Genomic DNA, 55,776 nt, shown 5'->3' on the forward strand with positions numbered 1-55,776 from the left:
CCAGCGCGCAGCCCGCACGCACGCGCCGCCGCGTCGAGCGCGAGCACGACGCGCTTGCGGCCGTCGCGGCCGATCAGCACCAGCGGCGCGTCAACCGAAGGCGCGGAGGCTCCCAGGCCACGCCTCAGACGATCGGTCGGCCAGCTCGGCAGGTAGAGCGAGACGACCCGCCTCATCGCAGGCTTCCAACTCGAAATCCGCGCAGTCGCCGGCTCGCGCGCGGATCAGCTCGACCAGCCAGCGCGGCCGGCCGACCCCCGGCACCGGCAGCGGCGACGATGGCAGCGCCGTCACCCGCCAGCGCGTCACGCTGGCGGTCGGCTGGCCGAAGTCGGCCGCCTCGGTGGCCCGGCGCCAGCGCCGGATCGCGATGGCGAGCGCGCCCGAGCCTTCGGCGGCGAGCTGGAGCCGGCGCGAGTGCGTCATCGACAATTTGGCGACCTCGCCGACCACACCGGCGAGCCCGCCATGCCGCAATCCCTCCTCGAAGCAGGCCAATACCGTCTTCTCGTCGCCGACTTCGGCGAAGATTACCCGGTCCGGGTGCAATCCCGCTTGCGCGAGCGCGGGCGCGAACAGGTCGCGCCGGGTCAGGCACCACAGGACCGGCCCGTTGAGTCGCGCCATGATGCCGGCCGCGAACAGGGCAGCCGCCGCGCCATGCACCGCGCCGTTGCTGCCGCCCGCGACTTCATGCAGCGCGCCGAGCGCCAAGCCGCCGCCCGGCAACCGGCGATCGACGGCTTCGACCGCGAACGGCAACGCGCCGCGCGATCGGCGATCGGCCGATTCGATTTCGCGGATGCGCGTGCGCACGGCGTCCAAGGCGGGGTTTGGGACGGACATCGACTCCAGAAGCGGCAAAACGGGACCATGTTCCCATTCTGTTCTTCCTCACTTGCCAAAGAGTCAAGCGGCAGGCGGCCGTCTCAAGGCGGTTTCGTTACGCGGGTGGCGCCTGCCAGATCCGGTCCGCTTGGCTGGCGACCGGTGGCAATCATGCTAATGGCACTCGATGTGTAACCTCTACACCGTCCGCAAAAGCGCCGCGGAAGTCGCGGCGCATTTCAGCGCCGCTGTGCCGACGAGCTTCAACACGCCCGAGGAAACCTTGCCGGGCTATCCGGGCATGGTCGTGCGCGAAGCCGAAGGGCAACGCCTTCTTCAGTCGATGGTCTGGGGCTTTCCCCGGCCGACGAAGAGCAAGGTTACGGGGCTTCCGATCAAGCCCAAGCCGGTGAACAACATCGCCGACCTCGACAATTTCATGTGGCGTCATATCGCGCCCAAGCCGCAGCACCGCTGTCTGATCCCCCTTACAGGCTTCGCCGAGGCGGAAGGCGAGAAAGGTTCGATGACGCGGACCTGGTTCTCGGTAAAAGGTCAGCCGATCTTCGCCTGGGCGGGCATGTGGCGGCAGAGCGACGAGTGGGGCGCGGTCTATTCCGGCATGATGACCGAATGCAATGAAGCGATCCGGCCGGTGCATAACCGGATGCCGGTGCTGTTGCAGCGCGACGAATATGAGGCCTGGTTACAGGGCGACTTGAACACCGTCGTTTCTTTCCGGGATCGGTGCTTTCCCAACGAGTTGATCGAAATGAATCGAACGGATGAGCTTTGGAGCAAGCGACGGTCGGTTTCCGCCAATGTAGGTGACGCGACACTCCATTGAGTTAAGTTCAGGTTGGCGCCTCCCTTCGGGACCGCCGCTCTATCTCCGCTGCGCTCCGACCGAGCCCCACAGGTCTCGGCCCATCCGGGTGACGATCGGCTGGCGGAAGGCGAAGGCAGGTCGCAAATGAGCGGGAGGTTTTAAGGACGCGCTCGGTCCCGCGCTGCGCACTCCTACGGGCGCGGCGTTCTCGTGCTGACCCGCTGACGCTCTCGCCTCTCTCCTTGCCGGACGGGCGGCGGTCTCGCGCTCGCTCTGACCGGCGGGGCTGCGCCTACGGCGCAACGACCTCGGTTTCCGCTCGGGCTCGCCGCCACGCCGCCCGCTGCGTCGCGCCGTTGCGAGGGCGCCGTTCTTCGTTGAGGCGCCTCTGGCGCGTTGATCGGTGAACCCGGCGAGCCGGGTTCGCTGTCCTTCCACGCTGCGGAGATCGGACCAGGGCTGCGCCGGCCCGATCGCGTTGATGGTCGTTGCACTCCCCGTGATGGGGTGGGCGATCGCTTCCATTAGGCCCGCCGCGCCGGGCCGCAACGCGCCCTTAGCGCGTCCTCCACTTCGTTTCGGCCCTGCGGGTGCTGCCCGGCTCCGTCGGCGGGCCTGCCGGTCGCTTCTTCGCCGCCCACCCCATTCCGGGGTGTGTGTGGTTTTAGAAGGAGTAGTGCGATGAACGCTGTTACCCAAACCGCCGCTGCCGAGCCTGTGTCGGGCGTCGAGATTTTCGTGCCTCTGAACAAGCTCAGGAAGTCGCCCAAGAACGCCCGCAAGGTGCCGCATAGTGAAGCGGTGATCGAGGCGCTGGCCGCGAGTATCCAGCACAAGGGGATGATCCAGAACCTTGTGATCGAGCCGGAGGTCAAGGAGGACGGGACGCCGACCGGCTTCTACCTCGTTACCGCAGGTGAAGGCCGCAGGTTGGCGCAGTTGCTTCGCGCCAAGCGCAAGCAGATCAAGAAGACGCAAGCCATCCGCTGCTATCTCGACACCGAGAACGACCCCGCCGAGATCAGCCTGGACGAGAACGTCACCCGCGAGGCCATGCACCCCGCCGACCAGTTCGAGCGGTTCCGTGAGTTGTCCGACAACAAGGGCTGGGGCGCGGAGGAGATCGGCGCGCGGTTCGGCGTATCGGCGGGTGTCGTGAAGCAGCGGCTTCGCCTTGGCGCGGTTTCCCCCAAGCTGTTGGACGTCTATCGTGAGAACGGCCTGACGCTCGACCAGCTTATGGCCTTCGCCATCGCCGAGGACCACGCCCGGCAGGAGCAGGTTTTCGAGAACCTGCATTACAATCGCGAGCCGTGGATCATCCGCCGCGACATGACGGCGGGCAATGTCCCCGCCAGTGATCGCCGCGCGGTGTTCGTCGGAACCGATGCCTATGTCGAGGCGGGCGGCACCATCATCCGCGACTTGTTCAGCGAGGACGGCGGCGGGTTCTTCGAGGATGTAGGCTTGCTCGACATGCTCGCCATCGAGAGGCTGCGCGAGATCGCCGGGACGGTGCAGGAGGAAGGTTGGAAATGGGCCGAGGCGCATATCGACTATCCCCACGCGCACGGGATGGGGCGGTTCTACCCCGAGCCGGTTGCCCTGTCCGACGAGGATGAGGCGCGGTTGGAGGTGCTGTCCGCCGAGCATGACGCGCTGGCCGAAGGCTATTCGTCCTACGACGAAATGCCGGAGGACTTGGCGGAGAAGCTGCAAGCCACGTCCGATGAGATCGACACCATCAGCGCCAAGCGTTCCGCCTACGACCCCAAGGTGATCGCCAATGGCGGCGTGTTCGTGATCCTCAATCACGACGGCGCGGCCCGGATCGAGCGCGGGTTCGTTCGGCCCGAGGATGAGGCGCTGGCGGACCCGCAGCCCGAGCCGGAAGCCGAAGGCGATGCGATTGCCCCGGAGGACGAGCAGCCCGAGGACGGCAACGACGACGTGCAGGAGATCGAGGAGGAGGACGAGGAGCCGGGCAAGCCCATTTCCGACAGCCTCACCCGCGACCTGTCCGCCCATCGAACGCTGGCCTTGCGCGTGGCCCTTGGCGAACGGCCCGACTTGGCGCTGATCGCCTTGACCCACACGCTCACGGCGCAGTTGTTCTACAGCTACACCGAGGCCGGTTGCCTTGAGGTTCGTCCGACCGTGACGCCGCTTGGCAGCCACGCGGACGGGATCGAGGACACGCCCTTGGCGGCGCGGGCGAGCGAGGCCCGCGAGGCTTGGGCCGAGCGGTTGCCGCGTGACGTGGCGGACCTGTGGACCTTCATCGTCGGGCTGGACGATGAGAAGCGGGAGGCGTTGCTGGCGCATTGCGCGTCTCGCACCGTCAACGCTTTGCGGTTGCCGTGGGATCGCAAGCCCCGTTCGTTGCAGACGGCGGACAGGCTGGCGACCGCGCTAGCGTTGGACGTGGCGAAGGACTGGACGCCGACCGTGGACACCTATCTTGGCCGTGTCACCAAGGCGAACATCCTTGAGGCCGTGACCGAAGGCGTGTCCGAGGACGCCGCCCGGCGTATCGCCGACATGAAGAAGCCGGATATGGCGCAAGCCGCCGAGCAGCTTCTAGCCGGGACGGGATGGTTGCCCGCCTGTCTGCGGACCGAAGCGGTGGAGGCGGAGAACCCGTCGCCCGTCGAGGTTGAGGATGAGGAAGCCGTGGAGCAGCCGCCCGTAACGGATGCCCCCGACGCCGAGGCGGAGGACGCCGAAGTGTCTTACGCGGTCGCCGCCGAGTAGCGGCGTTGAACCGGGACTGCGCGAGCGGCCCCGGTTCAACTCACTTGACATGAATCGGTCGCGCGCCTGAACGGCGCGCGGCCGATCGTCGTTGCTACAAACGGCGCGCTCGCCGGGCCACGGCCCGGCTCGCGCGAAGATCAGGCGGTTCGCGGCCCGAACAGGATCACGCTCGCTCCCAACAGGCAGATCGCCGCGCCGATCGCATCCCAGCGGTCCGGCCGCAGCCCCTCGATCGACCACAGCCAGATCAGTGACGCCGCGATATAGACGCCGCCATAGGCAGCGTAGGCGCGGCCCGCCGCCGCGCTGTCCACCAGCGTCAGCAACCAGGCGAACAGCGCCAGCGAGAGCAGCCCCGGCACGATCCATAGGATCGACTTGCCGAGGCGCAGCCACGCCCAGAATGCGAAACAGCCTGCGATCTCCGCGAACGCAGCGGCGACATAGATAAGCGGCGTCGGCATCCAGCAAAACTCACTTTATATCGGGCAACCTCGCGAGCATCGCCACCTTCCGCCGCAACGGCAAGCCACGCCGTTCGAACTGCGCGTCCCCGTTGCGCGCTCTTCGTCGAGGTGCGGGTGCAGTGCGTCTCCGCCTTGCCAGTAATGCGCTTGTGCTTAAATATGCCGACGCCTTCGCTTACGCCGAGGGTCCGCCGCATCACCAACTCCCTTCGAGCCACAACCACACGGCCTCTCCAATGGCTTGATCTAAGCGGGGCCGGCTTCGCCTCGCCCGGCCTGGCGCAACGGCGGCGCGCGGCTTTTTTCCGCCGCCTTCGGCTTTGCATCGCGAAGCAAAAAAGCCGTGCGCCGCCATCCTCCGCTGCGCTGCGGCCGCAAGCGGTGCGCGTCCGATCGTCCCCGCTTCACCGATCGCCATCGAGGCCGCGGTGGTCGTGGCCCGAAAGCGAAAGGAACTTCGACATGGCAACCATCGGCACCTTCACCAAGGCGGACAACGGCAACTTCACGGGCACCATCACAACCCTTACCCTCAAGGCGAAGACGACGATCCGTCCGGTCGAGAAGGAGAGCGACAAGGCTCCCGACTATCGCTGCTCGGTCGGAACGGTCGAGTGCGGCGCCGGATGGAAGAAGACCAGCCGCGAGAACCGCGACTACATCGTGGTCAAGCTGGACGATCCGACCTTTCCGGCTCCGATCTATCCCACCTTGGTCGAGACCGACACCGCTGGCGAATACGCCCTCATCTGGTCGCGCTGACCGGCAACGACGCCCCGCTCACCCGAGCGGGGCGTTCGTGCGGCAACAGATTCGGCGAGAATTTAGAGAGCGTCAGGCACGATCAGTCACTTGCGGAGCCGTTGCGATGCTCGACAGATCGGTTGCAGTATCAATCATCACCCCGGCATCCTTCCGCTCGGAGTAGCGATCCACGAGTTGGACCGCGTGCGGCCGCAGCAACACCGTGAACCGCACCAGTTCCTCCATCACGTCAACGATCCGATCATAGTAGCTGGACGGTTTCATGCGCCCGGTTTCATCGAACTCGTTGAACACCTTTGCGACGCTCGACTGGTTGGGGATCGTCACCATCCGCATCCATCGGCCGAGCAGGCGCAGCGTGTTGACGCTGTTGAACGACTGCGATCCGGCCGACACCTGCATGACGGCGAGCGTGCGGCCCTGGGTGGGGCGCATTCCACCCATGTTCAGCGGCAGATGGTCGATCTGCGTTTTCATAATGCCGGTGACTTGCCCGTGACGTTCGGGCGAGCACCAAACGTGCCCTTCCGACCACATCGACAACTCGCGCAGCTCGTGGACTGCGGGATGATCGTCGCCGGCGACCTGATCGGGCAGCGGCAGCGCCAAGGGATCATAGATGCGCGTCTCGCACCCGAAGAATTGCAGCAGGCGCGCCGCTTCCTCGACGCCCAGCCGCGAGAACGACCGCTCGCGCAAGGAGCCGTAGAGCAGCAGGATACGGGGCGGCGGATCACCCGCGCCGAGGCCGAGGGCAGGCCGCTTGGTCACATAGCGCCGATCGAGCGCAGGCAGATGATGGGGGTCGGAGAGCTGGCGGAGCGGCATCAGGCAACCGCGCCGCGCTCATACCAGCCCCGTGACCGCTTCACGATCGCCACGACCGAGAGCATCACCGGCACCTCGACCAGCACGCCCACCACCGTCGCCAGCGCCGCGCCCGAGTTCAGCCCGAACAGCGAGATCGCGGCCGCCACCGCCAGCTCGAAGAAGTTGGACGCTCCGATCAACGCGGCCGGGGCGGCGACGCACCAGGCGACACCGAACCGGCGCGAAAGCCAATAGGCAAGGCCAGCGTTGAAGTAGACCTGGATGAGAATGGGAACGGCCAAGAGCGCGATCACCAGCGGGCGGGCGAGTATCTGTTCGCCCTGGAAACCAAACAGAAGCACCAGCGTCGCCAGCAGCGCGACCAGCGATACCGGCCCGAGCCGGGCGAGCAGCCGATCGAGCGCAGGCTTGCCCCCGCTCGCCAGCACGCCGCGACGGATCACCTGCGCGACGATAACGGGCACGACGATGTAGAGGACGACCGACAGCATCAGCGTGTCCCAGGGCACCGTGACAGCCGCGACGCCGAGCAGCAGGGCCACCAGCGGCGCGAACAGGAAGATCATCAGCACGTCGTTCAGAGCGACTTGGGAAAGGGTGTAGTTCGGCTCGCCGTCGCAGAGATTCGACCAGACGAACACCATCGCCGTGCAGGGCGCGGCGGCGAGCAGGATCAGCCCGGCAATGTAGGACGGACCTTCTCCGGCCGGGAGCAACGGCGCGAACAGCCAACCGATGAAGAACGTGCCCAGCGCCGCCATCGAGAACGGCTTGACCGCCCAGTTGATGAACAGCGTGACGCCCACACCCTTCCAATGCTGGCGAACCGACCCGAGCGCGCCGAAGTCGATCTTGAGCAGCATGGGGATGATCATCAGCCAGACGAGCACGGCGACGACCAAGTTGACGCGCGCGACCTCCGCTGCCGCGATGGAAGCGAACAGTCCCGGCACGAGCCAACCCAGGCCAATGCCGACGGCGATGCACAGCGCGACCCAGAGCGTCAGGTAGCGCTCGAAGGTGGACATGCCGGGACGAGCCTGCTCGGAGGCGAGCGTCGCCATCAGCGCACCCGCTCGCCCAAAGCGTCGATCACCAGCTCGCCATCCTCCTTCGCAAATGCGCTCCGCTGGGGCATGGGCAGCAGATCGAGCACCGCTTCGGATGGTCGACAGAGCTTCACGCCCAAGGGTGACACGACGAGCGGCCGGTTGATGAGGACGGGATGCGCCATCATGGCATCGACCAACGCGTCGTCGGAGAATGACGTGTCGCCAAGCCCCAGCTCGGCGTAGGGCGTCCCCTTCTCGCGCAGCAGCTCGCGCGGCGTGATCCCGGCCCGGTCGATGAGCTGGACCAGCAGCGCGCGAGCAGGAGGGGTTTTCAGATACTCGACCACATGCGGCTCGACTCCGGCATTGCGGACCAGGCCCAGCACGTTGCGCGACGTGCCGCACTCCGGGTTGTGATAGATGACGATATCGATTGCCACGGAGCGTCCTTTCAGCAGCAGGGGGCGAGTTCGGCGACGAGCGGCGCGCACAGTTCGGCTGAGCCGGCGCAACAATCATGAACCAGAAACAGCATCAGACCGCGCAGGGCATCAAGATCCGCGCGGTAGATGATCGAGCGGCTATGCCGCTCCGAGCGGACCAGCCCGGCGCGCGCAAGGATCGCGAGGTGCGCCGACATGGTGTTTTGCGGCACTTCGAGTTGGCGGGCGACTTCGCCGGCAGCCAAGCCATCCGGTTCATGGCGCACCAGCAACCGAAACACGCCGAGGCGCGTTCCTTGCGCCAGCGCTCCCAGAGCGGAGATAGCCGACTCGCTTTCCATATATCTAGATTAGTGGATATGACGGGCGAAAGCTACCGTGTAACATCCTTTACCCGTCTCTATCGCACCAGCAGCACCGGCGCGTGGACGGTGCGGATCATCGTCGTGGTCGTGCTGCCGACGATCAGCGTTCGCAGCGGCGAGTGTCCATAGGCTCCCATCACCAGCATCGCGCCAGCGTTGCCCAGCACGAATTCGCCGATGACCTTTTCGGCACAACCGTCCGACAGGTGCGTGGAGGGCTTCGCCGCTCCCGTGAACGAGCTGGCGGCTTGTTCGAGCCGATCGCGGTGGCTGGCGTCGTCCGGCCCCGCCATGACCAGGTGCACGCTCAGTCCGGCGAACAGCGGCGAGCCGGCGACGAACTGGACGGCGCGCGTTGCCGCGGCGCTGCCATCAAATGCGATCACGACGGCCCTGGGGTCCGTCACTTCGCGCGAGGCGATCAGCACCGGTTTTTCGCTCGCGCGCACCACGCGCTCGACCTTGGATCCGATATGATCGCTCGCGAACTCGCCAGATGCACCGCGCTTGCCGATCACGACCAGATCGGCGTGCGCTTCGCGCTCGACGATCGTCTCGACGATGCCACCATGCCGGTGCAGCGTTTCGACGGCGACGCCTTCGGCCCGCAGCCGTTCACAGGCCCCGGCGAGCAGCACGCGGCCATGTTCGATCGCGAGCTTGCCTTCCGCCTCGTCGATCCCGGTCAACTCTTCCAGCAGCTCGCTTTTGACGCCCAGCCCGATCGCGCCGCTCAGATCGCGGCGCGCGGCCACGGCGTCCTTGCGCTGGACGACGTGCAGCAGTTCGACCGTGCCGGAGAGCTGTCGGGCGCTCCAGGCGGTGAGGGTGAGGACGCTACCGGCGTAACCGGAGGCGTCGATACACGCCAGAATGCGGTTCATGTCGTCTCTCCTTTAGTGAGCCGCGAGCTGCGCTTCCGCGCCCGGCTTGTCATGGACGCCAAAGCGACCGACCATCGTGGCGCTCGCTTCGTTCAGGCCGACCACCTCGACCGCGGTGCCTTCGCGCCGGAACTTGAGGATCGCCTTGTCGAGCACACCCACGGCCGAGATGTCCCAGAAGTGCGCGGCCGACACGTCGATCACCACACGATCGACTACCTCCTTGAAGTCAAAAGCGTCGGCGAACCGCTCGGTGGAGGCGAAGAACACCTGTCCTGCCATCCTGTAGGTGCGCGTGCCGCCATCGGTCGAGAGAGTGGAGTCGACGGTGAACAGCCGCTTGACCTTGCTCGCGAAGAACAGGCCCGACAGGATCACGCCCGCCAGCACGCCTTGCGCCAGATCGTGCGTCCAGACGACGACCACGACCGTCACCAGCATGACGACCGACGATTGCCACGGGTGGCTTCGCAGATTCTTGATCGAACCCCAAGAGAAGGTGCCGATCGACACCATTATCATCACCGCAACGAGCGACGGCATTGGGATACGACTGACCAAAGGCCCAAGCACGACAATCAGGAACAGCAGGAAGCACCCCGCGACCATCGCGGAGAGCCGGGTCGATCCGCCCGACTTCACGTTGATGACCGATTGTCCGATCATGGCGCACCCGCCCATGCCGCCGAGGAACCCGGTGGCGAAGTTGGCGATGCCCTGTCCCTTGCATTCCTGCTGCTTGTTCGAGGGGGTGTCGGTCAGATCATCGACGATTTGCGCGGTCATCATGGATTCGAGCAGGCCCACCATCGCCATCGTCAGCGAGAACGGCAGGATGATCCGCAGCGTCTCCAGGGTGAGCGGCACGTCGGGGATGAAGAAGAACGGCACCGACGAGGGGAGCTGGCCCATGTCGCCGACCGTGTTGACCTTCAGCCCGCCATAGATCGAGACGATGGTGAGGATCACGATCGCGACCAGCGGCGACGGCACCGCCCTGGTGAGGCGTGGGAACAGGTAGATGATGGCAAGCCCGCCCGCGACCATTGCGTAAGTGACCCAGGTGACGTTGGTGAGCTGGGGGAGCTGCGCGATGAAGATGAGGATCGCCAGCGCGTTGACGAACCCGGTGACGACCGATCGCGACACATATTGCATCAGCAGATCGAGCCGCAGGAATCCGGCGGCGATTTGAATCACGCCCATCAGGATCGTGGCGGCGAACAGATATTCGACACCGTGATCGCGTATCAGCGGTAGCACGAGGACGGCGATCGCGGCGGTCGCGGCCGAGATCATGCCGGGGCGACCGCCCACCAGCGCGGTGATGACCGCGATCGAGAACGAGGCGTAAAGACCGACCTTGGGATCGACGCCGGCGATGACCGAGAAGCCGATCGCTTCGGGGATCAGCGCCAGCGCGACAACAATGCCGGCGAGTACGTCACGCCGGGCGGTGCCGGCATCGCGAAACCATTCGGTGCGATACCGGGCGAGAGCGGAGGCATTGATCAAGAGTGAAATCCACGACCACGCGCACGAGAACTGCCGCTTGACGCGGCGTCACAAAGATCAACGTGCGAGGTTCAGCCCGGCGGATTGGCGGCCGGAATAGCCACCCGGATTTACACCGGGTCCATGCGAATGCGGCGCGCTTTATTCTACAGCCTCGCATTTTGCAACTTAGTTGCTGCCGCGCGACTGCCGCGCCAACCGCGCAATCTGGCGGGCGCCGCGCGCGGCGCGGTGCTTGGGGCTCTGCCCCTAGCGCCCTTCGGAGCGGCTTCCGCCCAGCTTCCCTCGCTGCGCTCAGTGCAGCCGGTTCCCCGCGAAGCCGCCCACTCCGGTTGCACCCCCGGTCTCGCCGACGGGCAGGGTTTCAGCGCGGCGCTTCGCTGCGCGAAACCCAAGCCCAAGGAGGCCAGAATGCACTACCAGCTTGCAACCCGGTTCGGCCGCAACGCCCACCAGATCAGCGGGCGCGAGGCGCTCGACAACGAGGCGCTTTATCGCCACGTCCCGTCCATCTTCGCCCGCGAGGCGCACGACAGCCGTTCGGAGCGGTATGTCTATGTTCCGACCATCGACATCGTGGAGGGGCTGCGCCGGGAAGGATGGTTGCCGTTCTTCGCCGTCCAGTCGGTGCCGCGCGACGGCAGCCGCCACGGCCACGCCAAGCACATGCTCCGCTTGCGCCGGGATGACGGCATCGGCAAACCCGAGGCCGCTGAGGTCATCATCGTGAACAGCCATGACGGGACCAGCGCCTATCAGATGTTTGCCGGGATGCTGCGGTTTGTCTGCACCAACAGCATGATCGCGGGCGAGCGGTTCGAGGAGGTGCGCGTCCAGCACAAGGGCAATATCGAGCATGAGATCATCGAAGGCGTTTACACGGTCGCCGAGGACTTTCCGCGCCTGATCGACGCCAGCGACGCGATGAAGGAGGTTCGGCTGTCCGACGACGAGCGGCGGTTGCTTGGCGAGGTTAGTTTGGTCGCTCGCTATGGGGAGGACGAAAGCCCGCTCCGCGCCGAGCAGATCATCGAGCCGCGCCGCCGCGAGGACGTGAACGACAGCCTGTGGACCACGTTCAACGTCATTCAGGAGAACGTCGTTCGCGGCGGATTGCAGGGCCGCAAGCGCAACGCGGAGGGCCGCATCCGCCGAAGCCAGACCCGCGCGATCAACGGCATCGACCAGAACGTGACGCTCAACCGCGCACTGTGGACATTGGCCGAGGGGATGCAACGCTTGAAGGCGGCGTGAGCCGCCGCCGCATGGCCGGACATTCCGGCCCTGCGGTTTGGCCGGATCACTCCCGGACCCGGCCGAACCGCTACGGCTCGGCGGCGGCGGCCGCGCGTCCCAAGGTCCGCGCGGCCGCCAATAGATTTGTGCTCGCCGGGCTGACGCCCGGCTCGCGATCAGGAACGATGAAGGTCAGTCCGGCTCGGATTCTCCAGCATTGGCGACAAGATCAACCGGCGTGACCCCGAGTGCCGACGCCAAATGGAACAGAGTAACGACGGTCGGATTGCGGCGGCCTCTCTCCAGGTCGCTGACATATTGCTGCGTGAACCCGGAAGTCTCGGCGAAACGCTCTTGGGTGAAGCCCTTCTCCTTTCTAAGTCGGGCAAAGTTCATCCCTACGAGGCGGCGCATATCCATGCGCACAAGGCTGGACGATACACCCGATGCGGTTTATCCCATATAAGGTGTAACGTGCGTAGGCTGTCATCCATCGCTGCCGAAGGTGCATCGAACGATGCAGGTCTTGCGCATGTTCGGCCCACGGATTTGAGCTAGTCTGGTTAACGACGAACAGGACGCGCGCCCATGAGTACCAGCCGATTCGAGGACTGCGCGCCGGACGTTTCGCAGCTCACGCCTTACGATGAAAGCCATCTCGCCGACTATTTACGCCTGCTCGACGCGGAGGACGAAGGCGCTGACTGGCGGGAGGTCGCTACCTTGATCCTCGGCATCGACGCTTCCGCCGAGCCGCGCAGGGCGCGGGCAATGCACGCCAGTCATCTCGCTCGCGCGCGCTGGATGACGGAGGTCGGCTACGCTCATCTGCTGGGGTGCAACGCGCCGCTAAATCGTTAATTTCCAGTCCGTTCTGGAGCAACCGGACCGTCAACGCCGCCCCGTGGTCGGCATGGTTGTGCGCAACCTTCGCGCTATCGCGCAAACGCGGCTGTTACATTGTCGCATCCTCTCTAACTCGCGCCAAGCGCGGCCTGGAGGATGCAATGTCAACGCCGCATGGTCGGCGTCCACGACGCGGGGGCAGTCGTCCTGACGCGATCGGGCGCGCTGACATCGCCGCCGAGTTCTTACGCCGAAACCGCACCTATCGCGCCGAACATACACAGATGCAGCAGCGCATCGCGGACGGCGCCGTCGCAAAGAACGCCGCCGAGGCGGCGTTCGCGCGGCGCTGGGGGTTATCCTTTCGCCTATCCGCCGGATAGCCTTTCCCCGGCGGTCGTCTGGCGTCCCGAGCTGACGGCCGTCACCGTAGTTCTGGACGCAGCGCCGGAGGGGTTCGGTGGCGCTATGCCGGTCGATCCGCACGCGCTCGGCGCGCTGCTCGCCGACCAGGCCGGGGTCGAAGGTCGCCACGTCATCGTCGCCGACGTGGACGGCGAGCACCGGCTCTGGCTGCGCGATCCCGAGCCCGGACGGCCGCTCGCCGCGATCATTCCTCTCGACAAGGATTTTGTCACGCGCATGGCGAGCCTGATGCGCTTCCACCGCGCGCTGTTCGGAAAACCGCCAGGGCCGCCGCCGCGCGGTTGGCGGCTGACCGATTACCGGCTCGCGCGCCTGCGAGCGATGCTGCGCGCGCTGGACTTGCGCCAGTCGGGCGCGACCTACCGCCAGATCGCCGCTGCGCTCGGTCGCGGAGAGGCGGCGAGCCTCTCCGCGACCGAGTGGAAGATCTCCGCCGCGCGTTCTTTCGTCGTCCGGTTGGTCCGTGACGGCACCGCGATAATGAACGGCGACTACCGCAAGCTGCTCCGCATCCGCTGACCACCCCAGCCGCAGTGCCCGCTTGGGGGTGGTCGCATCCGTGCAGCCGCACATCTTCATACTCCACCCCGACGCGCCTGCTTCGTCATTTTCGTCTCCTGCCGCCAACGCCCGCAGGAGCCGTCATTTGTCCGATACGCCCACTAACCTGCCGCCCCGCTTCCTGCGCACACCGGAAGCTGCCCGTTTCCTCGGCCTCTCGGGACGCACCCTTGAGAAGCACCGGTATTTCGGGACCGGCCCGGCCTACCGCCGGATCGGCGGCCGCGTCGTCTATTCGGTCGATGACCTGCGCGCCTGGGCCGACATCGGCATCAAGCATTCGACCTCCGATCCGGGGCAGGACGACCTCATGCCGCGCGCGGATTCGGCCATCGCCCGGAGCCGGCGATGAGCGTCCCGCCGTCGTCCATGCGCCACCGCCAGCCGTCCGACGACGGCATGACCCGCGTCGAGCTGACGTGGATCGAGAAGCGGATTGAGCACTGGATCAGGTTCGGCCGCGTCGCCGCCGATGAGATCGTCGATCGCCGCCGCCGCATCGTCCGCTTCCGCCCCGGCGCCATCTTCGCGTTCGTTCGCTGGGCGGCGAACGACTACGGCACGGTCAGCTCGCGGATCGACATCGTGCGCGCGGTTGGCGCGGGCGAGCCCTTCACGACGCTGCCGTTCGTGCGGCCGGGCGGCGACATCCTGCTCAAGATCGAGGGCTGGCCGAAGGTCTCCCAGATGCTCGCCGCGATCGACGCGACCGAAGCGGCCGGCGTCGATCCGTGCGACGCCGCGCCCGATCATTGGCGCCACGTTCACAACCGCATCGCCGCCGGGCATCAGCCGCGCCCCTACACGCTGGAGCGTCATCGCGCTTGGCTCAAGCGCCGGGAGATCGAAGGATGACGCGCCGTCGATGGGTCTTTGCGACGGTCTCTGTCGCGTCGCTGTTCAGCGCGTCGCTCGCAGGCGTGGCGGTGTTCGACCCGCTGCCGCGCGTCGTCTGGAACGCCAGCGCGAGCGCGCCGATCGGGCTTTACCGGATCGAGCCGTTGTCCGATCCGCCGCATGGCGCGCTGGTCGCCGTGTCGCCGCCCGCGCCACTGGCGCACTGGCTGGCGGAGCGCGGCTATCTCGGCGAGCGCGTGCCGCTGTTGAAGCATGTCGCGGCGCGGCCTGGGCAGATCGCGTGCCGCATCAACGCAGTGGTGAGCGTGGATGGGCGGCCCGTCGTCGTCGCCCGGCAGCGTGACGGCCGGGGCCGCCCACTGCCGGTCTGGCAAGGCTGCCGCACGCTGCGCGCCGGCGAGCTGCTGATGCTCAACCCTGACCACGCCGACAGCATGGACGGCCGCTATTTCGGGCCGTTGCCGGCCTCGACCGTGCTCGGCCGCGCGATCCCGATCCTTACCCGCGACACTCCCAACGCGCCGCTCACCTGGCGCTGACCCGCTTTTCCACCTGCCAAACCAAAGGAGATCATCATGCAGATCGGCAGCTTCTTCCGCACCGCCAACGGCTACGAAGGCATCATCGAGACGGCGACACTCGACATACGCATCTCGATCGTTCCGGCCGAGCCCAGCGACGCCGACAAGGCGCCGGACTGGCGCATCCATCGCGGCGACGACGGCGAAGGCCCGGAGATCGGCGCGGGCTGGGATGAGATCGGCGAGCGTGCCGGCGATTACGTCTCGGTGCGCATCGACGATCCCGCCTTCCCGCAGCCGATCCGCGCCGCGCTGTTCCAGAACACTGCCGACAAGTCGGCCTGGTCGCTGCGCTGGAATCGCCAGCCGAAGTCGCGCGAGCAGGACTGATCCGGTGCGCGTTTTCATCATCCCTTTGTTCGCGGAAAGACCGTCTCATCCCTCCGTCCCGCTCGGTCGCAGGCCGGCCGGGGCGCGCAACGAAGGTCAAGGGCGGCCAAAGGCCGGCGCACAGCGCGCACCCTTGACCGCAGCGAGCACGCTGGCAGGCTGGCGGCGGAGCGGAGTCGGATCGGCGGTGGCGTTGGCCGTCGTGCTGCTTTCGGGTAGCGCTGCGCCGGTCGCGGCGCTGGCACAGGATATGCCGGCCGCGCGATCGGCGACGGCTCATGCCTACGCCGGTCATGTCGCCGACGCTGCACGGCGGTTCGGCATCCCGGAAGCGTGGATATGGTCGGTGATGCGCGTCGAGAGCGGCGGTAACGCCCGCGCAATCTCGCGCGCTGGGGCGATGGGCCTGATGCAGATCATGCCCGCGACCTGGACTGACCTTCGCGCGCGGCACGGCCTTGGCGCTGACCCATTCGACGTGCGCGACAACATCATGGCGGGCGCGGCCTATCTGCGCCAAATGCACGACCGCTACGGCAACGCGACGGCGATGCTGGCGGCCTACAATGCCGGGCCGGGCCGTTACGACGATTATCTGTCGCGCGGCCGTCCGCTGCCGCCGGAGACGGTCGGCTACCTCGCCCGGCTCACGGCTGTCGCGGGCACGGCGGGGGCGGCGGAGGTGGCGGTGAGCGCGCCTCGCGACCCGTCTGCCTGGCGACGAGCGGGGCTGTTCGTCCGCACCGCGAGCGTCGCGCCCGAAGCCGGTTCCGTGCAGTCGGACGGCGAAGAGCCCGCATCCGAACTGCCGGCCGATGAGCCGACATCCGACGACGTTCGCTCCGCCGTTCCGTCTGTCAAAGAGCCGGGGGACACGCTGTTCGTCCCCCGCGCCCGCGCGGGCCGACCGCAATGATCCGCGCCGCATCCCCATCATCCGTCCCGAGCAAGATTGTGGCTAGGGAGAAAGAGAATGGGAGGGACAGACGAGGGCAAGATATAAGCCGCACCCCGTTTCGCCGAAAAGCCAAGGCTTTTCCGTGGCTTCATGCGGGGGCGTCGGTCGGCGCGCGTGCCGCGCGGAAGGGAAAAGCAAGCAAAATCAACGTCTCGAATGGCACCACGGGCCATTTACGGCCGAAAGCGGCCCGGCCGTGAGCGAGGACAGTGAGTTCCGCGTTCGGCCGGGCAAGGCCAAGCGCAGCAAGGCGCAGGGCCGCAATGCGCGCGGCCTGGTGGCCGAGGTGCTGCGCGTGGCCGCGATCCACAGCGGAGGCCGGCGCACCGGGGGCGGCTCGCGCCGAGGTCGCCAATCCAGTTTCGGGCGGGGACGAACAGCATTTGCCCGCAGCCGGTTATTCGGATCGGGCCGTCGAGTGATGGTGAAGGCGCTACCCGTGAACCATCGCAGTCGCGGGGGCCGACGCATGGCGCCGCTGTCCGCGCACGTCGCCTATTTGAAGCGCGAAGGCGTCACCCGTGACCGTTCCCCGACGCGCATGTTCGACGCGGCCGGAGACAATGCCGACGATCGCGCATTCACCGAGCGGTGCAAGGATGACCGGCATCATTTCCGCATCATCGTCTCGCCGGAGGATGCGGCCGAGCTGACCGACCTACGCGAATACACCCGCGATCTCGTGCGGCAGATGGAAACGGATTTGGGGACGCGGCTCGATTGGGTCGCGGTCGATCATTGGAACACCGACAACCCGCACGTTCATATGCTCGTGCGCGGTGTCACCGACACCGGCACCGATCTCGTCATGGCGCGGGACTATATCAGCCACAACCTGCGCTCCCACGCCGAGGAGCTGGCGCAGGCCGAACTTGGGCCGAAGCCTGAGCATGAAGTGCAGCGCGCGCTCGACCGAGAAGTGACGGCCGAGCGCTGGACGCGGCTCGATACCGAGATCGGCCGCGCGGCCGACGAACTGGGGGTCATCGACCTGCGCCCCGAGCGGCCCGGTCCGGCCGATCCGCGCCTCCGCCGGTTAATGGTCGGCCGCTTGCAGCATCTGGAGACGATGGGGCTCGCCGCTGAGGGTGAGCCCGGACAGTGGGCGGTTGCCGAAGGCGCGCAAGGCAAGCTGCGCGAGCTGGCCGCGCGCGGCGACATTATCCGCACCATCGGACAGGCTCTGAAAGATCACGGGCAGGACCGGCCGCTGGAAAGCTACGCGGTTGTGAGCGGCGCGCCGGAAAAGCCAATCGTCGGCCGGCTGATCGACAAGGGGTTGCACGACGAGCTGTATGGCGCGGCCTATGCCGTGATCGACGGCACGGACGGCCGCACCCATCATGTGCGGCTGCCCGGAATTGAAGCGCTGGAGCAAAGCCCGACGCTCGGCGGGATCGTCGAGCTGCGCGCTATAGGCAAGCCGGGCGAGCCGAAGCCCACCCTGATCCTCGCCACGCGATCGGACCTCGACCTCGCCGCGCAGGTGAAGGCGCCCGGCGCGACCTGGCTTGACCATCGGCTGATCGAGCGCGGCACGGGTGTCGCGGATGGCGGGTTCGGTGCGGAGGTGTGCCGTGCGATGGACGCGCGCACCGATCATCTTGTCCGCGAGGGGCTGGCGCGCCGCTATGGCCAACGCGCGGTGTTCGAGCGCGGCTTGCTCGACACGCTGCGCAAGCGCGAGCTGGACGCCGTTGGCGCGAAGATCGCGGGCGAAACGGGCCTTGCGTATCGCCCGACCACCTCCGGCGAGAAGATTGCCGGCGTAGTCCGCCAGCGCCTCGCACTCGCCTCCGGTCGCTTCGCCATGATCGACGACGGGCTCGGCTTCCGTCTCGTGCCCTGGGCCAGCGCGCTCGAACAGCAGCTCGGTCGCCAAGTGTCCGGTGTCGTTCGCGCTGGTGGCGGCATCGACCTAGCGCTCGGCCGCAAGCGCGGCCTCGGCCTCTGACAAGGAAACAGCCATGTCCGCGACGAAAATCCTGTGGGGCCAGATCATCGCTGTCTTTCTGATCGTGCTCGCAGGTGTGTGGGGCGCGACGCAATGGACCGCCGCGGCCTTGGCCTATCAACCCGAGCTGGGGCCGCCCTGGTTCATCGTCGGCGGCTGGCGTGTCTATCCGCCGCCGGCCTTCTTTTGGTGGTGGTTCTCGTTCGACGCATACGCGCCAGCCATCTTCAAGACCGGCGCATTCATCGCCGCGTCGGGCGGGTTCGTGTCAATCGCCGTCGCCATTGGAATGTCTGTGTGGCGTGCGCGCGAGTTGAAGAACGCCGAGACCTACGGCTCGGCACGCTGGGCGACAACGCGCGAGGTTCGGGCGGCCGGGCTGCTGGGCGCGAACGGCGTCGTGCTCGGCAGACTCGACCGGGACTATCTGCGCCACGATGGCCCCGAGCATGTGCTGTGCTTCGCTCCGACGCGGAGCGGCAAGGGCGTCGGGTTGGTTGTGCCGTCGCTACTCACCTGGCCGGCCTCCGCGATCGTCCACGACATAAAAGGCGAGAACTGGTCGCTGACCTCGGGCTTCCGCGCGCGACACGGCCGCGTGCTGCTGTTCGATCCGACCAATGCCGCATCGGCTGCCTACAACCCGTTGCTGGAAGTGCGGCGCGGCCAATGGGAGGTGCGCGATGTGCAGAATGTGGCGGACGTGCTGGTCGATCCCGAAGGCAGCCTGGAGCGCCGGAACCATTGGGAAAAAACGTCGCACTCGCTGCTGGTCGGCGCGATCCTTCACGTCCTCTATGCCGAGCCGGACAAGACGTTGGCCGGCGTCGCGTCGTACCTCTCCGATCCATCTCGCACGATCGAGCAGACGCTGGCCGCGATGATGGCGACGCCGCACCTTGGCGAAGCCGGCGTTCATCCCGTCGTCGCCAGCGCGGCGCGAGAGCTGCTGAACAAGTCGGATAACGAGCGGTCGGGCGTGCTCAGCACGGCCATGTCGTTCCTCGGTCTCTACCGCGATCCTGTTGTGGCGCAGGTCACGCGGGCCTGCCAGTGGCGCATATCGGATCTGGTGGGGGGCGAACGGCCGGCGACGCTCTATCTGGTCGTGCCGCCCAGCGACATATCGCGCACCAAGCCACTCATCCGCCTCATCCTCAACCAGATCGGGCGCCGTTTGACCGAGGAGCTGACCCCGAAGGGCAACCGCCACCGCGTGCTCCTGATGCTCGACGAGTTTCCCGCCTTAGGCCGGCTCGACTTCTTCGAGTCTGCCTTGGCGTTCATGGCCGGCTACGGGCTCAAGGCGTTCCTGATCGCGCAGAGCCTCAATCAGATCGAGAAGGCTTACGGCCCGAACAACGCGATCCTCGACAACTGCCACGTCCGCGTGAGCTTCGCCACCAACGATGAGCGGACCGCCAAGCGCGTCTCGGACGCGCTCGGCACCGCGACCGAGATGCGGGCGATGAAGAACTATGCGGGTCACAGGCTTTCGCCCTGGCTCGGGCATCTGATGGTGTCGCGGTCAGAGACCGCTCGCCAGCTCCTCACGCCGGGCGAGGTGATGCAGCTGCCGCCCGATGACGAGATCGTCATGGTGGCGGGCGTCCATCCGATCCGGGCGAAGAAGGCCCGCTACTACCGCGACGCACGGTTCGCCGAACGTATCATGTCCGCGCCCACCCCTGACGCCGCCCAGGTCCGGCGCGATGACTGGACGGGCCGCGCCGTCATCGCCGATCCCGCCGCCGTGGCGCAGATCGTCCGTTCGGCGGAGGACGCGGCGAACGGCGGATTGCGCCGCGAACCCGAACTGCCGGAGCATGTCGCCATCGCGCCCGAGACCTCGCCACCGCCCGCGCAGGAGTTTGCGATCATGGACGACGAACCCGACGACGCCGCGCGGCAGGCGGCGGTGCGGCGCCGGATGCAGGGGCTCGCGCGGCAAGCGTCGCTCGACCCCGGCGATGGTATCGAGCTGTAGGCGGCGATCATGCGCGTCCGGCTCAATGTCTATTTTCCGCCAGCGCTCGCCAAGCAGGTTGACGAGCTGGCGATCCGCCGCCGCATCTCTCGCTCGGCAATCGTGGAGGCGGCGGTCGCCTCCTACCTCTCGCCGGACGGCGCCGACCGGATGGAGGCGGCGTTCGCTCGACGGCTCGATCGCTTGTCGCGTCAGGTCCAGCGGCTTGAGCGCGACACCGGACTCACGATTGAGGCACTGACGTTGTTTGTGCGGTTCTGGCTGACGGTGACGCCGCCATTGCCCGACGAGGATCAAGCGGCCGCGCAGGTGAAGGGACGCAAGCGCTACGAGGGTTTCGTCGAGACGCTCGGCCGGCGCTTCGCCAGCGGCAAGAGCTTGAGGGACGAGATACCGGAAGATGTCTGGCCGCGCTCCACTTCGACTGAGTCGGACTGAATAGACACGCCAACCACCGCGTAGTCGAAAAGCAATTCCGCCGCCGACCACGTATCTGCCGCCCCCTCTACTACGCCAGCAAGTAGCTGTTGCGGCAGAAGTATTTATGCGTCTCTTGCTGTGCCCCGACAGCCGGGCGGCGGTTCGCCCGGCCCTTCGCAGGGCCAGTTCCTTGACCGTTCATCCGATCCGATCCGAGGCCAAGACGCGCGGCGCGCGGATGCTGCGCACCGCGCTCGGGCCGTCGATCTCGGCATGGCTGGACGACCCGACCGTGATCGAGGTGATGCTAAACCCGGACGGGAGGTTGTGGCTCGATCGGCTCGGCGAAGGCGTTAGCGATACCGGCGAGACGCTGACCGCCGCCGATGGCGAACGCATCGTGCGCCTGGTCGCTCATCATGTCGGCGTCGAGGTTCATGCGCGCAGTCCCCGCGTGTCGGCAGAACTGCCCGAGGGCGGCGAACGATTCGAGGGCTTGCTGCCGCCTGTCGTAGCGGCTCCCGCCTTCGCTATCCGCAAGCCCGCCGTCGCGGTGTTCACGCTTGACGACTACGCCACCGCCGGGATCATGTCGGCCGACGCGGCGACGGCGCTGCGCGAAGGCGTATCGGCTCGCGCCAACATTCTCGTCGCCGGCGGCACCGGCAGCGGCAAGACCACGCTGGTCAACGCGCTCTTGGCCGAAGTCGCCAAGACGACCGACCGCATCGTTCTGATCGAAGACACGCGCGAGCTGCAATGCGCTGCGCCCAACCTCGTCGCCATGCGGACGAAGGACGGCGTGGTGTCGCTGTCCGAGCTGGTCCGTTCGTCGTTACGGCTTAGGCCGGATCGCATCCCGATCGGAGAGGTGCGCGGCGCCGAGGCGCTCGACCTCATCAAAGCCTGGGGCACCGGCCATCCGGGCGGCATCGGAACCATTCACGCCGGCACCGCACTTGGCGCGCTCCGCCGCATGGAGCAACTCGTTCAAGAGGCGGTCGTGACAGTCCCTCGCGCGCTGATCGCCGAGACCATCGACCTGATCGCCGTGCTGGTCCGTGACGCGCACGGCCGGCGTCTCGCCGAGCTGGCCCGCGTCGAAGGACTCGACGCCGCGACCGGCGACTACCGCCTTACCCTGCTTCCCAAACCCCAGCCCGGAGACCTGCCATGATCCATGCCATTCGGCATGGCGCGCGTCGCGCCATGCTCGCCACCACCGCCAGCGTCGTCGCGCTGACCTTTGCCGTTCCGGCCCACGCGGGCGGATCGTCGATGCCGTGGGAAGCGCCGCTGCAAAGCATCCTCGAAAGCATCGAGGGGCCGGTGGCGAAAATCGTCGCGGTCATCATCATCATCGTGACCGGCCTGACGCTGGCTTTCGGCGATACTTCCGGCGGCTTCCGCCGGCTGATCCAGATCGTGTTCGGTCTCAGCATCGCCTTTGCCGCGTCGAGCTTCTTCCTGTCGTTCTTCTCGTTCGGCGGCGGGGCGCTCGTCTGATGCAGGACGCAGCCGAACCGATCGCGGGCTTCTATGCCCCCGTCCACCGGGCGCTGACCGAGCCGATTTTGCTCGGCGGCGCGCCGCGGTCGCTCGCCATCGTCAACGGGACGCTGGCCGGCGCGATCGGGCTCGGCCTGCGTCTCTGGATCGCCGGCCTGGTCATCTGGGCGATCGGCCACGCGCTTTCCGTATGGGTTGCACGACGCGATCCGCAGTTCGTGGACGTGGCCCGGCGCCATCTCCGCTTCCCGACATGGATGCAGCCATGATGAGCTTGCGCGAATATCGCAGCAAGGCCGCGTACCTTGCGGACTTCCTGCCTTGGGCCGCGTTGGTCGGCGAAGGTGTCGTGCTCAACAAGGACGGTTCGTTCCAGCGCACCGCACGCTTCCGCGGCCCTGATCTCGACAGTGCGACGCCGGCCGAGCTGGTCGCCACCACGGCACGCTTGAACAGTTCACTCCGGCGCCTGGGCTCCGGTTGGGCGATCTTCGTGGAGGCGCAGCGCAGTCCCGCGCTCGATTACCCCGAGTCCGAGTTTCCCGATCCCGTTTCTGCGCTGGTCGATATGGAGCGCCGCGAACAGTTCCGTGAGGAAGGCGCGCATTTCGAGAGCGCCTATTTCCTGACGTTGCTGTGGATGCCGCCGGCCGAGGACGCCGCGCGGGCCGAAGGCTGGCTTTACGAGGGCCGGTCCACCACCGGCGTCGATCCGTGGGAGCTGCTCAAAGGCTTCACCGATCGTAGCGACCGCGTGCTCAATTTGGTCGAGGGTTTCGTGCCCGAGGTCCGCTGGCTCGATGACGGCGAGACGCTGACCTACCTCCACTCGACGATCTCGACGCGGCGACAGCGTGTGCGCGTGCCGGAAACCCCGATGCACCTCGACGCGCTGCTCGCCGATGAGCCGTTGACCGGCGGGCTGGAACCTTGCCTGGGCGACCATCATCTCCGCATCCTCACCATTACCGGCTTTCCCAGCTCGACGTTTCCGGGGCTGCTCGACGAGCTGAACCGACTGGCGTTCGGCTATCGCTGGTCCACCCGCGCGATCATGCTCGACAAGACCGACGCGACGAAGCTGCTTACCCGCATCCGTCGCCAGTGGTTCGCCAAGCGCAAATCCGTCGCCGCCATCTTGAAGGAGGTGATGACCAACGAGGCGAGCACGCTGCTCGACAGCGACGCCTCGAACAAGGCCGCCGACGCCGACACCGCCTTGCAGGAGCTGGGCGCCGACTATGCCGGCATGGCCTATGTCACCGCCACGGTGACGGTGTGGGACCGCGATCCCGCCATCGCGGCCGAGAAGCTGAGGCTCGTCGAGAAGGTTATTCAGGGCCGCGATTTCACCGTCATTCCCGAGGGCATGAACGCGATCGAGGCGTGGCTGGGCAGCCTTCCCGGCCACACCTACGCCAATGTTCGCCAGCCCCCGATTTCCACCATCAATCTCGCCCACCTGATCCCCCTGTCAGCAGTATGGGCGGGGCCGGAACGGGACGAGCATTTCGGTGCAGCCCCCTTGCTCTACGCAAGAACCGAAGGCTCGACCCCGTTCCGGTTTTCCCTTCACGTCGGCGATGTCGGCCACACGCTGATTGTCGGCCCGACCGGCGCCGGCAAATCGGTCCTGCTCGCGCTGATGGCGATGCAGTTCCGCCGTTACGAGAACAGCCAGGTCTTTGCCTTCGACTTCGGCGGCAGCATCCGCGCCGCCTCGATCGGCATGGGCGGCGACTGGCAGGATCTCGGCGGAATGCTTGCCGACGAAACCGGCGACGGGGTGCAGCTCCAACCGCTCGCCCGCATCGACGATCCGGCCGAGCGAGCGTGGGCGGCGGAATGGCTGGCGGCGATCCTCGCGTCCGAAGGCGTCGCGGTCGATCCGCAGGCTAAGGAGCATATCTGGTCGGCGCTCAACTCCCTGGCGTCGGCGCCGGTTAGCGAACGCACGCTGACCGGCCTTGCCGTGCTGTTGCAGAACCAGCAGCTCAAACAGGCGCTCGCCTCGTATTGCATCGGCGGGCCGTGGGGCCGGCTTCTCGACGCCGAGGACGAGCGCTTGGGCGAAGCCGCCGTGCAGGCGTTCGAGACCGAAGGACTGGTCGGCGCCGGCTCCGCCGCCGCCGTTTTGTCCTACCTGTTCCACCGGATCGGCGGGCGGCTGGACGGCTCGCCCACACTCATCATCATCGACGAGGGCTGGCTGGTTCTCGACAGCCCGGACTTCGCAGCGCAGCTCCGCGAGTGGCTGAAGACCCTTCGCAAGAAGAACGCCAGCGTCGTCTTTGCCACGCAGAGCCTTGCGGACATCGAAACGTCGAGCATCGCCCCGGCCATCATCGAAAGCTGCCCGACGCGCATCTTCCTGCCGAACGAGCGCGCCGCCGAGCCGCAGATCGCCGCCATCTACGAGCGGTTCGGGCTTAACGCCCGCCAGATCGAAATCCTCAGCCGGGCGATACCCAAGCGCGACTATTATTGCCAGTCGCGGCGCGGCAACCGGCTGTTCGAGCTGGGGCTGGGCGAGGTCGCGCTGGCCTTCGCCGCCGCGTCGGCCAAGGCCGATCAGCTCCGCATCGCCGACATCATCGAGACTCACGGCCAAACCGCATTCGCGGCCGAATGGCTGCGCCATCGCGGCTGCGCCTGGGCGATCGAGCTTCTTCCCCCCCGCCAGCAGGAGTTACCGCTATGACCCGACTTCCCCTGCGCCGCGCCATTCTGGCCGGCGTCCTCGCCACCGCGACCATCGCGCCGATCGCGGCGCCCGTGCCGGCCTACGCGCAGTTCGGCGGGATCGTCTATGACCCGACCAACTATGCGCAGAACGTGCTGACCGCCGCGCGCACGCTGGAGCAGATCAACAATCAGATTCGCCAGATACAGAATCAGGCGACTTCGTTGCTCAACGAGGCCCGCAATCTGGCGAGCCTCCCGCAATCCTCGCTCGCCGAGTTGCAGGGCCAGGTGCGCCAGACCCAGCAGTTGCTCGGCCAGGCGCAGCGCATCGCCTATGACTTGGGCCAGATCGACCAGGCTTTCACCAGCCGATACACAGCCGGCGCCATGTCGGTCCCGCAACGGCAGCTCGTCGCAAATGCGCGCGAGCGGTGGGAGACCAGCGTAGGCGCGTTTCAGGACGCGCTCCGCGTTCAGGCCGGCGTCGTTGGAAATATCGACGGCTCGCGCGCGACGATGAACCGCCTCGTGTCGGCGAGCCAATCATCTCAAGGCGCGCTCCAAGCGGCTCAGGCCGGCAACCAGCTTCTCGCGCTGCAATCGCAGCAGCTCGCCGACATCGCGGCGTTGCTGGCCGCTCAAGGCCGAGCGCAATCGCTGGAGGCGGCGCGAAATGCAGCCGCCGAAGCCGAGGGGCGCGAGCGCCTCCGCCGCTTCCTCGGCAACTGAGCCGATGTCGGCAGCCGTCAAGATCGCCGGCGTCGCCACGCTGGCAGGGCTCATGATGACGGTGGCGGTGATCGCCGCCGTCACCGAGCCGCGCGTGCCGGAGGCGGCCAACGCCGTGGCGGCACGCGCCGAGCGCGATCCCTTAGCGGCGGAACTCGCGCGTTGCCGCGCGCTCACCATGCCGGATTCCGGCTGCGAGGCGGCATGGGCGGCGCATCAACGCCGGTTCTTCGGCAGGGAAGGCAATCAGCGGTGAACGACACCGGCATCATCGACAACTTCCTACAGGTTTTCACGACCTACATCGACAGCGGGTTCGGACTGCTCGGCGGCGAGATCGCGTTCCTTTCGACCACGCTGATCGCCATCGACCTGACGATTGCCGGTCTGTTCTGGGCATGGGGCGCCGACGAGGACGTGCTTCAGCGCCTCATCAAAAAGACGCTCTACATCGGCGTCTTTGCCTTCATCATCGGCAATTTCTCGACACTGGCGACGATCGTGTTCCAGTCTTTCGCCGGGCTGGGCTTGAAGGCGACGGGCGATGCCATGAGCATCGCCGACTTCATGCGCCCCGGCTTCATCGCCGCGACCGGCTTGGATGCGGGTGAGCCGCTGGTCGTTGCTGCGGGCGAGCTGGTCGGTCCAATCTCATTCTTCACCAACTTCGTTCAGATCGTCGTGTTGCTGCTCGCTTGGGCGCTTGTCGTCATCGCCTTCTTCATCCTGGCGATCCAGATTTTCGTGACGCTGATCGAGTTCAAGCTGGTGACGCTCGCCGGCTTCGTGATGTTGCCGTTCGCCTTCTTCAGCAAGACCGCCTTCATGGCCGAGAAGGTGTTGGGCCATGTCGTCTCCACCGGCATCAAAGTTCTCGTGCTCGCCGTCATCACCGGCATCGGCACGACGTTGTTCAGTCAATTCACCGCCGCCGCTGGCCCAGAGCCCACGCTGGAGCAAGCGATGTCGATCGCGCTCGGCGCGCTGTCGCTGCTTGGCTTGGCGATCTTCGGCCCCGGCGTAGCGAACGGCATCGTCTCAGGCGGGCCGGCCCTCGGCGCGGGCGCAGCCGCCGGGACCGCGCTGGCCGCAAGCGGCGCGCTGGTTGGCGGTGCAGCCGCCGCACGCCTCGGCGCCGGCGCGGCTGCAAGCGCGATCGGCGGCGCGGCACGAGGGAGCGCCTTTGCTTCCGGCGCCGCCAGCAGCGCCTATGCGCTCGGCTCGGCAGGCAAGACCGGCGCAGCCGCCGTCGCGGGTGGCGCGGCCGGTGTCGGCCAAGCGGCGGCGGGTGCGGCGATTTCCCCGCTACGGAAAGCCGCCGCGTCCCTGAAAGACAGCTATCGCGCCGGCGGTCGCGCAGCAGTCACCGCGACGCGAGGCACGATTTCAGGAGGTGCTTCGCCATCGGCACCAGCCTCCGACGACAGGCCCGCTTGGGCATCGGCCATGAAGCGCCGCCAGACCATGACCCACGGCGCGACGATCGCCGCCCACACCCTACGTTCCGGCGACGGCGGGGGAAGCGGCTCGTCCGTCGATCTCCATCAGAAGGACTAGCTGCCATGTTCCGACGACCGACCATCCGCTACGGCCAGACCCCCGAACCGACCACGCCCTATCAGCGCGCCGCCCAAGCCTGGGACGACAGGATCGGTTCGGCGCGCGTGCAGGCGAAGAACTGGCGTCTCGCATTTTTCGGCACGCTCGCCCTTTCGGGCGGCCTGGCTGGCGGCCTCGTCTGGCAATCGGCCCGTGGCCATATCGTCCCTTGGGTGGTGCAGGTCGATCGGCTCGGCGAGGCGCAGGCGGTCGCGCCGGCCGAGGCCGGCTATCGCCCGACCGATCCGCAGATCGCGTTCCATCTCGCCCGCTTCATCGAGCAAGTCAGGAGCGTGCCGGCCGATCCGGTCATCGTTCGTCAGAACTGGCTTCGCGCCTATGACTTCACCACCGATCGGGGCGCGGTCGCGCTCAACGATTACGCTCGCGCCAACGACCCGTTCGCCAACGTCGGGCGGGTGCAGGTGGCGGTGGACGTATCAAGCGTCATCCGCGCGTCACCGGACAGCTTCCGCGTCGCCTGGACGGAGCGACGCTATCAGGACGGCAGCCTCGCCGCCACCGAACGCTGGTCGGCGATCCTCACCATCGTCGTGCAGCCGCCTCGCACGCCGGACGCACTCCGCAAGAATCCGCTCGGTGTGTTCGTCAATGCCCTCAACTGGTCAAAGGAGCTGTCGCAATGATCGGCATTCCCTTCCGGCGCGCCGTCACCGCCGCGCTGCTCGTTTCCGCCTCCGCGCTCGCCGGCTGTGCCACTACTTCCGCTCGGCCGCCCGCTATCGCATATGACGATCCACCGCGCGAAGTCGCCGCGACGCCGGCCGCCGAGCCGCCGCGCCCGGTGGAGATCGTTACGATTCCTGAACCGTTGCCGCTTCCCGGTCAGCTCAAGCCATTGCCGGATGCCCCTCGCGTGTCAGAGCCTGCCGATCCCCGTAGGCGCGTCGGCGATGCAAACGCCGCCGCGCGGGTGCAGCCGGCCCGTGACGGCTTCCTCAACGCCATCCAGCAATATCCCTGGACGGACGGCGCGCTCTATCAGATCTATACCGCGCCCGGCCAAGTGACGGACATCGCCTTACAGGAGGGCGAGCAGCTCGTTGGGCCGGGGCCGGTAGCAGCCGGCGACACCGTGCGCTGGATCATCGGCGATACTATCAGCGGCGGCGGGCCGGCAGCGCGAGTGCATATCCTCGTCAAACCGACGAGGCCGGACCTCGCCACCAACCTCGTCATCAACACCGATCGGCGCACCTATCATCTGGAGCTGCGCGCGACACCTGCGACCTACATGGCCTCAGTGTCGTGGACCTACCCGCAAGATCAGCTCATCGCGCTACGCGGCGGCAACATCGCCGCTGCGACGGTCGCGCCGGCCGCGACCGGCGTGGATGTGACTTCGCTCAATTTCCGTTATCGCATCGAGGGCGACCGCGCCCCGTGGCGTCCCATTCGTGCGTTCGACGACTCCCGGCAGGTGTTCATCGAGTTTCCGGCGGGGATCTCGCAGGGCGAGATGCCGCCGCTGTTCGTTACCGGCGCGGCCGGGGACGCCGAGCTAGTCAATTATCGCGTGCAGGGCCGCTACATGGTGGTGGACCGGCTGTTCGCCGCCGCCGAACTGCGCCTGGGCGATCGGCGCAATGAACAGCGCGTCCGCATCGTGCGCGACGACGGACGGGAGCGGCGGCCGTGAACGATCGCACCGACATTCCCTCCGCCGAGCCGGCCGCGCCGCAGCCCCTTCCCGCCGATCCAAAGCCATTCCAGCTTCGACGCGATCCGCCCCGCGTCATGCGTCTGTCCCGCAAGGCGCTGACAGTCATAGGCGTGGCCGCCGGCCTCGGTATCGGCGGCTCGCTGATCTACGCGCTCAAACCGGCTGGTGAACGGCAGGCGGAAGAACTCTACAACACCGAGAGCCGCGCCACGGCCGAGACCATCACCTCGGGACCGAGGGACTATGCTCAAGCGCCGCGCCTTGGGCCACCACTTCCCGGCGACCTCGGCGGCCCGATCGTGTCCGCCCAGCAGCGCGGCGAGAACGTGCCCGTGCCGCCGATCGGCACGCAGCCGGCCCAACCCAATCCGCGCGCGCAGGCCGAGGAGGCTGCGCGCCAGCGCGCCCAGCAGGAACGTGACGCTGCCCGAATGAGTGGCGTATTCCTCGGCGGCAACGCGGGCAACGCCGGAACGGCGCCGGCCCCGTCGCTGATCTTGCCCGACCAAGCCGCGCAGCTAACGCAGCAGGCGAGCGCAGCGCAGGGCGATCAAGCTGGCCGGCGCGCTTTCATGGCGCAAGCCTCGAACCAGCGAACGGTGAGCGCGGCGCGGCTGATCGCACCCCCGTCGCCCAACATCGTGCAGGCCGGAAGCATCATCCCGGCCGCGCTCATCACCGGGATCAGGTCCGATCTTCCCGGCCAGATAACGGCGCAGGTTACGCAGAACGTCTATGACAGCCCGACAGGCCGCATCTTGCTCATCCCGCAAGGTGCCCGGCTGATCGGCGAATACGACAGCGAGATCACCGCCGGGCAGACCCGTGTTCTCCTCGCCTGGGACCGGCTCATCATGCCGGACGGGCGCTCGATCGTTCTCGAGCGCCAGCCAGGCGCGGACGGCGCTGGGTTCGCCGGCCTACAGGATCGCGTGAATCAGCATTGGGGCAATCTGCTCAGGGCGGCGGCCGTCTCGACTCTGCTCGGCGTCGGCGCCGAGTTGGGCGCGGACAGCGAGGATGACTTGACCCGCGCGTTACGGCGCGGCTCGCAGGACACGATCAATCAGACCGGCCAGCAGATCGTTCGGCGGCAGCTCAACGTGCAGCCGACCCTTACCATCCGGCCGGGCCATCCGCTGCGCGTGGTCATCACCCGCGACCTAGTGCTCGAACCTTTGGGAGCGTCACGATGACGAAATTGAAGCTGGGGCCATTGGTGGACGATCGGCCTGTCAAACTGACGGTGGAGCTACCCGCCGGGGTCCACCGCGATCTTGTAGCCTACGCCGCCGCGCTCGCGGCGGAGACCGGCCAGCAACCTATGCCGCCTGAAAAGCTGGTGGCGCCTATGCTTGCGCGCTTCATGGACACCGACCGCGGCTTTCGTCGCCACCGCGCGCAAGGCAGTTAAGGGGTTCCCGGCTTCTCAGTTGCCGGTGAAACGCTTGAAGCGATCGCGGCTATCGGCCTCGATAACTGCCTGCTCGGCGTTGGCGCATTCATCACCGCGCACCGAACCGTCTCGACACGCTGCTACGATCTGCCGAGCCTCGTCGATATTGGCCGCAAAATACTGCGTCCCGCGCGCTGCGGTCGGCTGCGGCGCGGCCGGGGCCGGACTGACGGCGACGGCTGTTTGGCTAAGGGGGGCGATGACCGGCCGCAAGACAAAGCCGCCTGCGAAGCCGATGACCAAAGTGACAAGCACGATGATGATGGTCCTGCCTTGCGACATCAAAAATTTACTCCACCGACTGGCCGCCTAATTTACTGGAATCTTGGCGAGAAATCAAAAGAGAGCGCATAGCGGGCCTTGATAAATCCAAGAAAGCGCCGCAACGCTGGATTGCGATTGTCGTCTCGCCAGCAACCCGAGTATCCGGTCAGTGCCGGTCCTTGTTCGCCATGAATCGGCCGATAGACGACACTAGGATAGGTCGCTCCGGTCGATCCCTCGCAGACAATGGTAACACCCGAGTTGACGCCGAGGATGCTCAGCACGGTCTCACGGCTCGCCCGCGACATTCGGATGTCAGGCTTACCGCCCGAGATTGGAAGTCTGCCAAGCAACATGTCGCGGATTTCAGGGCCGGGATCGGCCGCGGGCAGAAGGAAGTGCTCGCCCCGAAGATCCGTCCAGTGAATTATGTCCCGTCTAGCCAACGGATGCGAGGCGGGCAACGCGGCTAGCATCCGCTCGCTCCATAGCGGCTCGCAGCGAAATCCGTTGTGGCTGGGCGTCCCCATCAGGATCGCTACGTCGATTTCGCCCGTGTCGAGCCCAGCGAGCAGAACGCTGCGATCAGCCTCGACGCATTCCAGTTCGACGTCAGGATGCGCCTCGCGCCAGCTAATGAGGGTCGCCCGGAGATTGCCGGCGGAGACCGAGCTATTGTACCCGAGCAATAGACCGCCAGCGCGGCCCTGGCCGGCTGCGAGCATCATGGTGACTAGCTTATCTGCCGTTGCCACCATTGGTCGCGCGCCACGAATGAACGCGGCTCCGGCCAGCGTCGTTTTGACCCCAGCCCGCGACCGCTCGAAGATAGACATTCCGATCGAGCGCTCCAACTTCGAGATGGAGCGACTGAGGGTCGATTGTTCAATATCAAGTGCCCGGGCGGCTCTGTAAAAACTACCATGGTCCGCCGCGGCGATAGCATAACAAAGCTGGCGGATTTCAAATGGCAAGCAGAACTCCTTACTCCGTTCGGTGATACCAGCTACCTGCCAGAAACAATTCCTATCTGAGCGCCGCTGTGGAGCGATTGGGATGATGCAACTTCTTCCTATCGTCGCGGCGCGCAAGGCCAAGCTTCAGCCAATGCTTGTTCGGCGCCAGCAACCATGTGAACGTCCATGAAGTAGCTGTTGTCTTCTGCCCAGCGCAGATAGGCTGAACGCAATCTATTCCGATCGTAACGCGGCGCCCCACACTCGCTACCCCGCGCCACTATCATCATGTCCAGCACGCCTTGAAGGTATGCGCCGCACGCTGGGTTGTTGGCGCGACAGCTTGCAACGAGTTCAGAGCCGTTTGTGTGAATCGGTTGTTCTTGCGCATAACTCGAAGCAGCGAGCACGACGGATGATACACACGCTCCGATGCAATAACCGACAGTCCTAAACATATTTGATCCTCGGATGGTGTTTTCAAAGAATGGGCCTTACCCCCATTCAGGCCCATTCAGACGACTGAGAGTTCAGTCGCCATCCTCATCGCTGTCGTTTTCATTCCCGAGGATTTGGCCTGTCGGCGTAACGAACAGCTCCACGTTCTTGCCAGCCTGATCCTTGCCTTCGATCTCGTAGAGCGTGCTGCCGTCCGCCTTTCTGGTTACCAGCTCGGCTTCGCGGACAGACGCGAGTCGTGTGCGCGCGGCGTTCATCGCGGCCACCGGCACCTGGTCGAGTGCGACTTCCTTCTCGCTATGCTCGCCGATAATGCGGTTCTCGTTCGCCTCATGGTTCTGCTGCGCCGCGAGCGCCACGCCTGCCACCGTCAACACAGCAGCGCTGGCTCCGATGACGAGAGTTCGTTTGCTAGCCATGTTCCGTTCCACTTCCTTCGGGGCCGGGGGATGAACGGGCGGCGGTCGCGGCCCGACTGGCCGTCGTCCGATTCTTAGTTTTTTCGATTGTTCATTGTGTCGAGTGCCGAGCGGAGACCGCGCGCCAGCTTTGCCGCGTCGTCATTGGCCCAGAAGTGCAGGAAGAACAGGCGCGGCTCGTCGTTCAACATATGGTTGTGAAGCGCTGTGACTTCGATGTCGTTCGCTCGAAGCGCTCGAAGGACGCGGTCTACTTCGCTCGCGATGAGGACGAAATCGCCCGTGATCGCCGCCTTGCCGCCGCCGGTGGGCTGAAAATTGATTGCGGTCGCAGTTCCCATTGATTGAGGCGTCACCATGCCGCCATCCATGAGCCGCTCCGCACGGGGAATACTGTATTGCAGAACGCCACCATTGACCCTGCCTTCGGCTCCCATCAGCTCGTCCAGAGCATCGGAGTTTAGATTGAGGCGAGACGGTGCTCCCGCTCCAAGAGACGGTGGAGAGATCGGTGTGCGGCTTGCGGAAATGGCTTGGCGCAGCGCCGCCGCCAGCCTTACCGGATCGCCATGCGCAGCTATGTGCATGTACATGGTGCCGGGCGCGGACCGCAGCAGGTGATTGTGGAGCGCGGTGATGGTGTATCCACCTTGCAAAAGGCGCGTCATCACAGGGTTCACTTCCTCGTGCGTGAGCACAAGATCGCCCATTACCATCACTTCGTCCCCCATAGGCTGAAACGCGGCCCAGGAGCCGAGCGCCAGCGAAGGCTCTATCGATACGCCATCCAGAACAACGCGCAGGTCGGAGCGAGGAAATCCGTAGCGACGAACTCCGTCCGGCTGCTCGACGCCGGGGCGTCCCAGCGCGGCGTCAACCTTCGCCCAGTCCGGTGCCGCCCAAGCAGGTGCGGCTAGTAGCAGCGTGGCCAACCCCGATAACAGCACCGTCCGCATAGTTTTGCTTCAACTCCTGATGCATAATGAGATCATGGTCGATGCCTCCTCGGGCACGCCAAAGCTGCGACACTCATGCATCGGCGCCGACCGCAAGGCACCTTGTAGATTCACAAGGTCCGCTGGCGGCATTCTGCACTAGAAGGCGATCGAACTCTTGTGCGAACGCAGCCGTCGGCAAACGACATTGGCGCACTGTCGGCACTGCTCGCACGCGGCTATGGTCGGCGCAAACAACAGAGGAGATGCCTCGGGCATTATGCGCCTACTACTGATCGAGGACGACGAGGACACGGGGAGCGCCGTTGTTGAAGCGCTGCGTGCTCGCGGTCACGCCGTCGATTGGGAGGACGACGGAAAAAGCGGACTTGATCGCGCCGTGAGCGGTGCTCACGCGTTGCTGATCGTTGACCGAATGCTGCCAGAGATGGATGGGCTATCGGTTGTCACCGAGCTGCGCCGTCGCCAAGTCGTAGCACCCGTGCTGATGCTCACGGCGCTAGGCTCCGTGGGCCAACGAGTCGAAGGTCTTGAAGGTGGAGCCGACGACTATCTTGTCAAACCGTTCGCGATCGCCGAACTGGTCGCGCGCGTTGAAGCGCTGCAGCGCCGGGCGGCCGGCCCGCCCAGCATCCTCTCGCTGGGCGATCTGACACTCGACCGTCTCGCTCGGACGGTGCGGAGAGGCAACACGCCCATCGAACTAATCCCACGCGAGTTCCAGCTTCTCGAACTACTGATGCTGAACTCGCCGGCCGTGCTTACGCGGTTGATGCTGCTGGAGACCGTGTGGAAGTTCCGTTTCGATCCTGGCAGGAACCTCGTCGAAAGCCACATCAGTCGGCTGCGGGCAAAGATCGATCGCGGTGACGATCCCCCCCTGATCCATACCGTGCGTGGGGAAGGCTATGCCGCTTGGAGTGATTAGCCGGCTGTTGCGCTCGACGGTGTCCCGTCTTGTTGCGCTCAACGCGCTGCTGCTCGTCATCAGCATGGTCGCCGGCGCGCTCGGCGGCTGGATCGCAACGCGCGGGGTGGTTGAGCGCGAGGCTCGAAATCGCATCGAGCTGGAGTCGCACGTGATCGCCCTCGAAGCGCAACGGGGAGGCCTTGATCGCGCACTGGAAATAATTCGAGCGAAGGCCGAGCGGCCGGGGTCGCCCGAGTATTATTTAGTTGGGCCAGATGGACGCACGCTGATCGGCGACATCCAAATTGTACCGCGAAAGGTCGGTTGGCACTTTATCGACCAGCCTCCGCCGCAACCCGGCGTCGAGGGCGTCCATCTGCTGGCGATGACGCGACGCCTTCCCGATGGATCCCTTCTCATCGTTGGAGAGGATATGGAGCGAAGCGAAGCAATCCGCGACGCTGTTTTCGGGGCCATTCTGACCGCTGGCGGAATCGCGTTGGTGTTCGGCATCATCGCAGGCCTCTTCGCCACGCGGCAGACGCTGCGCCAGATGAAGCGGATCAACGTTACCGTCCGAGCAGTCGAGCGTGGCGATCTCTCGGCGCGGACCGGCGCTCCGGTCGATGCGCGCACCGATCTTGATCAACTCGCGTTGGCCATCGACCGTATGCTCGATCGGATTGACACGCTGGTAGCCACGATCCGTCGCGTGTCGGCGGAGGTCGCCCACGACCTGCGCACGCCGCTCACGCGGGTGAGGCACTCTGTTGAATTGGCGTTGGCACAGCACGATGAAGAGCTCAGGTCTGCGGCGCTGGGTGAGGCGTTGGCCGGGCTGGACGAGGCGCTTCGGCTGTTCAGTGCGGTGCTGGATCTAGCGGAGATTGATGCCGGTAACGCGCGCGCGCGATTTCAGCCTATCGACCTGGCAGAGATCGTTGACCGGGTGGTGGATGCCTATCGTGCAGAGATCGAGGCTTCCGGCCGCAACATCTCTGTGAGCTTAGCGCGAGAAGCGCTGGTCGCCGGTGACGCCGACCTGCTGGCGCGTGCGCTCGCCAACCTGATTGAGAACGCGCTCAAATACTCCGGTGAGCACGCTCGTATCGATGTTTCGGTCACCGAGCAGGCCGACACGTTGACGATGGCGGTCGCCGACGACGGTCCCGGCGTATCCGATTGCGAGGTCTCCGAGATGCTGCGCCCGTTCGGGCGCTTGGACCGAGCGCGGCGTGCATCCGGCAACGGCCTTGGCCTCGCCATCGCCGACGCCGTTGCCCGACTGCACCGTGGAGCGCTGGCCTTTGCGCGGCTCCAGCCAGGGCTGGCGGTCGAAATCAGATTGCCGCGGGCACCGGCGGTGACGGCGGCTCGAATACTGGATCAAGTTGACTGAGCGTGACGAAAGGCGCTTCGCTGGTCCAGCGACCGACTAACGTATCCCGGAACGTGCGAACGTTTATGCCGGCGAAGCCGTAGTTCCTCGGCCGGCGACACGGCGTTCGTGCGCCGCGACCGCGCGACGGTATGCGGCATCCGCCACCTGTCGCACGGCGCTGGGCGGAAACGGCGCGACCGAACTGACGTTGATCTCGCACAAGACATAGCTGTCCGAGCCGCGATCGTCTTTCGGCCCGTAGAGGAAGTCCGCGTCCCACAGGAGCGGCAGCTCGTCATGCTCGATGGCGAGGATGTGCTGCAACCCGGGAATCCACGACTGTTCCATATCGTCTCTGAGCGACTGGAAAGCGCCGGCGTCGGCAGGCTGCATGACCCGCGGCCCCGGCTGCGCCTTCGGAGAATCGACCCCTTCCGCGGGTAGCGGCAATAGCGCGCGGATCAGTTGGTGGCCGAAACCGACGACCGTGCCCTCGCTCACATAGCAGCGGATCATGCCGTCCCCGAGCCGCGGTTGGAACGGTTGGTCGATGAGGCATTCGCCGCGCTCAAAATAGGGTGCGAACCGAGCGATCAGGGCATCGAGGGGGATCTTGAACGGAACGCTGTCCCGCGCGGCGTGAAGGACCGAAACGATCGGTTGGGCGCCACCCCCCCGGTCAGCAACTTCGACCCGCCACACGCCCCGGCCGCCATTGCTCCGATTTTCCTTGAGCACACGCGGCCCGGAAGCCAGGCGTTCAAGAAGCAGCGCGCGCAGTTCCTCCAGATCGGCGTAGCGGTGTGTGTCGGTGCCCCAACCCAGCGCCCGCGTGGCGTGAAGCACGCTTTTCACGCCCATTTTCGCGATGATATCGGGATGCGCGCTGATCGAGACGCCCGCCGCCGCGGCCTCGCGCAAAATCGGATCGAGCCTTGAGCGGTCACCGGCGTCGCTGATCGGGTCGGCCCAGACCATCACGCCATCGCACGTCAGCAGACGGTCGCGCGTTGTACCAGCCGTCTCGTCGGCATATCCAATCGCCTCGACCTCACCGCCCAACTCACGCAGCGCTGCCATGATCGGCCACTGGCGCGCGCTTTGCACGTCCAGAGGGCTGGTGGGGAGGTCGGTTCGCCACAACAGGCCGATCTTGGGGCAAGTGGTCAAGGCCGACTTCACTCGCCTCCCGTTCATCGCCGCTCTCCAACTCAGGCGCTGGCGGTGGCGATCGCCTGCGCATAACGGCGGTCGGTCGCTTCCCAGTCGAGGTTCTTGAACCACGCGTCGATATACCTGGCGGCTTGGGTGCCGTAGTCCATGTGAAAGCTGTGTTCATACATATCGAGCGCGAGCAGCGGTATGCCGGCCGCAGCGCCGTGCATGTGATCCCAAGCCCAATGATTGTTGAGCGAGCGCGTGTGGACGTTGTAAGCGAGGATTGTCCAGCCAGAGCCGCCCGCAAGGCTCATGCCGGTGCGGCGGAATTCCGCCTCCCATGTCGCGAACGAGCCGAAGGCGGCGTCAATGGCGTCGCGGACCGAACCGGCCGCCCGGCCGTCGCCGCCCAACCCGTCGAAGTAGATTTCATGCAGCACCACCGAGCCGGTACGGTGCAGTTCCTCGCGTTTGAGGCCGCCGTAGATGGCAGGCGGCGCTTCGGTATCGGCGAGCGCGGCGGCCAGCCGTGGCCGCAATGCGTTCAGCGTCTTGACCGAGCCGGCATAGTTGTTCTCGTGGTGCGACGTGATCAATCGCTCGGACAAGCCCTCAAGCCTGGCCGGATCGAACTTGAGCGGCTTGATTTGATGGTTGCCGGCAAAGGCGGGGACGGTCGACGGCGTGGCGACCGGCGTCCGGGCGGAGGCTTCGTTGATCGTCATGGCGGCGGCTCCTATGCCTAGGGTTGCGATTGCACTGCGTCGGGAGAGATTGTCGATCGTCACATTCGGTCCTTTCCAATATGATTGATTAGGCTGCGTAAGAGTGACGGTGCGTCGCGATCATCCGAACAGGACGAGGCCCGCCCCCGCCGCGGCGAGAACAACCCACAGGATCGTCGTTTTGGCCTTGAACACGTAAAGGAGCGCGAGGGCGACGGCGAAGATCGCGAGCGGGATCACCACGCCGGGCACGTTCACGAGAGTCTTTTGCCCTAGTTCCAGCGTCGTGGCGGCGATCAGCCCGACGACCGCTGCTGATATTCCCTCTAGGAAGGTCTTGATCTTTTCGTTGTCCACCAGCCGTTCAAGCTGGTCATGAAAGAACAGAGAAAAGCTGAATGCCGGCAGGAAGATGCCGATCGTCATCACGATCGCTCCGAGTGGGCCGCCGCCGAAATATCCGATGAACGTCGAGAAGATGATCAGGGGTGCCGGCAGAATCCCCGATAGGGCGAGCCCGTCGAGGAACTGCGCATCCGTCATCCATCCATTGCCAACCGCATCGGCACGCAGGAACGGGATGACTGTGTAGGCCCCGCCAAAGGTGAGGAGCCCGGCCTTGAGGCCCGAGATGAAAAGATCCAGCAGCGACGGTTCTTGGTTTGCGACGGGTTGCGCCGAGACCGCATCTCCACCAACCGGACCGGCGAAAGTGACCCAGGCGAAGTAGAGCCCGAGCCCGACGAGCACGGCCATGAGCAGGCCGGCCGTCACCCGCTGACGGCGCGTCGCGAACATATAGACGAGGCCCGCGATCGGCAGGGTGAGCCAGAACGGCGTGCCGACGAGGGCCGCTAGGCCGGCGACGCCCGCGATACCCCAAAGCCAGCGGTCGAGCAGGATGTGACCGCCAATCCGGTGCACGGCGCGCACGATCAGGGCGATGACGGCCGGTTGCACTCCGAGAAATGCCGCGGTTGCGGCGGCAGTCTGCATGATCCCGGTGGAGAGATACAGCCAGGACAGCGCGAACATTAGGACAAAGCCCGGCATCATGAATCCCAGGCCTGCAAGAAGACCGCCGAGCTTTCCTTTAGGAAGCGTGCCGAAGAAGACGCATAGCTCGTGAGCCTCCGGACCGGGGAGCACCTGATACACGGCTAGGATGCGGTTGAACCTGGCACTTGAGACCCAGTGTTCCTCGTCGACCAACTCGCGGCGGATCATGGCGATTTGGGCGATCGGGCCACCCCATGCCAGGAAACCGAACCGCAAGAACTTGGCGAAGATCTGTGCATACGAAAGCTGCGGCAAAATGCCTTGACCTTCCGCAGAACCTACAGCCTCGCTCGGTACATTTGTCTGCATTCACCACGTTCCTCAAGCTATAACAGTCATCTCTCGGCCGAGGGCCGAGTGCCTTGCGCTGACTCCCGACTTCACGGGTTTTGCCGGGTGAAGTAGGCGTAGAAGCCATCGAGCGCGTCGCCGGCACCGGCGATGCGCTGGAGATCGTCATCGAACGTCGCGCACACGCCTGACAGCATCGCGCTGAGTCCCGGCGTTTCCGGCCGCTCAAACTTGTCGTCGCCGATGTCGAGGTCGTGGATGATCTCCCCGATCGCGGCTAATCCCGGATCGCCGTCCAGCTCGGCGCGTAGCAGCAGGGTCTCGAAGCTGCACCGATCGCCCTCATGGGTGAACTCGGCATCGGTCATATCGAAGCGCAGCTCGCCGGCATCGGACGTGTAGCTCCTGCCATCGACGAACTTGAAGCTCGCGTGGGGGTCGATGAATCGTCGGATCAGCCAAGCGCAGGCGATGCGATCGACGTGGACGCCGCGCCGCGTCACCCAGACGCGATGCTTGAGGTCAGCGGGCGACACCGCAGCCGCTTCGCCTGTGCGGCCGACGTCGGGATGGGCGTAACGCTTCTCGTCCAAATCCCGCAGCGCCGCCTCGGCACCTTGACGACCGTGCGCGCCAAAGAAGTCGAGCCGGACAATCTCAGAAAGCCGTCGCTGGAGTTTTGAGATCTCGGTCCCCGACGCCGGCCCAGTGTCGAGCAACTGCCGTGCGGCTTGGGCCAGCTCGTCATAATCGGCATCCCGCGCAGCGTCGAAAAGCTGGCGGAGCTCAACGTCGCTCTGGCCTTCGATCATCTGCGCGTCGATCAGCACCGCCTCGCCGCCGCTGGTCGTGATCTCTGCCAGCAGGTCGCGAAATGCGGTTTCGTTCTCCTCGCGACGGGGGAGCACATGAACAGCGTTCTTGAGCGGCACTGCGCCAATCGCCTGCAAGCGGCGCCAGATTTTCACACGCAGATAGGGCGGCTTCGCAGGGATTTGGTGCAGCAATGCTAGCCAATGCTCGGAGTCTTGCGAAGCGTCCATAACGCATATGTATCATTTCCGATGTTGAAATGAAACACGTATATCTCCATCCTGCAACGGTTCAGGAAGGGTGCGGATTGCGGGCGAAGCGCAAGCGACGTTCGACGGCGACGATCGCTGGCTCGTTTCGGTGTTTGGCGGCGCTACGGTAGTAGGAACAACGGGATGTATTCGTTATGTTTATCCTGCACGGGGCACCAAATTCCGCCGCCGGCCGCCGTTTGTGCGCGTCAGCCGCACAGGCTACGATCAGCGAAAACTCAGTGTTAACACGATCGTAGGCACGGCGGCCATCGACGGCAAAAAGTTCGAATCCTGTGGGTGCAACGAACTTTCACTACATGAAGAATCGGAATTGGTAGGGTGTGCTGCCTAGATTCGTCATGCGCTTGAGGACGCGCGCCAGCACCTTCGCATAACTCATCGTTACGGGTAGCGGATCATACAGCCCGTCATTGTTCCAGTTCATCTTCGACAAGGCGAGCGCCGCGCGGGCGCTGTCGTCCCACGTGCCGTGCCCGGCATGGCGGACAAGTCGGATCGGACGCGGCGTGCCGCGCTGACCCTGAAAATAGGTTTTCGGTCCCAAAGTCTCCACGGCACCGTGCATCCACAGGAGTGCCTCGCGCTCGCCAAGCCCGATCAGTGAGCCACGCTTAATTGGAAACGCCGCCGCCTTACCTCCCGAATTGGCTTGGTCGCGTTCCCAACGCGCGCCGCGCCAGCCCACATCCTCGACCACCTGAATCAAATCGACCGCCTCGCACAGCGGTAGTGCCTCGAAGCAGCCGAGCACTTCTGCGTCTTTGAACTCGGTCGATTTGTGGACCATGACCCGGCGCGGCGAGCGTCCGCCATGCCGGTGACGATACAGCGTCATCGACCGCGTGATGACACGGAACATCTCAGCCTGCGATAAAAAGGGATTATCGCGTTGCACCTGCACGTCGGCGGTATCGTAGGCGATAAACTCCAAGCCGGCGCCCTCCGCGTCGAACACCTGGCTGCAACAAGTCACAAATCGCGGTTTGTCGGCACCGTTCGACCGCACCGCATAGGAAATGCCGACATAGGCTGTTTCTGGGTCCGCGTCGGCTAGCTTCCAGGGAACGCCGCCGGCCTTGGCATACAGCGCCAGCCCGACTCGCCACATCACGCTCGCACGGCAGCGATAAGCGAGCGCCTTGTCTTCGCGCACGATCTGGATCGGCATCCCGCGCGCGGCCGTATAGGCTTTGAGATGATCGTGGAGATCGAAATCGTCCCCCGCGCCGTAGAAGCCACGCTCCCACCGCTGCGGTAGGTAGATGAACAAGACATCGAAGTCGCTGCGGAACGCCTCAAGGGGCTGGATCGCACGAACGAGCTGTTCGGCGAGCAACACGTGCGGCATCGCCGATTGTGCCATCTCGCTCTCAAACGATCCGTCCAGCTCGACACGGCATTTCTTGGTTGCCGCCGTCACGCGCATGTCGAACACGGTATTGAAGCCCGGCCAATCCGGCAGATAGTCGGTTCGCTCGACCGGGCGCACGCTCTGGCTCAGCTCACGCATGAATGCGAACAGTCGCTCGGACTCGCCCTTCGGGGCCAGCGTCGCTACCCGGATCGGCGATTGCACCAATCCGCGCGAATGGGGGCCGAACCGCTTGAGCCCGCGCAGCGGATGAATGTCCCGCTCGCTCGTTCGCTCGGGATGGAACACCAGCTCGGGTTCGGGATACCATATGGTCGGGGCGATCTCGCTCGTCATGGCTGCACCAGCTTGGAGAAGGCCGTGTTCTTCCCGACTGCGAAGCGAGCATCGATCCCGTCGCCAATCGACAGCGCCAGAAGCGCTTCGCCGGCAAGGCGCTTTGCCCAAAAATCGATAAGCCGATCGAGATCACGATTATAGCGCTTCACCGTCCGTTCGCGCGCGAAGTCGGCGGTGATCGCTTTGGTCGCGTCCGTGACACCCTCAAACACGATCTTTGGATCAAGCAGCAGCCAAAGACCGTCGTCTGCCCAGTCAAGCCGGACCCCGACCCCCTCGTGCCATTTCAGGTCAGGGTGTTTGGGCACGGTGCCAGTCGTCTGATGAGTTATCGCGCGAAGCCCATCCCATGCGCTGTCGGCGGGATCTACTGGCACGAGCAAATCAGCGCTGCGGCGGCGGATCGCACGAACATTCTTGGCGGCACACAGCGCCTCTACCAAGGCATCGCGTAGCAGGCCGCGTTCGCCGGACTCATAGCGCAGGCGCCGCTTCTCGAAGGTGGCCAGATCGAACGCAGTGATTCCGAACGGGTCGAACACTCGACGGAACTCGGCATCGCTGCCGAAACCGAGCACGCCCGCTTGCGTGCGCGTCACGATCAGGCGCGCGTTCGCCTCGGCGACCGCCGAACGCGCCGCTGCGACACCCTCGATCGTGCATACCAGCTTGCGGCAATTGGCCGGGATGGTGACGGCAAGCCCGTTGAGCCGAATGAGGGGCCAGCCCCGCTGGCCCGAGGGCTCGGGAGCGCCCGACACGCGCGACCGTCCTGTTGCCAGCGCGTTGAGAGCGGATGTGTCGAGCGCGGGCAGCAGCCGCACGAGATCACGTAATATCTCATCGAAGCTCTCAATCCGCACCAGCCCGCACTCAACGCCCGCGTCGCTGGCGCGCTGGAGAAGTCGGATGACCCGCCCGAGCGGTGGATCGCTACCGCGATGCAGCCAGAACAGTCCGCCAGGATAACCGCCCGGCTGATTGAGCGCCGTTTCAAGCGCGTCCATCACTGAATCGTCGCGTCCGCTGTAGCCGGCGACTACGAGGCCGGATCGTCGGCAGGCATCCACGAGCTGCTGACGAAGCGCCGCATCCTGCTGGCGCAGCTCATCGGTCGTGTTCTTAAGCCGACGCGAGCGGAAATCGCCGTGCAGCTTCACTGCGATGGGCCATTTTTGCGCGCCGATCAATTGCCCCGCCAGTTCCGGAGCGTCGAGTGCAACGACGCTCAACGTGCCCGTTGTGCCATACGTTCTCGCGCAGGCATCTTCGATCAAGTGGTCGAAATTGGTCGTCCAGACGAGCTGAGTGTGGCCCGCTTTTAGAAGCGAGGCGAGGGCAAGATGGCCATAGGCCAGCTTCGCGCCGCTAATCATGCCTTGAATAAAAGTCGTGCGATCGCGCTCCACCGGGTAGGTTGCTTCGAAGAGCGCCGCGTATTCATCCGGTGAACCCGGCGACGGTAGTCGCTCGGAACTCGCAATGTGCGAGTCTAACAGCGCGCGGATCGCAGGATTACCGAGATCGGCGACACTCTGCGGCGACGCCTTGCGTTGGGCAACGAACAACGTTTGCTTGAATTGCCAGATCATATCCCAAGCGCTGGGGATGCCGGCTGAAACCGACGCACCCGCGCCAAGGAGCCACATTAATTGGCCGGGGCGCAGCGCGAAGCGCCGCACAAAGTCATCGCTCGATAGCTCGCTCGGGCTCGTTATGCTCTCCATCCGCCCATGCCTAACCGATCCACAAGCCTTCGCCAGCAGATTTTGTTCTCTAATGGTTCTCTAGGCTCAACCTTGTGATCGGCAGGTGCGGGAAGCGACGCCACCGTTGTAAGCGCCTGGGCTTCCGAGCAGCCGTAGCGCAGGTCATTCGGGGGGTGGTGGCAGCAGAGGAGGCGCCTCGTAGGCTTCTAGCTGCCACGGCCCCTGGTAGTTCTCAATGATGCCTTCGGTCGGCACGGGCATGCCGGCAATGAGCGCGATCTGCCCGAGACACCGGCTCAGGTGTCCGCGTAAGATTTCGAGGCCGTCGAAATAGGCTTGGCGCACGTCCGGCGGTCGATGAAACTCGCCGAAACGTGGATGCGGGGGCGCATCCTTGTCGCGCCGCAACAGCTCCTCGTAAGTCATAAACTGTCGAATACCAGTCGCCATCGCATCGAGCAGAAGGAACAGCGGTCCGTCCTGCAACTCGGCGAGTTCCACCTCTTTGTCGACGATCAACTGGCGGATTTCCTTGAGCGAAGTGAGAGCTCTCTCGATGCAATCGTCGCAACATTCCCACGCAGATAGGACGCGCCGATCGCGCAAACGGAGGACGATCTCGCGCGCCACACGGCGCTCGCGATCTTTAGGGCTGACCGCAATGCTGATGAAAGGCAAGTTCAAGGTGACGTCACCTATCCGGCCAGCGACTTGGCGGCGAGCGCGGGCGAGGAGATCGGTCAGATCGAACTTGAAGGGGATATCGCCACTTCGCACGGCTCAGGCCTCGCCCGGCAGGGTAATTGATGCAGCGAGAGCCGCCCCAATGGGCCCCGATCGGCGTTCGAGGAAATAGCGGACGCGATCGTCATTGCTGTCATCGAACTGCTGTCCAACCTGACAGGTCAGCAGCAGATCGGCAGCCCAGGTTTCGAGCGGCCAATCCCGCCCGACGCAGGCGGATTTCAGCAGGCTGAAGGTGGGAGATTGGCCGTCATTGAGTTCGACAAGAGCGCGGTGGAGGTTGTCGGCATCGACCACCCGATTTCCGACCGGCATGTCGCCAACGCGGATTCGTTTTCGCAGGGGGTAGGTAACTGCGTAGGGAAGCTCAGGCGGTGCGTAGAGCAGGTAGAAGACGGCCTTGCCGAAATCCCGATTGAGCGTGTCGATCAGTTCGACCTGTCGGTGTCCAGCCTGAATTGCGGCGAAGGTGCAGGTTTCGTCGAAGCTGTAGGTTCGGTGGAGTGCGGCGGCTGCTTGCTGCCCATCGCGGCGGATGAACGCATTCATGCCATGAAGGAAACCAATTTCATCTTCGTCTTCGACATCATGGTTAGTCGGAAAGAGACGTTTGGATTGGAGCAGGCCAATCTTCTTCGCCACCAGCTTGTCTTGTCGATAGACGAAGACGAGGATCGCAATATCCGCCGTTTCCCAACGCCGGCGTTGCGGAAAATCCCAATCCCAATGGGGAGCGCCTAGGCGCCGCAAACCACCGATGTTGTGAGTATCCATGCGGATGATCGCGCCCGAAGGCAGGAGCGTCGGCGCACTGTTGGGGATCAGCGCTTCAATCAATCCGTCATCGAGCGATGTCTCGCGGATATTGGGGAGATTGGCCAGGCGCTCACATACGTGGCGGTTTGCGTCCGCGAAGACGCCACGGGGTCGCGTCCGTCAAGGTGGTGTAATTTCGGCTGTGGCCGTGGGCCATCGTCAGGCGGCTTTGGCGGTGATGTGTAGGGGCTGATTTTCCTCCTCGATCATGGGTTGGTTGAGTTCGGCCATGCCTTCGATCTGCATGTATCGGTGCTGGAGCTGCCACTCGTCGTTCTGCTCCATCAGCACAGCCCCGACGAGGCGGATGATGCTGTCTTCGTTCGGGAAGATTCCGACGACGTCGGCGCGGCGCTTGACCTCCTTGTTGAGCCGCTCGAGCGGATTGGTTGAGTGTAACTTCGTGCGGTGCTGGGTGGGAAAGCCGGTGTAGGCGAGCACGTCGGTTTCGGCCTCGTCCATGCAGGCGCCGAGCTTGGGCCAACGGGTGCGCAACTGGTCGGCGACCTGTCGCCAGACCTGCGTTGCGCTTTTCTGATCGGGCTGCAGGAAGACCTGGCGGATCGCGGCGGCGACGACAGTGTTCTGGCCCTTGGGCACATAGGACAGGGCATTGCGCATGAAGTGCACCCGGCAGCGCTGCCAGGTGGCGCCCATGACGCGGGTGATCGCGCCCTTGAGGCCCTCGTGAGCATCGGAGATGACCAGCTTCACGCCGGTAAGACCGCGCCGAACAAGGTCCTTCAGGAAGTCGGACCAGAAGACCTCCGCTTCCGAGGGGCCGATATGCAGGCCGACGATCTCGCGCCGGCCCTCGGTGTTGACGGCCATGGCGATTATTGCGGCAACGCTGATGATCCGCCCGCCTTCGCGTACCTTGAGATAGGTGGCATCGAGCCAGAGATACGGCCATTCGCCGGTGAGCGGGCGTTTCAGAAAGGCATGGACGCGCTCGTCAATGTCCTTGCAAAGCTTGGAGACGGTGGACTTGGAGATGCCGGTCATGCCCATGGCCTGGACGAGTTCATCGACCCGCCGGGTGCTGACCCCGCCGATCCACGCTTCCTGGATCACCGCAACCAGCGCTTTCTCGACCATCTTGCGGGGCTCAAGGAAGCCCGGAAAGTAGGACCCAGCACGCAGCTTGGGGATTTTCAGGTTCAGCGTGCCTACCCGGGTATCCAGCGAACGGTCGCGATAGCCGTTGCGCCAGGTCGCGCGCTCGCTGCTGCGTTCGTGGCGACCCGCGCCGATCAGGCCATCAACGTCGGCCTCCATGATCAGCTGCAGCACGTTCTCGGCGATGGTGCGCAAAAAATCCGGTTGGCCGCCCTTCGCAGCAAGCTCTTCGATCAGTAATCTGTCCTCGGTCATCGGGAACTCCTCTTCGTCACGGTTGAAGTGTGCAAACTCCACCATAACGATGAACCCGGTGGCCACCAGCGACGCCGCATTCCGGGGTGGGGCATGCCCCACCCCGGAATACACCATCGCCTACACCGGAAATTACACCACGAGCGCGGACGCTAACCGCCACGGAACCAGGCAACAACGTCGGCGGGTATCACTGGCCAAGGATTCAATCGCGTTCCCCTCATCTGCCGAGGTAATTGCACTACGCAATCCGACCAAGCGGTATCTACGGCGGCGGCAGAGGCAACTTGCCATCGGGAGGCTCGAAAGTGTGGGCCGTTGATCCTACCCCCGATGCTTCTCGAATAATCAGCGGCGTCGCACTACGCCATAGGGCGGCTACAGGCGCGCGGCGGCGGTTCTATAGGAGTGCAAACGGCGATGTGTATTCGTTATGTTTATCCAGGGCGGGGCGCCAAATACCGCCGTGTGCCGCCGTATTCCACTAAAGGTCCGCTGCAAGCACGCCAGCGTAGTAGGCCAGGCGGTCATCGGCGGTACGGGAGTTCGCATCACCTACACGGAGGCAGCTGTGCGGCCATTCCGGACCTCGGCGAGTGCTGCCGAGCTTCCCAGAATGCGAATTCGCTTGTAAGCGTCTGAGATAGATGGATAGCGCGCGTTTGCGGCGACCCTTGGCAATGCGGCAACCGTCGTGGCCCAATCATCGTAATCGACTGTTAGCCGGCGCAGCAGGATAGCTTGGACACGTCCTTGCCGAATCCTTGTGCCGCAAGCTTCAGCCCCTCGACGGTCGTCAAATAGGGAAAGATTGTCTCGCCCAATTCCTTGGTGGTCATCCCGAACTTCAGCGCTAGCACCATCGTCTGGATGCTGTCAGCTCCCTCGGGCGCGAGGATCTGCGCGCCCAGCAGACGATCGGATTGCTTATCGGCGATAAGCTTGATCAATCCCCGCGTGTCGCGGGCCGCGAGCGACCGCGGTACCTGGTCGAGCGGCACTACTGATGCTTTCGTCGCAAAGCCTCGCGCCTTGGCCTGGGCCTCGGTCAGGCCGACGCCAGCAACCTGCGGATCCGTGAAGACGACCCATGGCATCGTTGCATTGTCATAGGCGAGGCTGTCGCCGTTGAGAGCGTTAAGCGCGGCGAGCTTCGCACCATAGGCCGCCATGTAGACGAACTGGTCACGCCCGGTCACGTCACCAGCGGCGTAAATGCCGGATTTCGATGTACGCATGCGCTCGTCGACGACGACTCCACCATTCGTCGCCACCTTGACGCCCGCTGCACCGAGGCCAAGGCCGGCCGTGTTGGGCGTGCGGCCTGTCGTCGCCAGTACCTGTTCGGCGATCAGCGTTTCCGCTTTGCCGTCCACCTCGATGGTGAGCGCGACCTGGCCCTCGCGGCGTTCGATCCGGGAATAGGCCAGGCCCGTGCGAACCGTGACGCCTTCATCGGCCAGATAGCGGGTCAGCGCTTCGGCGATTTCCGGCTCCGCCTCCGGAAGCAGCCGGGAGCGGGTGACGAGAGTTACGTTGGTCCCGGTGCGTGCAAACATCTGGGCGAGCTCGCAGCCGATATAGCCGCCGCCGATGACCAGAAGCGAGCGTGGGTGCTCGGTGAGCTCCAGTGCAGTCGTGCTCGTCAGCCAAGGCACGTCGGCCAGCCCTGGAATATCCGGCACGGCGGGCGCGGAGCCGGTCGCGATGATGATCTTTCGGGCGGCAATGACCCGGTCATCCACGGCGACGCCATTCCGATCCAGACGGGCCGCGCCTTCTAGATAGGTGACGCCGTCATACTCGGGCAGAAGGTCGATATATTTCTTCTGCCGAAGCGTGGCGACGAGATTATCCTTGGCCGCGATCAGCTGGCGCCAGTCAGTGACGCGAGCCTCTCCGGCGAGACCCGGAAAACGGCTTGCGGCGCCGGCGCCGTGAAGGGCTTCGGCTGCACGGATCATCGTCTTCGACGGAACGCAGCCGACGTTCACGCAGGTGCCGCCGATGGTGCCGTGGCCAATCAGTGCGACGCTGGCACCCTGCTCGGCGGCGGTGATCGCGGCGGAAAAGCCGGCCGATCCGGCGCCGATCACGGCGATGTCGAAAGCTCGGCCTTCGAACCCGCCGGTAGTGCAGCAGTCACGGGCGTCCACTTGATTGTCCACTGTCGCATTCCTTCTATATTCATGGGGGCCGCGACTGTGGCGATGCCCCAAAAGGCATGTGTCACACCATTGAGCCGATGTCTGAGGCGTAGCTCGGATACGCGAAGATCACTGCCTTGATCTGGTTGGCGGTCAGGCCTGCCCCCATCGCCATGGCAAACAGGTTGATCTGTTCCTCGGCCCCCGGCCCCATCAGATGCGCGCCAAGGATTCGGCCGGTCTCCCGTTCGACAAGAATCTTGTAGCCCGTCCATTTCGCCCCGACCCGCAGCGAAGAATACCAGCCCTGTGTCTTCTCGAAGTGGGTGTCGAACTTTAGTCCCTTCTCCCGCGCAGCCGTCTCCGACAGTCCGACCGTCGCAACCATGGGAAGGGTGAAGACGACGCTCGGGATCGGCGGGTAGGACACGCTGCGCTCGTCGTGGCCGGCCAGCAGGTTCTTGGCGGCGATCCGGCCTTCGTAGGCTGAAACCGGGGTCAGGTTGGGGCCGCTGTCGGCGCAGTCTCCGGCGGCGAATATGTTTGGATTGGTGGTGCGCATCGAGGCGTTGACCTTGATGCCACGCGGTCCATGCTCCACCCCGGCGGCGGCGAGGTTCAGTCCGTCGATATTGGGCACACGCCCGGTGGCGTGGACCACGGTATCGCAGGTAACCACCTTGATGCCGCCCGGCGTCTCGACCGAGACGGCGAGTTCGCCGCCCTGTTTCTCGACCTTCAACACTTTCGCTTCGGTCCGCAGAGCGACTCCGAGTTCGGCGGTGGCCTCGACCAGCATTGTGACAAGATCGGGATCGAAATTGCCGAGCGGCCGCTCCATCATCTCCAAGACCGTGACCTCGCTCGCACCGGCCCGTTTCGCGATATGGGCGAATTCCATGGCGATGAATCCGCCGCCGACAAAGACGACCCGGTCCGGCCGCTCCGGCAGGTCGAGGAAGTCGGTGCTGGTGATCAACAGCTCTTCGCCGGGGATGTTCAGCGTCATCGGCCGCGCGCCGGTGGCGATGTGGAAATGCCGCGCGCGCAGGCTTTCCCCGTTCAGCTCAATCGTGTCGGGGCCGGTGAACCGAGCGTCGCCGTGCAGCGTCGCGACGCCCGCTTTTTCAAGCCCGGTCTCGATGCGCCGCGGCATGGCGTCGGTGAAGCTGCGCTTGAAGGCCATCATGTCCGGCCAATCGACAGAGATCTGAGCCTCGAGACCCTTGCCCTTCAGGTTCTGCGCCCAGTCAACGCCCTCGGTCACCGCCACCAGCATTTTCTTGGGGTCGCAGCCGCGCAGAGCGCACGTTCCGCCGTAGGGCAGGCTGTCGATGCTGGCGACCTTCCAGCCCGCCGCAGCAGTCATCCGGGCAACCCCATTGCCGCCGGTTCCGGCCCCGATCACTATCAGGTCGAAGTCATATGCGCTCATGCGTGTCCTCCTCATCGGATCGGGTCGGCTAATCTTGTCGGCGCGGCAGTTCCGGGCTCGACAATCATGATCTCGTCTAGCGCCGTTGCCGGCGCCACATGGCGTAGGCGGTCAGACCGACGAAGAATAAGAGCGCGGGCAGCAGGACATAGTCGAGGTAGCCGACGATCGCCGCCAGGCCGACCACGCCCGCCAGCACCACAAGCACCGGCGTGAAGCAGCAAAGCGCTACTATCGCCGTCCCGATAAGCCCGGCGCCGAGCAGCGTCCGGTCTTTCACCCGCGTCAGATCTTCGTCGCGCGCGCCGGATAGCCCGCGTTGGTTGAGGCCCTGGCGATGGCGGCAATCGTCGTCTTGGACGCGTCGAACCTGACCGTCGCGGTCTTCGCATCGAAATCGACATTGACGGCCTGGACGCCTGTGACGCCTGCAATCGCCTTCTTCACGGTGATTGGGCATGTGGCGCAGGTCATGTTCTCGATCGCGAAGGTCGCGGTCTGAGCGCGGGCAGGCGCCGCTTTGGCCGGTTGCGCGGCAAACGGCGCGAAAGCCGCCGTGGAGATGATTCCCGCACTGGTCAGCGCAACTGCGCCGGCGGCAATGATGAAGGGTCGTTTCATGAGTATATCCTCTCTAGGTAGAACGGGGCGGCTCAGTAGAAGTACGGAGCCCACCAATCGATCGTCAGCGCCAGGGCGATCAGGACGGTTGCGATCCAGAGCGCCGACTTGGTGATGATCGAAGAGCGCGGCCGAGCGCAGTAGGAGCCGTCGACGCATTCCGGCGCGGTCCGGAAATAGACGTGCCAGAAGCCGAGCGCGATGAAGACCAGCGTCACCGCCGCGAAATAGGGCTTGAAGGGTTCGAGGGCGGTGAGATTGCCGATCCAGGCTCCAGACACACCAAGGCTTAGAAGCACGAGCGGGGCGAGGCAGCAGGATGACGCCAGCACCGCGCCCATTACTCCACCCGCTGCAAACCATCCCTTCCGGGCGGCTGGCCGGGAAGGCGCCGGATCCAAGCCTGCTTCATACACTTTGACATCGTCCATCGCGAATCACCTTGGCTGTCGTTCAAGAACCATATAAGGTCTGTATGGACTACAGGCTCAAGAGGTATTTTAACGTGACCGCCGGGAATCCTGAGGAAGGGCTGCACCGCGCCAAGCTGGCAAAGCATACGGGCTGCAATCTCGAGACCGTCCGCTATTACGAGAAGATCGGCATGATGCCCGATCCCCCGCGCACTGCCGCCGGCTATCGCGTCTATAACGAAGGACACGTATCGCGGCTCCGCTTCATCCTACGCGCGCGAGAGCTCGGCTTCTCCATCGAAGATATCCGGGGCTTGCTGCGTCTCGTCGACAGGGGCACCCAGACCTGCGCCGAAGTCCAGCAGCTTACCGAGGCTCATCTTGCCGACGTACGCAATAAAATCCGGGACTTGAAGCGCATCGAAGCTGTCCTGGCCGCGACCGCCGCACAATGTTCGGGGGAAGTCGTTCCTGATTGCCCAGTTCTCGATGCGCTTGCCTCATAGTGCCTCCCAAAGGAGCCACGACCACCTGGCGGGCTAGCGGCTAACCGCGGTTGGCCGATCGGCGCGCATGTGCGGCCAAGAACCGCTTGCTATTCGCTAATTGCGGCGGCCGCAGGCTCGCCACACTATCCGCCCCATTCGGCGCCGCCGTGCTGGCGCTCTGCCTCTTAGATAAAGAGAGGCGACAAGTATCGGCCAAAAGACATGGGTCGATTCTGCAGGGGGCGCCGAATTGTCTCCTGCAGGTAGCCGGTCGTTAGGTGTCGGCGACGGCCAATCGCCTTTTTGAACGCCCGGTACTTGCGCGCGGCAAACTCAACCCGGCCTGTCGGTATACGGCCACCTCTCGCCGTTAGCAGTAGCGTCTACGCACAGATGCGGCGGTCATTTGCGGAGAGCGGCGGCCTCAGGCGTTGCTAGGGTAGTGCAAACGGCGACACATATTCGTTATGTTTATCCGGCGGGGCGCGCCAAATACCGGTTAGCGTCCGCGCTCGTGGTGTAATTTCCGGTGTAGGCGATGGTGTATTCCGGGGTGGGGCATGCCCCACCCCGGAATGCGGCGTCGCTGGTGGCCACCGGGTTCATCGTTATGGTGGAGTTTGCACACTTCAACCGTGACGAAGAGGAGTTCCCGATGACCGAGGACAGATTACTGATCGAAGAGCTTGCTGCGAAGGGCGGCCAACCGGATTTTTTGCGCACCATCGCCGAGAACGTGCTGCAGCTGATCATGGAGGCCGACGTTGATGGCCTGATCGGCGCGGGTCGCCACGAACGCAGCAGCGAGCGCGCGACCTGGCGCAACGGCTATCGCGACCGTTCGCTGGATACCCGGGTAGGCACGCTGAACCTGAAAATCCCCAAGCTGCGTGCTGGGTCCTACTTTCCGGGCTTCCTTGAGCCCCGCAAGATGGTCGAGAAAGCGCTGGTTGCGGTGATCCAGGAAGCGTGGATCGGCGGGGTCAGCACCCGGCGGGTCGATGAACTCGTCCAGGCCATGGGCATGACCGGCATCTCCAAGTCCACCGTCTCCAAGCTTTGCAAGGACATTGACGAGCGCGTCCATGCCTTTCTGAAACGCCCGCTCACCGGCGAATGGCCGTATCTCTGGCTCGATGCCACCTATCTCAAGGTACGCGAAGGCGGGCGGATCATCAGCGTTGCCGCAATAATCGCCATGGCCGTCAACACCGAGGGCCGGCGCGAGATCGTCGGCCTGCATATCGGCCCCTCGGAAGCGGAGGTCTTCTGGTCCGACTTCCTGAAGGACCTTGTTCGGCGCGGTCTTACCGGCGTGAAGCTGGTCATCTCCGATGCTCACGAGGGCCTCAAGGGCGCGATCACCCGCGTCATGGGCGCCACCTGGCAGCGCTGCCGGGTGCACTTCATGCGCAATGCCCTGTCCTATGTGCCCAAGGGCCAGAACACTGTCGTCGCCGCCGCGATCCGCCAGGTCTTCCTGCAGCCCGATCAGAAAAGCGCAACGCAGGTCTGGCGACAGGTCGCCGACCAGTTGCGCACCCGTTGGCCCAAGCTCGGCGCCTGCATGGACGAGGCCGAAACCGACGTGCTCGCCTACACCGGCTTTCCCACCCAGCACCGCACGAAGTTACACTCAACCAATCCGCTCGAGCGGCTCAACAAGGAGGTCAAGCGCCGCGCCGACGTCGTCGGAATCTTCCCGAACGAAGACAGCATCATCCGCCTCGTCGGGGCTGTGCTGATGGAGCAGAACGACGAGTGGCAGCTCCAGCACCGATACATGCAGATCGAAGGCATGGCCGAACTCAACCAACCCATGATCGAGGAGGAAAATCAGCCCCTACACATCACCGCCAAAGCCGCCTGACGATGGCCCACGGCCACAGCCGAAATTACACCACCTTGACGGACGCGACCAAATACCGCCGCTTGCCGCCATTTCATCTCAGCCACCGCCCAGAGTACCCTGACGTAGTGCAGGCGGCGGCACATTGCGGGCATCTGAGCGGCGTTGATAAACTAGCCAACCTCACCTCCGCCCGTCGCCGTGGAACACGAGCCGCCCGCCGGGGCTGGTGGTGTCGATCGCCCGGGTGAGCCCCCGAAGACCGCTCTCGCGCTTGGCGAAATCTTCGTCCGTCTCAACGAACTGTCGGACGGAGCGCGCCAGCCGGTCGAGCTTCCACAACGCCAGCTTCTCGCCGGCACGGAGATAGTCAAGGGCGCCTTTCAACTCCGGGCTGTCGCGTTGCGCTCCCGACGGCGTCTCCATGAACACCCACCCGCACCCGGCTTCCCGGAGCGCGTCTCGTTGGGGGGGCAGGGACTGATCCCTGGTGGACACGCGCACATAGCCGACGAGCAAAGGCCTTCTCCTGAACCTTGCCAGAACCTAGCCGGATTTCGGAGACTGAACCGAGGGACTGTTTTCGGAGGCTGAAGGGCCATTTCCAGAGCCTTCCGCCGCCATCGGTGCGGCTCTCCCGCGAACGAGCGTTCGCGGGAGACGGGAGATAGGACATTATCACATGCTAGACAGGGGGGAAATCGTGGCTGGACCCTTCATGTCATCTTGCGGAGGTACACGTTGCCATTGAAGGCTGGCTGGCGCCATTCATCCGCTCTGGAAACGATGGATTGAGAAGCCGGCGTGCGCTCGCAACAGCCCAGACAAGCGCACCTGGCAAACCCTGCGGTATATCTGAGCTGCCCAAAGCCGGCTCAGCGTACGTTCGCGTAAGAAGCAGCAACAGCGCGCGCTCGTCCGCGCTGAGCATTGGATTACAACAGCATTCGGCAACCAATGCCCGGCCAAGGCATCCTTCAGTGAGTTGAAAAACGCTGGCCAGGGCGACCACCGCAGGAGCCGGAATCCCGAACTCGCCCCCTAGTCTGGTGAGCGGCGGCAGGGGTTGCTCACCGAGTTGCCGGCACGCCGCGTAGCGGCGCAGCAGCCGCACCACGATCCGCTCGGCGTCCCCTGCATTGGGGTCCATGCGCACCATCACCGTCATCGCCCATATTTCATCAGAGTCGCTATTGCGATGCATTCGCATCTAGCATAGGGCGCGTCAATGATTGAGAACGATTCGCAAAGGGGGTGAAATGAGGAAAAGTAGATTATGCGGTGCGCTAGGCCTTGGAATGATGGCCGTGCCCGCAGCGGCTCAGGATCAGCCAGCCATCCCGGCTACGGACGCCCGCCAAACAATCATCGTCACCGGCGTCCGGGACGGCTACCAAGTCGACGCGACCAGCACCGCCACCCGCACACCGACCAGTCTCAAGGACGTTCCGCAGGCGGCGTCGATCATCACCGAGGCGCAGATTGACGACCAGGCGATGCGCTCGATCGCCGACGTGCTTCGCTATGTCCCCGGCGCGGTGATCTCTCAGGGCGAGGGCCACCGCGATCAGATCATCCTGCGCGGCAATAACAGCACCGCGGACTTCTTCGTCGACGGCCTGCGTGACGATGTGCAATATTACCGCGGCCTCTACAATGCAGAGCGGATCGAGGTCCTGAAAGGCCCCAACGCGATGATCTTCGGGCGCGGCGGTGGGGGTGGGATCGTCAACCGCGTCACCAAGCGCCCCGTTGCCAACGCCTTCATCAGCGGCAGCGGCTCGGCGGACACATATGGCGCATGGTATGTCGACACCGACATCAACCAGCCGATCGGCGAATCCGCCTCCGCTCGGCTGAACGCCGTTTACGAGGAGTTCAACAGCAACCGCGATTTCTACGACGGACGCCGGATTGCGATCAATCCGACCTTTGCCCTATCCCTCGGTGGCACCACCCGGATCGACCTGGGGTTCGAATATAACAATGACAAGCGCACGATCGATCGAGGCGTCCCCTCGGCTGCGCAGGGCTCTCTGACGAGCCCGTCACGCCCCCTCACCGGCTTCCGCGACACCTTCTTCGGTGTTCCGGGTTTCAACGTCAGCGATTTCGAGGCCAAGGTCCTGAGCGGGCGCATCGAGCATCGGTTCAGCGACAACCTGACCCTGACCAGTCGGGTCCTGTACGGCGACTATGACAAGCTCTATCGGAACGCCTTTGCGGTGACCCCGGTCACGCCGCGCGT

62 protein-coding genes and 1 other annotated feature (2 of these 63 cut by a window edge) are annotated in these 55,776 nt (G+C 65.0%); of the genes, 31 read left to right on the forward strand and 31 right to left on the reverse strand.

The features are described from left to right. Positions 1–176, reverse strand: partial view of a Y-family DNA polymerase gene (locus tag LH19_RS05745; RefSeq protein WP_054725725.1) — the start only. 1,345 nt of this gene lie to the left of the window's left edge; 176 of the gene's 1,521 nt are visible here — the first part of the coding sequence; it begins with the start codon at positions 174–176; the stop codon falls past the left edge of the window. Then, the gene (locus LH19_RS05750) at positions 91–846 is read right to left on the reverse strand and encodes an ImuA family protein (protein ID WP_054725729.1); all 756 of its coding nucleotides are present in this window, start codon (positions 844–846) and stop codon (positions 91–93) included. The genes LH19_RS05745 and LH19_RS05750 overlap by 86 nt, the downstream gene beginning before the upstream one ends. Positions 847–1,015: 169 nt before the next feature. Between LH19_RS05750 and LH19_RS05755 the strand changes: the two genes are divergently transcribed. After that, on the forward strand, positions 1,016–1,675 hold the full coding sequence (locus LH19_RS05755) for an SOS response-associated peptidase (RefSeq protein ID WP_054725732.1): 660 nt from the start codon (positions 1,016–1,018) through the stop codon (positions 1,673–1,675). Positions 1,676–2,338: 663 nt separating this feature from the next. Continuing rightward, entirely contained in the window at positions 2,339–4,411 is a 2,073-nt protein-coding gene (locus LH19_RS05760; RefSeq protein ID WP_054725735.1) for a ParB/RepB/Spo0J family partition protein, read from the forward strand. Between the two features lie 140 nt (positions 4,412–4,551). Here the strand turns inward: LH19_RS05760 and LH19_RS05765 are convergent, their stop codons facing one another. Further along, on the reverse strand, positions 4,552–4,878 hold the full coding sequence (locus tag LH19_RS05765) for a YnfA family protein (RefSeq protein ID WP_054725738.1): 327 nt from the start codon (positions 4,876–4,878) through the stop codon (positions 4,552–4,554). A gap of 465 nt (positions 4,879–5,343) precedes the next feature. Between LH19_RS05765 and LH19_RS05770 the strand changes: the two genes are divergently transcribed. Next, positions 5,344–5,643 carry a DUF736 domain-containing protein gene (locus tag LH19_RS05770; RefSeq protein WP_054725741.1) on the forward strand — a complete coding sequence of 100 codons (300 nt, stop codon included), beginning with the start codon at positions 5,344–5,346 and terminating at the stop codon, positions 5,641–5,643. 72 nt (positions 5,644–5,715) lie between these two features. Here LH19_RS05770 and arsH read toward each other — a convergent pair whose 3' ends face one another. From arsH to LH19_RS05800, 6 genes are read right to left on the reverse strand one after another with little or no spacing between them, the layout of a single operon-like run. Beyond that, positions 5,716–6,474 (reverse strand): arsenical resistance protein ArsH, encoded by a 759-nt coding sequence (gene arsH / locus LH19_RS05775; RefSeq protein ID WP_054725745.1) that lies wholly within the window; start codon positions 6,472–6,474, stop codon positions 5,716–5,718. Continuing rightward, positions 6,474–7,541 carry an ACR3 family arsenite efflux transporter gene (gene arsB, locus LH19_RS05780; RefSeq protein WP_201258345.1) on the reverse strand — a complete coding sequence of 356 codons (1,068 nt, stop codon included), beginning with the start codon at positions 7,539–7,541 and terminating at the stop codon, positions 6,474–6,476. Before arsB ends, arsH begins: the two co-directional genes overlap by 1 nt. Then, positions 7,541–7,969 carry an arsenate reductase (glutaredoxin) gene (gene arsC / locus LH19_RS05785; RefSeq protein WP_054725748.1) on the reverse strand — a complete coding sequence of 143 codons (429 nt, stop codon included), beginning with the start codon at positions 7,967–7,969 and terminating at the stop codon, positions 7,541–7,543. The genes arsB and arsC overlap by 1 nt, the downstream gene beginning before the upstream one ends. 11 nt (positions 7,970–7,980) lie before the next feature. Further along, on the reverse strand, positions 7,981–8,313 hold the full coding sequence (locus tag LH19_RS05790; protein ID WP_054725751.1) for an ArsR/SmtB family transcription factor: 333 nt from the start codon (positions 8,311–8,313) through the stop codon (positions 7,981–7,983). 59 nt (positions 8,314–8,372) lie between these two features. Next, positions 8,373–9,221, reverse strand: coding sequence for a universal stress protein (locus LH19_RS05795; protein WP_054725755.1), 849 nt, complete (start codon positions 9,219–9,221; stop codon positions 8,373–8,375). A gap of 12 nt (positions 9,222–9,233) precedes the next feature. Beyond that, on the reverse strand, positions 9,234–10,733 hold the full coding sequence (locus LH19_RS05800; RefSeq protein ID WP_054733073.1) for a SulP family inorganic anion transporter: 1,500 nt from the start codon (positions 10,731–10,733) through the stop codon (positions 9,234–9,236). A 73-nt stretch (positions 10,734–10,806) separates the two neighbouring features. Next, positions 10,807–10,862 (reverse strand) — a sequence feature (sul1 is cis-regulatory element that is thought to sense ions involved in sulfur or methionine metabolism; They are found in Alphaproteobacteria). A gap of 285 nt (positions 10,863–11,147) precedes the next feature. Between LH19_RS05800 and LH19_RS05805 the strand changes: the two genes are divergently transcribed. Then, entirely contained in the window at positions 11,148–11,990 is an 843-nt protein-coding gene (locus LH19_RS05805; RefSeq protein ID WP_054725759.1) for a DUF932 domain-containing protein, read from the forward strand. Positions 11,991–12,164: 174 nt separating this feature from the next. Here the strand turns inward: LH19_RS05805 and LH19_RS05810 are convergent, their stop codons facing one another. Continuing rightward, complete coding sequence (locus LH19_RS05810) at positions 12,165–12,386, reverse strand: helix-turn-helix domain-containing protein (RefSeq protein ID WP_407696704.1); 222 nt, start codon at positions 12,384–12,386, stop codon at positions 12,165–12,167. A 174-nt stretch (positions 12,387–12,560) separates the two neighbouring features. On the opposite strand from LH19_RS05810, the gene LH19_RS05815 reads away from it, so the two are divergent. The 22 genes from LH19_RS05815 (at position 12,561) to LH19_RS05920 (ending at position 30,513) form a co-directional block, all read left to right on the forward strand. Further along, on the forward strand, positions 12,561–12,833 hold the full coding sequence (locus tag LH19_RS05815; protein ID WP_054725765.1) for a DNA -binding domain-containing protein: 273 nt from the start codon (positions 12,561–12,563) through the stop codon (positions 12,831–12,833). Between the two features lie 146 nt (positions 12,834–12,979). After that, positions 12,980–13,201, forward strand: coding sequence for a transcriptional regulator domain-containing protein (locus LH19_RS29395; RefSeq protein WP_054725768.1), 222 nt, complete (start codon positions 12,980–12,982; stop codon positions 13,199–13,201). Positions 13,202–13,253: 52 nt separating this feature from the next. After that, positions 13,254–13,763, forward strand: coding sequence for a DUF2285 domain-containing protein (locus LH19_RS05825; protein WP_407696737.1), 510 nt, complete (start codon positions 13,254–13,256; stop codon positions 13,761–13,763). A gap of 127 nt (positions 13,764–13,890) precedes the next feature. Beyond that, positions 13,891–14,157 carry a helix-turn-helix transcriptional regulator gene (locus tag LH19_RS05830; protein WP_015459426.1) on the forward strand — a complete coding sequence of 89 codons (267 nt, stop codon included), beginning with the start codon at positions 13,891–13,893 and terminating at the stop codon, positions 14,155–14,157. Then, positions 14,154–14,660: a DUF2840 domain-containing protein gene (locus LH19_RS05835; protein WP_054725780.1), complete on the forward strand. Its 507-nt coding sequence runs from the start codon at positions 14,154–14,156 to the stop codon at positions 14,658–14,660. Before LH19_RS05830 ends, LH19_RS05835 begins: the two co-directional genes overlap by 4 nt. Then, positions 14,657–15,202, forward strand: a complete 546-nt coding sequence (locus LH19_RS05840; RefSeq protein WP_054725783.1) for a S26 family signal peptidase — start codon at positions 14,657–14,659, stop codon at positions 15,200–15,202. The genes LH19_RS05835 and LH19_RS05840 overlap by 4 nt, the downstream gene beginning before the upstream one ends. A gap of 36 nt (positions 15,203–15,238) precedes the next feature. Further along, positions 15,239–15,574: a DUF736 domain-containing protein gene (locus LH19_RS05845; protein WP_082395450.1), complete on the forward strand. Its 336-nt coding sequence runs from the start codon at positions 15,239–15,241 to the stop codon at positions 15,572–15,574. Positions 15,575–15,707: 133 nt separating this feature from the next. After that, positions 15,708–16,490, forward strand: a complete 783-nt coding sequence (locus LH19_RS27795; protein WP_407696705.1) for a lytic transglycosylase domain-containing protein — start codon at positions 15,708–15,710, stop codon at positions 16,488–16,490. A 238-nt stretch (positions 16,491–16,728) separates the two neighbouring features. Beyond that, positions 16,729–18,486 carry a relaxase/mobilization nuclease domain-containing protein gene (locus tag LH19_RS05855; RefSeq protein WP_054725789.1) on the forward strand — a complete coding sequence of 586 codons (1,758 nt, stop codon included), beginning with the start codon at positions 16,729–16,731 and terminating at the stop codon, positions 18,484–18,486. A 13-nt stretch (positions 18,487–18,499) separates the two neighbouring features. Continuing rightward, complete coding sequence (locus tag LH19_RS05860; RefSeq protein WP_054725794.1) at positions 18,500–20,473, forward strand: conjugal transfer protein TraG; 1,974 nt, start codon at positions 18,500–18,502, stop codon at positions 20,471–20,473. A 9-nt stretch (positions 20,474–20,482) separates the two neighbouring features. Next, the gene (locus LH19_RS05865) at positions 20,483–20,911 is read left to right on the forward strand and encodes a ribbon-helix-helix domain-containing protein (RefSeq protein ID WP_054725797.1); all 429 of its coding nucleotides are present in this window, start codon (positions 20,483–20,485) and stop codon (positions 20,909–20,911) included. A gap of 172 nt (positions 20,912–21,083) precedes the next feature. Further along, a complete protein-coding gene (gene trbB, locus LH19_RS05870) occupies positions 21,084–22,070 on the forward strand; it encodes a P-type conjugative transfer ATPase TrbB (protein WP_054725800.1) in 987 nt (328 codons plus the stop codon). After that, the gene (locus LH19_RS05875) at positions 22,067–22,399 is read left to right on the forward strand and encodes a TrbC/VirB2 family protein (RefSeq protein ID WP_054725809.1); all 333 of its coding nucleotides are present in this window, start codon (positions 22,067–22,069) and stop codon (positions 22,397–22,399) included. Before trbB ends, LH19_RS05875 begins: the two co-directional genes overlap by 4 nt. Then, entirely contained in the window at positions 22,399–22,671 is a 273-nt protein-coding gene (locus LH19_RS05880; protein ID WP_054725812.1) for a VirB3 family type IV secretion system protein, read from the forward strand. Before LH19_RS05875 ends, LH19_RS05880 begins: the two co-directional genes overlap by 1 nt. Beyond that, positions 22,668–25,103, forward strand: coding sequence for a conjugal transfer protein TrbE (gene trbE / locus LH19_RS05885; RefSeq protein WP_054725815.1), 2,436 nt, complete (start codon positions 22,668–22,670; stop codon positions 25,101–25,103). The genes LH19_RS05880 and trbE overlap by 4 nt, the downstream gene beginning before the upstream one ends. Continuing rightward, a complete protein-coding gene (gene trbJ, locus LH19_RS05890) occupies positions 25,100–25,816 on the forward strand; it encodes a P-type conjugative transfer protein TrbJ (protein WP_054725818.1) in 717 nt (238 codons plus the stop codon). Before trbE ends, trbJ begins: the two co-directional genes overlap by 4 nt. Before the next feature lie 4 nt (positions 25,817–25,820). Next, positions 25,821–26,072 carry a putative entry exclusion protein TrbK-alt gene (trbK-alt, locus tag LH19_RS05895; RefSeq protein ID WP_054725821.1) on the forward strand — a complete coding sequence of 84 codons (252 nt, stop codon included), beginning with the start codon at positions 25,821–25,823 and terminating at the stop codon, positions 26,070–26,072. After that, entirely contained in the window at positions 26,069–27,373 is a 1,305-nt protein-coding gene (trbL, locus tag LH19_RS05900) for a P-type conjugative transfer protein TrbL (protein WP_054725824.1), read from the forward strand. The genes trbK-alt and trbL overlap by 4 nt, the downstream gene beginning before the upstream one ends. 5 nt (positions 27,374–27,378) lie before the next feature. Continuing rightward, positions 27,379–28,062 (forward strand): conjugal transfer protein TrbF, encoded by a 684-nt coding sequence (gene trbF, locus LH19_RS05905; protein ID WP_054725827.1) that lies wholly within the window; start codon positions 27,379–27,381, stop codon positions 28,060–28,062. Continuing rightward, positions 28,059–29,075, forward strand: coding sequence for a P-type conjugative transfer protein TrbG (trbG, locus tag LH19_RS05910; RefSeq protein WP_054725830.1), 1,017 nt, complete (start codon positions 28,059–28,061; stop codon positions 29,073–29,075). The genes trbF and trbG overlap by 4 nt, the downstream gene beginning before the upstream one ends. After that, on the forward strand, positions 29,072–30,295 hold the full coding sequence (locus LH19_RS05915; RefSeq protein ID WP_054725833.1) for a TrbI/VirB10 family protein: 1,224 nt from the start codon (positions 29,072–29,074) through the stop codon (positions 30,293–30,295). The genes trbG and LH19_RS05915 overlap by 4 nt, the downstream gene beginning before the upstream one ends. Then, complete coding sequence (locus LH19_RS05920; protein WP_054725836.1) at positions 30,292–30,513, forward strand: DUF2274 domain-containing protein; 222 nt, start codon at positions 30,292–30,294, stop codon at positions 30,511–30,513. The genes LH19_RS05915 and LH19_RS05920 overlap by 4 nt, the downstream gene beginning before the upstream one ends. Positions 30,514–30,528: 15 nt before the next feature. On the opposite strand, the gene LH19_RS05925 is transcribed toward LH19_RS05920, so the two are convergent. The 5 genes from LH19_RS05925 to LH19_RS05940 form a co-directional block, all read right to left on the reverse strand. Further along, the gene (locus LH19_RS05925; RefSeq protein WP_054725841.1) at positions 30,529–30,837 is read right to left on the reverse strand and encodes a hypothetical protein; all 309 of its coding nucleotides are present in this window, start codon (positions 30,835–30,837) and stop codon (positions 30,529–30,531) included. Between the two features lie 32 nt (positions 30,838–30,869). Further along, entirely contained in the window at positions 30,870–31,793 is a 924-nt protein-coding gene (locus tag LH19_RS27800) for a LysR family transcriptional regulator (protein ID WP_158514424.1), read from the reverse strand. Between the two features lie 98 nt (positions 31,794–31,891). Beyond that, entirely contained in the window at positions 31,892–32,233 is a 342-nt protein-coding gene (locus LH19_RS29820; RefSeq protein WP_224199557.1) for a Rap1a/Tai family immunity protein, read from the reverse strand. A 72-nt stretch (positions 32,234–32,305) separates the two neighbouring features. After that, complete coding sequence (locus LH19_RS05935) at positions 32,306–32,653, reverse strand: hypothetical protein (protein WP_054725844.1); 348 nt, start codon at positions 32,651–32,653, stop codon at positions 32,306–32,308. Positions 32,654–32,727: 74 nt separating this feature from the next. Continuing rightward, the gene (locus tag LH19_RS05940; protein ID WP_054725847.1) at positions 32,728–33,609 is read right to left on the reverse strand and encodes a DUF1259 domain-containing protein; all 882 of its coding nucleotides are present in this window, start codon (positions 33,607–33,609) and stop codon (positions 32,728–32,730) included. A gap of 259 nt (positions 33,610–33,868) precedes the next feature. Between LH19_RS05940 and LH19_RS05945 the strand changes: the two genes are divergently transcribed. After that, positions 33,869–34,537, forward strand: coding sequence for a response regulator transcription factor (locus LH19_RS05945; protein WP_054733083.1), 669 nt, complete (start codon positions 33,869–33,871; stop codon positions 34,535–34,537). Continuing rightward, a complete protein-coding gene (locus tag LH19_RS05950) occupies positions 34,518–35,918 on the forward strand; it encodes a sensor histidine kinase (protein WP_054725851.1) in 1,401 nt (466 codons plus the stop codon). The genes LH19_RS05945 and LH19_RS05950 overlap by 20 nt, the downstream gene beginning before the upstream one ends. A gap of 63 nt (positions 35,919–35,981) precedes the next feature. On the opposite strand, the gene LH19_RS05955 is transcribed toward LH19_RS05950, so the two are convergent. The 14 genes from LH19_RS05955 to LH19_RS06020 all read right to left on the reverse strand — a co-directional run bounded on the left by LH19_RS05955 (position 35,982) and on the right by LH19_RS06020 (position 51,209). Beyond that, positions 35,982–37,097 (reverse strand): Cj0069 family protein, encoded by a 1,116-nt coding sequence (locus LH19_RS05955; RefSeq protein WP_143712235.1) that lies wholly within the window; start codon positions 37,095–37,097, stop codon positions 35,982–35,984. 14 nt (positions 37,098–37,111) lie between these two features. Next, entirely contained in the window at positions 37,112–37,783 is a 672-nt protein-coding gene (locus LH19_RS05960) for a superoxide dismutase (protein WP_153876138.1), read from the reverse strand. A gap of 120 nt (positions 37,784–37,903) precedes the next feature. Further along, complete coding sequence (gene chrA / locus LH19_RS05965; RefSeq protein ID WP_082395458.1) at positions 37,904–39,151, reverse strand: chromate efflux transporter; 1,248 nt, start codon at positions 39,149–39,151, stop codon at positions 37,904–37,906. A 71-nt stretch (positions 39,152–39,222) separates the two neighbouring features. Further along, on the reverse strand, positions 39,223–40,176 hold the full coding sequence (locus tag LH19_RS05970) for a chromate resistance protein ChrB domain-containing protein (RefSeq protein ID WP_054725861.1): 954 nt from the start codon (positions 40,174–40,176) through the stop codon (positions 39,223–39,225). 337 nt (positions 40,177–40,513) lie between these two features. Further along, positions 40,514–41,929: an argonaute/piwi family protein gene (locus LH19_RS05975; protein ID WP_054725864.1), complete on the reverse strand. Its 1,416-nt coding sequence runs from the start codon at positions 41,927–41,929 to the stop codon at positions 40,514–40,516. After that, positions 41,926–43,659, reverse strand: a complete 1,734-nt coding sequence (locus LH19_RS05980) for an SIR2 family protein (protein ID WP_054725867.1) — start codon at positions 43,657–43,659, stop codon at positions 41,926–41,928. The genes LH19_RS05975 and LH19_RS05980 overlap by 4 nt, the downstream gene beginning before the upstream one ends. Before the next feature lie 144 nt (positions 43,660–43,803). Next, positions 43,804–44,418 carry a hypothetical protein gene (locus tag LH19_RS05985; RefSeq protein ID WP_054725869.1) on the reverse strand — a complete coding sequence of 205 codons (615 nt, stop codon included), beginning with the start codon at positions 44,416–44,418 and terminating at the stop codon, positions 43,804–43,806. 3 nt (positions 44,419–44,421) lie between these two features. Next, a complete protein-coding gene (locus LH19_RS05990; protein ID WP_054725872.1) occupies positions 44,422–45,222 on the reverse strand; it encodes a hypothetical protein in 801 nt (266 codons plus the stop codon). Between the two features lie 138 nt (positions 45,223–45,360). Further along, the gene (locus LH19_RS05995) at positions 45,361–46,575 is read right to left on the reverse strand and encodes an IS256-like element ISSpma2 family transposase (RefSeq protein ID WP_006954973.1); all 1,215 of its coding nucleotides are present in this window, start codon (positions 46,573–46,575) and stop codon (positions 45,361–45,363) included. Between the two features lie 719 nt (positions 46,576–47,294). Then, the gene (gene merA / locus LH19_RS06000; RefSeq protein WP_269465200.1) at positions 47,295–48,743 is read right to left on the reverse strand and encodes a mercury(II) reductase; all 1,449 of its coding nucleotides are present in this window, start codon (positions 48,741–48,743) and stop codon (positions 47,295–47,297) included. Positions 48,744–48,804: 61 nt separating this feature from the next. Continuing rightward, positions 48,805–50,157 carry a dihydrolipoyl dehydrogenase family protein gene (locus tag LH19_RS06005; RefSeq protein ID WP_054725878.1) on the reverse strand — a complete coding sequence of 451 codons (1,353 nt, stop codon included), beginning with the start codon at positions 50,155–50,157 and terminating at the stop codon, positions 48,805–48,807. Positions 50,158–50,233: 76 nt separating this feature from the next. Next, entirely contained in the window at positions 50,234–50,437 is a 204-nt protein-coding gene (merF, locus tag LH19_RS29165; RefSeq protein ID WP_201030916.1) for a mercury resistance system transport protein MerF, read from the reverse strand. Between the two features lie 5 nt (positions 50,438–50,442). Continuing rightward, positions 50,443–50,778: a heavy-metal-associated domain-containing protein gene (locus LH19_RS29170; protein ID WP_054725882.1), complete on the reverse strand. Its 336-nt coding sequence runs from the start codon at positions 50,776–50,778 to the stop codon at positions 50,443–50,445. A 32-nt stretch (positions 50,779–50,810) separates the two neighbouring features. Continuing rightward, on the reverse strand, positions 50,811–51,209 hold the full coding sequence (locus LH19_RS06020; protein WP_054725884.1) for a mercuric transporter MerT family protein: 399 nt from the start codon (positions 51,207–51,209) through the stop codon (positions 50,811–50,813). 74 nt (positions 51,210–51,283) lie between these two features. On the opposite strand from LH19_RS06020, the gene LH19_RS06025 reads away from it, so the two are divergent. Beyond that, positions 51,284–51,697, forward strand: a complete 414-nt coding sequence (locus tag LH19_RS06025; protein ID WP_234716096.1) for a MerR family transcriptional regulator — start codon at positions 51,284–51,286, stop codon at positions 51,695–51,697. Between the two features lie 637 nt (positions 51,698–52,334). Continuing rightward, positions 52,335–53,549, forward strand: coding sequence for an IS256-like element ISSpma2 family transposase (locus LH19_RS06030; protein ID WP_006954973.1), 1,215 nt, complete (start codon positions 52,335–52,337; stop codon positions 53,547–53,549). 162 nt (positions 53,550–53,711) lie between these two features. On the opposite strand, the gene LH19_RS06035 is transcribed toward LH19_RS06030, so the two are convergent. Together LH19_RS06035 and LH19_RS28425 are read right to left on the reverse strand one after the other, a co-directional pair. Then, positions 53,712–54,047, reverse strand: a complete 336-nt coding sequence (locus tag LH19_RS06035) for a recombinase family protein (protein WP_199739963.1) — start codon at positions 54,045–54,047, stop codon at positions 53,712–53,714. Positions 54,048–54,249: 202 nt separating this feature from the next. Next, positions 54,250–54,696: a hypothetical protein gene (locus LH19_RS28425; protein WP_145923449.1), complete on the reverse strand. Its 447-nt coding sequence runs from the start codon at positions 54,694–54,696 to the stop codon at positions 54,250–54,252. A gap of 64 nt (positions 54,697–54,760) precedes the next feature. On the opposite strand from LH19_RS28425, the gene LH19_RS06040 reads away from it, so the two are divergent. Further along, a protein-coding gene (locus LH19_RS06040; protein ID WP_234716097.1) for a TonB-dependent siderophore receptor crosses the window boundary here: on the forward strand, positions 54,761–55,776 show its beginning. Its footprint extends 1,156 nt past the window's final position; only the first 1,016 of its 2,172 coding nucleotides appear in the window; the start codon lies at positions 54,761–54,763; its stop codon lies off the right edge, out of view.

This window comes from Sphingopyxis macrogoltabida, from assembly GCF_001314325.1.
Classification (GTDB): Bacteria; Pseudomonadota; Alphaproteobacteria; order Sphingomonadales; family Sphingomonadaceae; genus Sphingopyxis; species Sphingopyxis macrogoltabida.

Bases quoted from the DNA above. Each gene is read 5' to 3' on its own strand.
- LH19_RS05750 (WP_054725729.1), bottom strand. From the start codon at position 846: ATGTCCGTCCCAAACCCCGCCTTGGACGCCGTGCGCACGCGCATCCGC.
- LH19_RS05755 (WP_054725732.1), top strand. From the start codon at position 1,016: ATGTGTAACCTCTACACCGTCCGCAAAAGCGCCGCGGAAGTCGCGGCG.
- LH19_RS05760 (WP_054725735.1), top strand. From the start codon at position 2,339: ATGAACGCTGTTACCCAAACCGCCGCTGCCGAGCCTGTGTCGGGCGTC.
- LH19_RS05765 (WP_054725738.1), bottom strand. From the start codon at position 4,878: ATGCCGACGCCGCTTATCTATGTCGCCGCTGCGTTCGCGGAGATCGCA.
- LH19_RS05770 (WP_054725741.1), top strand. From the start codon at position 5,344: ATGGCAACCATCGGCACCTTCACCAAGGCGGACAACGGCAACTTCACG.
- arsH (WP_054725745.1), bottom strand. From the start codon at position 6,474: ATGCCGCTCCGCCAGCTCTCCGACCCCCATCATCTGCCTGCGCTCGAT.
- arsB (WP_201258345.1), bottom strand. From the start codon at position 7,541: ATGGCGACGCTCGCCTCCGAGCAGGCTCGTCCCGGCATGTCCACCTTC.
- LH19_RS05790 (WP_054725751.1), bottom strand. From the start codon at position 8,313: ATGGAAAGCGAGTCGGCTATCTCCGCTCTGGGAGCGCTGGCGCAAGGA.
- LH19_RS05795 (WP_054725755.1), bottom strand. From the start codon at position 9,221: ATGAACCGCATTCTGGCGTGTATCGACGCCTCCGGTTACGCCGGTAGC.
- LH19_RS05805 (WP_054725759.1), top strand. From the start codon at position 11,148: ATGCACTACCAGCTTGCAACCCGGTTCGGCCGCAACGCCCACCAGATC.
- LH19_RS05810 (WP_407696704.1), bottom strand. From the start codon at position 12,386: ATGCGCCGCCTCGTAGGGATGAACTTTGCCCGACTTAGAAAGGAGAAG.
- LH19_RS05815 (WP_054725765.1), top strand. From the start codon at position 12,561: ATGAGTACCAGCCGATTCGAGGACTGCGCGCCGGACGTTTCGCAGCTC.
- LH19_RS29395 (WP_054725768.1), top strand. From the start codon at position 12,980: ATGTCAACGCCGCATGGTCGGCGTCCACGACGCGGGGGCAGTCGTCCT.
- LH19_RS05835 (WP_054725780.1), top strand. From the start codon at position 14,154: ATGAGCGTCCCGCCGTCGTCCATGCGCCACCGCCAGCCGTCCGACGAC.
- LH19_RS05840 (WP_054725783.1), top strand. From the start codon at position 14,657: ATGACGCGCCGTCGATGGGTCTTTGCGACGGTCTCTGTCGCGTCGCTG.
- LH19_RS05845 (WP_082395450.1), top strand. From the start codon at position 15,239: ATGCAGATCGGCAGCTTCTTCCGCACCGCCAACGGCTACGAAGGCATC.
- LH19_RS05860 (WP_054725794.1), top strand. From the start codon at position 18,500: ATGTCCGCGACGAAAATCCTGTGGGGCCAGATCATCGCTGTCTTTCTG.
- LH19_RS05865 (WP_054725797.1), top strand. From the start codon at position 20,483: ATGCGCGTCCGGCTCAATGTCTATTTTCCGCCAGCGCTCGCCAAGCAG.
- LH19_RS05875 (WP_054725809.1), top strand. From the start codon at position 22,067: ATGATCCATGCCATTCGGCATGGCGCGCGTCGCGCCATGCTCGCCACC.
- LH19_RS05880 (WP_054725812.1), top strand. From the start codon at position 22,399: ATGCAGGACGCAGCCGAACCGATCGCGGGCTTCTATGCCCCCGTCCAC.
- trbE (WP_054725815.1), top strand. From the start codon at position 22,668: ATGATGAGCTTGCGCGAATATCGCAGCAAGGCCGCGTACCTTGCGGAC.
- trbJ (WP_054725818.1), top strand. From the start codon at position 25,100: ATGACCCGACTTCCCCTGCGCCGCGCCATTCTGGCCGGCGTCCTCGCC.
- trbK-alt (WP_054725821.1), top strand. From the start codon at position 25,821: ATGTCGGCAGCCGTCAAGATCGCCGGCGTCGCCACGCTGGCAGGGCTC.
- trbF (WP_054725827.1), top strand. From the start codon at position 27,379: ATGTTCCGACGACCGACCATCCGCTACGGCCAGACCCCCGAACCGACC.
- trbG (WP_054725830.1), top strand. From the start codon at position 28,059: ATGATCGGCATTCCCTTCCGGCGCGCCGTCACCGCCGCGCTGCTCGTT.
- LH19_RS05920 (WP_054725836.1), top strand. From the start codon at position 30,292: ATGACGAAATTGAAGCTGGGGCCATTGGTGGACGATCGGCCTGTCAAA.
- LH19_RS05925 (WP_054725841.1), bottom strand. From the start codon at position 30,837: ATGTCGCAAGGCAGGACCATCATCATCGTGCTTGTCACTTTGGTCATC.
- LH19_RS29820 (WP_224199557.1), bottom strand. From the start codon at position 32,233: ATGTTTAGGACTGTCGGTTATTGCATCGGAGCGTGTGTATCATCCGTC.
- LH19_RS05935 (WP_054725844.1), bottom strand. From the start codon at position 32,653: ATGGCTAGCAAACGAACTCTCGTCATCGGAGCCAGCGCTGCTGTGTTG.
- LH19_RS05940 (WP_054725847.1), bottom strand. From the start codon at position 33,609: ATGCGGACGGTGCTGTTATCGGGGTTGGCCACGCTGCTACTAGCCGCA.
- LH19_RS05945 (WP_054733083.1), top strand. From the start codon at position 33,869: ATGCGCCTACTACTGATCGAGGACGACGAGGACACGGGGAGCGCCGTT.
- LH19_RS05950 (WP_054725851.1), top strand. From the start codon at position 34,518: ATGCCGCTTGGAGTGATTAGCCGGCTGTTGCGCTCGACGGTGTCCCGT.
- LH19_RS05955 (WP_143712235.1), bottom strand. From the start codon at position 37,097: ATGAACGGGAGGCGAGTGAAGTCGGCCTTGACCACTTGCCCCAAGATC.
- LH19_RS05960 (WP_153876138.1), bottom strand. From the start codon at position 37,783: ATGACGATCAACGAAGCCTCCGCCCGGACGCCGGTCGCCACGCCGTCG.
- chrA (WP_082395458.1), bottom strand. From the start codon at position 39,151: ATGCAGACAAATGTACCGAGCGAGGCTGTAGGTTCTGCGGAAGGTCAA.
- LH19_RS05970 (WP_054725861.1), bottom strand. From the start codon at position 40,176: ATGGACGCTTCGCAAGACTCCGAGCATTGGCTAGCATTGCTGCACCAA.
- LH19_RS05975 (WP_054725864.1), bottom strand. From the start codon at position 41,929: ATGACGAGCGAGATCGCCCCGACCATATGGTATCCCGAACCCGAGCTG.
- LH19_RS05980 (WP_054725867.1), bottom strand. From the start codon at position 43,659: ATGGAGAGCATAACGAGCCCGAGCGAGCTATCGAGCGATGACTTTGTG.
- LH19_RS05995 (WP_006954973.1), bottom strand. From the start codon at position 46,575: ATGACCGAGGACAGATTACTGATCGAAGAGCTTGCTGCGAAGGGCGGC.
- LH19_RS06005 (WP_054725878.1), bottom strand. From the start codon at position 50,157: ATGAGCGCATATGACTTCGACCTGATAGTGATCGGGGCCGGAACCGGC.
- LH19_RS29170 (WP_054725882.1), bottom strand. From the start codon at position 50,778: ATGAAACGACCCTTCATCATTGCCGCCGGCGCAGTTGCGCTGACCAGT.
- LH19_RS06020 (WP_054725884.1), bottom strand. From the start codon at position 51,209: ATGGACGATGTCAAAGTGTATGAAGCAGGCTTGGATCCGGCGCCTTCC.
- LH19_RS06030 (WP_006954973.1), top strand. From the start codon at position 52,335: ATGACCGAGGACAGATTACTGATCGAAGAGCTTGCTGCGAAGGGCGGC.
- LH19_RS28425 (WP_145923449.1), bottom strand. From the start codon at position 54,696: ATGACGGTGATGGTGCGCATGGACCCCAATGCAGGGGACGCCGAGCGG.